54 protein-coding genes and 1 riboswitch (1 of these 55 running past the window's edge) are annotated in these 56,261 nt (G+C 60.9%); of the genes, 18 read left to right on the forward strand and 36 right to left on the reverse strand.

From position 1 onward, the window contains the following. The 4 genes from dnaE to Q0O99_RS12160 all read right to left on the reverse strand — a co-directional run. On the reverse strand, positions 1-2,418 hold a 2,418-nt coding region (dnaE, locus tag Q0O99_RS12145), incomplete at its 3' end, for a DNA polymerase III subunit alpha (protein ID WP_293751861.1). Between the two features lie 46 nt (positions 2,419-2,464). Continuing rightward, a complete protein-coding gene (locus Q0O99_RS12150) occupies positions 2,465-3,160 on the reverse strand; it encodes a DUF599 domain-containing protein (protein ID WP_293751863.1) in 696 nt (231 codons plus the stop codon). 60 nt (positions 3,161-3,220) lie between these two features. After that, on the reverse strand, positions 3,221-3,754 hold the full coding sequence (locus Q0O99_RS12155; RefSeq protein ID WP_293751865.1) for a flavodoxin family protein: 534 nt from the start codon (positions 3,752-3,754) through the stop codon (positions 3,221-3,223). A gap of 38 nt (positions 3,755-3,792) precedes the next feature. After that, entirely contained in the window at positions 3,793-4,506 is a 714-nt protein-coding gene (locus tag Q0O99_RS12160; RefSeq protein ID WP_293751867.1) for a pirin family protein, read from the reverse strand. 130 nt (positions 4,507-4,636) lie between these two features. On the opposite strand from Q0O99_RS12160, the gene Q0O99_RS12165 reads away from it, so the two are divergent. The 7 genes from Q0O99_RS12165 (at position 4,637) to Q0O99_RS12195 (ending at position 12,147) form a co-directional block, all read left to right on the forward strand. Next, positions 4,637-5,575: a LysR family transcriptional regulator gene (locus Q0O99_RS12165; protein WP_293751869.1), complete on the forward strand. Its 939-nt coding sequence runs from the start codon at positions 4,637-4,639 to the stop codon at positions 5,573-5,575. Positions 5,576-5,652: 77 nt separating this feature from the next. Continuing rightward, positions 5,653-6,699: an NAD(P)/FAD-dependent oxidoreductase gene (locus Q0O99_RS12170; RefSeq protein ID WP_293751871.1), complete on the forward strand. Its 1,047-nt coding sequence runs from the start codon at positions 5,653-5,655 to the stop codon at positions 6,697-6,699. A gap of 20 nt (positions 6,700-6,719) precedes the next feature. Then, on the forward strand, positions 6,720-7,610 hold the full coding sequence (gluQRS, locus tag Q0O99_RS12175) for a tRNA glutamyl-Q(34) synthetase GluQRS (RefSeq protein ID WP_293751873.1): 891 nt from the start codon (positions 6,720-6,722) through the stop codon (positions 7,608-7,610). 208 nt (positions 7,611-7,818) lie between these two features. Continuing rightward, positions 7,819-8,679 carry a DUF3348 family protein gene (locus tag Q0O99_RS12180; RefSeq protein ID WP_293751875.1) on the forward strand — a complete coding sequence of 287 codons (861 nt, stop codon included), beginning with the start codon at positions 7,819-7,821 and terminating at the stop codon, positions 8,677-8,679. After that, complete coding sequence (locus Q0O99_RS12185; RefSeq protein WP_293751877.1) at positions 8,676-10,847, forward strand: DUF802 domain-containing protein; 2,172 nt, start codon at positions 8,676-8,678, stop codon at positions 10,845-10,847. The genes Q0O99_RS12180 and Q0O99_RS12185 overlap by 4 nt, the downstream gene beginning before the upstream one ends. Beyond that, positions 10,847-11,521 carry an OmpA family protein gene (locus tag Q0O99_RS12190; protein ID WP_293751879.1) on the forward strand — a complete coding sequence of 225 codons (675 nt, stop codon included), beginning with the start codon at positions 10,847-10,849 and terminating at the stop codon, positions 11,519-11,521. The genes Q0O99_RS12185 and Q0O99_RS12190 overlap by 1 nt, the downstream gene beginning before the upstream one ends. After that, positions 11,518-12,147 carry a DUF2894 domain-containing protein gene (locus Q0O99_RS12195; RefSeq protein ID WP_293751881.1) on the forward strand — a complete coding sequence of 210 codons (630 nt, stop codon included), beginning with the start codon at positions 11,518-11,520 and terminating at the stop codon, positions 12,145-12,147. The genes Q0O99_RS12190 and Q0O99_RS12195 overlap by 4 nt, the downstream gene beginning before the upstream one ends. Positions 12,148-12,444: 297 nt before the next feature. Here the strand turns inward: Q0O99_RS12195 and Q0O99_RS12200 are convergent, their stop codons facing one another. From Q0O99_RS12200 to Q0O99_RS12220, 5 genes are all read right to left on the reverse strand, one after another. After that, positions 12,445-13,209 (reverse strand): ABC transporter ATP-binding protein, encoded by a 765-nt coding sequence (locus Q0O99_RS12200; RefSeq protein WP_293751883.1) that lies wholly within the window; start codon positions 13,207-13,209, stop codon positions 12,445-12,447. Next, the gene (locus Q0O99_RS12205; RefSeq protein WP_293751885.1) at positions 13,206-14,210 is read right to left on the reverse strand and encodes an iron ABC transporter permease; all 1,005 of its coding nucleotides are present in this window, start codon (positions 14,208-14,210) and stop codon (positions 13,206-13,208) included. The genes Q0O99_RS12200 and Q0O99_RS12205 overlap by 4 nt, the downstream gene beginning before the upstream one ends. Next, positions 14,207-15,106, reverse strand: coding sequence for an ABC transporter substrate-binding protein (locus Q0O99_RS12210; RefSeq protein ID WP_293751887.1), 900 nt, complete (start codon positions 15,104-15,106; stop codon positions 14,207-14,209). Before Q0O99_RS12210 ends, Q0O99_RS12205 begins: the two co-directional genes overlap by 4 nt. A 64-nt stretch (positions 15,107-15,170) precedes the next feature. After that, positions 15,171-15,974 (reverse strand): ABC transporter substrate-binding protein, encoded by an 804-nt coding sequence (locus tag Q0O99_RS12215; RefSeq protein WP_293751889.1) that lies wholly within the window; start codon positions 15,972-15,974, stop codon positions 15,171-15,173. A gap of 13 nt (positions 15,975-15,987) precedes the next feature. Further along, a complete protein-coding gene (locus Q0O99_RS12220) occupies positions 15,988-17,784 on the reverse strand; it encodes a TonB-dependent receptor (RefSeq protein WP_293751891.1) in 1,797 nt (598 codons plus the stop codon). Between the two features lie 154 nt (positions 17,785-17,938). Beyond that, positions 17,939-18,186: riboswitch (cobalamin riboswitch) on the reverse strand. 84 nt (positions 18,187-18,270) lie between these two features. Between Q0O99_RS12220 and Q0O99_RS12225 the strand changes: the two genes are divergently transcribed. The 4 genes from Q0O99_RS12225 to Q0O99_RS12240 all read left to right on the forward strand — a co-directional run bounded on the left by Q0O99_RS12225 (position 18,271) and on the right by Q0O99_RS12240 (position 20,896). Next, complete coding sequence (locus Q0O99_RS12225; protein ID WP_293751893.1) at positions 18,271-18,510, forward strand: DUF904 domain-containing protein; 240 nt, start codon at positions 18,271-18,273, stop codon at positions 18,508-18,510. Beyond that, on the forward strand, positions 18,507-18,839 hold the full coding sequence (locus Q0O99_RS12230) for a cell division protein ZapA (RefSeq protein WP_293751895.1): 333 nt from the start codon (positions 18,507-18,509) through the stop codon (positions 18,837-18,839). The genes Q0O99_RS12225 and Q0O99_RS12230 overlap by 4 nt, the downstream gene beginning before the upstream one ends. A gap of 282 nt (positions 18,840-19,121) precedes the next feature. Next, positions 19,122-19,895, forward strand: a complete 774-nt coding sequence (locus Q0O99_RS12235; protein ID WP_293751897.1) for a fumarylacetoacetate hydrolase family protein — start codon at positions 19,122-19,124, stop codon at positions 19,893-19,895. 2 nt (positions 19,896-19,897) lie between these two features. Beyond that, the gene (locus tag Q0O99_RS12240; protein WP_293751975.1) at positions 19,898-20,896 is read left to right on the forward strand and encodes a 2-dehydropantoate 2-reductase; all 999 of its coding nucleotides are present in this window, start codon (positions 19,898-19,900) and stop codon (positions 20,894-20,896) included. Here the strand turns inward: Q0O99_RS12240 and Q0O99_RS12245 are convergent. From Q0O99_RS12245 to Q0O99_RS12255, 3 genes are read right to left on the reverse strand one after another with little or no spacing between them, the layout of a single operon-like run. Further along, on the reverse strand, positions 20,883-22,373 hold the full coding sequence (locus Q0O99_RS12245; protein ID WP_293751899.1) for a tripartite tricarboxylate transporter permease: 1,491 nt from the start codon (positions 22,371-22,373) through the stop codon (positions 20,883-20,885). The genes Q0O99_RS12240 and Q0O99_RS12245 overlap by 14 nt on opposite strands. Before the next feature lie 2 nt (positions 22,374-22,375). Then, positions 22,376-22,840 carry a tripartite tricarboxylate transporter TctB family protein gene (locus Q0O99_RS12250; protein ID WP_293751901.1) on the reverse strand — a complete coding sequence of 155 codons (465 nt, stop codon included), beginning with the start codon at positions 22,838-22,840 and terminating at the stop codon, positions 22,376-22,378. Positions 22,841-22,893: 53 nt separating this feature from the next. Beyond that, positions 22,894-23,865: a tripartite tricarboxylate transporter substrate binding protein gene (locus Q0O99_RS12255; RefSeq protein WP_293751977.1), complete on the reverse strand. Its 972-nt coding sequence runs from the start codon at positions 23,863-23,865 to the stop codon at positions 22,894-22,896. 144 nt (positions 23,866-24,009) lie between these two features. Between Q0O99_RS12255 and Q0O99_RS12260 the strand changes: the two genes are divergently transcribed. After that, positions 24,010-25,527 (forward strand): acyl--CoA ligase, encoded by a 1,518-nt coding sequence (locus Q0O99_RS12260; protein ID WP_293751903.1) that lies wholly within the window; start codon positions 24,010-24,012, stop codon positions 25,525-25,527. A 5-nt stretch (positions 25,528-25,532) separates the two neighbouring features. Beyond that, entirely contained in the window at positions 25,533-26,345 is an 813-nt protein-coding gene (locus tag Q0O99_RS12265) for a sulfite exporter TauE/SafE family protein (RefSeq protein WP_293751905.1), read from the forward strand. A gap of 30 nt (positions 26,346-26,375) precedes the next feature. On the opposite strand, the gene Q0O99_RS12270 is transcribed toward Q0O99_RS12265, so the two are convergent. Further along, on the reverse strand, positions 26,376-27,050 hold the full coding sequence (locus Q0O99_RS12270) for a sulfite exporter TauE/SafE family protein (protein WP_293751907.1): 675 nt from the start codon (positions 27,048-27,050) through the stop codon (positions 26,376-26,378). 98 nt (positions 27,051-27,148) lie between these two features. After that, on the reverse strand, positions 27,149-28,531 hold the full coding sequence (gene hemN, locus Q0O99_RS12275; protein ID WP_293751909.1) for an oxygen-independent coproporphyrinogen III oxidase: 1,383 nt from the start codon (positions 28,529-28,531) through the stop codon (positions 27,149-27,151). Between the two features lie 207 nt (positions 28,532-28,738). Here hemN and fnr point away from each other — a divergent pair, with 207 nt between their 5' ends. Then, entirely contained in the window at positions 28,739-29,461 is a 723-nt protein-coding gene (gene fnr / locus Q0O99_RS12280) for a fumarate/nitrate reduction transcriptional regulator Fnr (RefSeq protein ID WP_293751911.1), read from the forward strand. A gap of 52 nt (positions 29,462-29,513) precedes the next feature. Here fnr and Q0O99_RS12285 read toward each other — a convergent pair whose 3' ends face one another. The 8 genes from Q0O99_RS12285 to Q0O99_RS12320 form a co-directional block, all read right to left on the reverse strand. Next, positions 29,514-29,801, reverse strand: coding sequence for a nitrogen fixation protein FixH (locus Q0O99_RS12285; protein ID WP_367185245.1), 288 nt, complete (start codon positions 29,799-29,801; stop codon positions 29,514-29,516). A 25-nt stretch (positions 29,802-29,826) separates the two neighbouring features. Beyond that, entirely contained in the window at positions 29,827-31,284 is a 1,458-nt protein-coding gene (gene ccoG / locus Q0O99_RS12290) for a cytochrome c oxidase accessory protein CcoG (RefSeq protein WP_293751913.1), read from the reverse strand. 57 nt (positions 31,285-31,341) lie between these two features. Then, positions 31,342-32,274, reverse strand: coding sequence for a cytochrome-c oxidase, cbb3-type subunit III (ccoP, locus tag Q0O99_RS12295; protein ID WP_293751915.1), 933 nt, complete (start codon positions 32,272-32,274; stop codon positions 31,342-31,344). A 39-nt stretch (positions 32,275-32,313) separates the two neighbouring features. Next, positions 32,314-32,454 carry a cbb3-type cytochrome c oxidase subunit 3 gene (locus Q0O99_RS12300; protein WP_293751917.1) on the reverse strand — a complete coding sequence of 47 codons (141 nt, stop codon included), beginning with the start codon at positions 32,452-32,454 and terminating at the stop codon, positions 32,314-32,316. 9 nt (positions 32,455-32,463) lie between these two features. Further along, entirely contained in the window at positions 32,464-33,090 is a 627-nt protein-coding gene (ccoO, locus tag Q0O99_RS12305; RefSeq protein ID WP_293751919.1) for a cytochrome-c oxidase, cbb3-type subunit II, read from the reverse strand. 13 nt (positions 33,091-33,103) lie between these two features. Further along, positions 33,104-34,555 (reverse strand): cytochrome-c oxidase, cbb3-type subunit I, encoded by a 1,452-nt coding sequence (gene ccoN / locus Q0O99_RS12310; protein WP_293751921.1) that lies wholly within the window; start codon positions 34,553-34,555, stop codon positions 33,104-33,106. A 69-nt stretch (positions 34,556-34,624) separates the two neighbouring features. Continuing rightward, positions 34,625-34,762 carry a cbb3-type cytochrome oxidase assembly protein CcoS gene (ccoS, locus tag Q0O99_RS12315; RefSeq protein WP_293751923.1) on the reverse strand — a complete coding sequence of 46 codons (138 nt, stop codon included), beginning with the start codon at positions 34,760-34,762 and terminating at the stop codon, positions 34,625-34,627. Between the two features lie 9 nt (positions 34,763-34,771). Then, a complete protein-coding gene (locus Q0O99_RS12320; RefSeq protein ID WP_367185246.1) occupies positions 34,772-37,168 on the reverse strand; it encodes a heavy metal translocating P-type ATPase in 2,397 nt (798 codons plus the stop codon). Positions 37,169-37,277: 109 nt separating this feature from the next. On the opposite strand from Q0O99_RS12320, the gene Q0O99_RS12325 reads away from it, so the two are divergent. Beyond that, positions 37,278-37,721 carry a universal stress protein gene (locus Q0O99_RS12325; protein ID WP_293751925.1) on the forward strand — a complete coding sequence of 148 codons (444 nt, stop codon included), beginning with the start codon at positions 37,278-37,280 and terminating at the stop codon, positions 37,719-37,721. A 100-nt stretch (positions 37,722-37,821) separates the two neighbouring features. Here the strand turns inward: Q0O99_RS12325 and Q0O99_RS12330 are convergent, their stop codons facing one another. The 10 genes from Q0O99_RS12330 to Q0O99_RS12375 form a co-directional block, all read right to left on the reverse strand. Further along, positions 37,822-39,387 carry a malonyl-CoA synthase gene (locus Q0O99_RS12330; protein WP_293751927.1) on the reverse strand — a complete coding sequence of 522 codons (1,566 nt, stop codon included), beginning with the start codon at positions 39,385-39,387 and terminating at the stop codon, positions 37,822-37,824. A gap of 76 nt (positions 39,388-39,463) precedes the next feature. Beyond that, positions 39,464-40,411: a tripartite tricarboxylate transporter substrate binding protein gene (locus Q0O99_RS12335; protein WP_293751983.1), complete on the reverse strand. Its 948-nt coding sequence runs from the start codon at positions 40,409-40,411 to the stop codon at positions 39,464-39,466. 155 nt (positions 40,412-40,566) lie between these two features. After that, complete coding sequence (locus Q0O99_RS12340; protein ID WP_293751929.1) at positions 40,567-41,235, reverse strand: HAD-IA family hydrolase; 669 nt, start codon at positions 41,233-41,235, stop codon at positions 40,567-40,569. After that, positions 41,228-42,487 (reverse strand): Tm-1-like ATP-binding domain-containing protein, encoded by a 1,260-nt coding sequence (locus Q0O99_RS12345; RefSeq protein WP_293751931.1) that lies wholly within the window; start codon positions 42,485-42,487, stop codon positions 41,228-41,230. Before Q0O99_RS12345 ends, Q0O99_RS12340 begins: the two co-directional genes overlap by 8 nt. Further along, positions 42,484-43,848 carry an aminotransferase class III-fold pyridoxal phosphate-dependent enzyme gene (locus tag Q0O99_RS12350; protein ID WP_293751933.1) on the reverse strand — a complete coding sequence of 455 codons (1,365 nt, stop codon included), beginning with the start codon at positions 43,846-43,848 and terminating at the stop codon, positions 42,484-42,486. Before Q0O99_RS12350 ends, Q0O99_RS12345 begins: the two co-directional genes overlap by 4 nt. 15 nt (positions 43,849-43,863) lie before the next feature. Beyond that, complete coding sequence (locus Q0O99_RS12355; protein WP_293751935.1) at positions 43,864-45,348, reverse strand: aldehyde dehydrogenase; 1,485 nt, start codon at positions 45,346-45,348, stop codon at positions 43,864-43,866. A gap of 42 nt (positions 45,349-45,390) precedes the next feature. Next, the gene (locus tag Q0O99_RS12360; RefSeq protein WP_293751937.1) at positions 45,391-45,705 is read right to left on the reverse strand and encodes a 2Fe-2S iron-sulfur cluster-binding protein; all 315 of its coding nucleotides are present in this window, start codon (positions 45,703-45,705) and stop codon (positions 45,391-45,393) included. A gap of 18 nt (positions 45,706-45,723) precedes the next feature. After that, a complete protein-coding gene (locus Q0O99_RS12365) occupies positions 45,724-47,016 on the reverse strand; it encodes a glutamine synthetase family protein (protein ID WP_293751939.1) in 1,293 nt (430 codons plus the stop codon). Between the two features lie 11 nt (positions 47,017-47,027). Continuing rightward, positions 47,028-48,293 (reverse strand): cytochrome P450, encoded by a 1,266-nt coding sequence (locus tag Q0O99_RS12370; protein ID WP_293751941.1) that lies wholly within the window; start codon positions 48,291-48,293, stop codon positions 47,028-47,030. Further along, on the reverse strand, positions 48,290-49,018 hold the full coding sequence (locus Q0O99_RS12375) for a type 1 glutamine amidotransferase (protein ID WP_293751943.1): 729 nt from the start codon (positions 49,016-49,018) through the stop codon (positions 48,290-48,292). Before Q0O99_RS12375 ends, Q0O99_RS12370 begins: the two co-directional genes overlap by 4 nt. A gap of 155 nt (positions 49,019-49,173) precedes the next feature. Between Q0O99_RS12375 and Q0O99_RS12380 the strand changes: the two genes are divergently transcribed. Further along, positions 49,174-50,166 carry a helix-turn-helix domain-containing protein gene (locus tag Q0O99_RS12380; RefSeq protein WP_293751945.1) on the forward strand — a complete coding sequence of 331 codons (993 nt, stop codon included), beginning with the start codon at positions 49,174-49,176 and terminating at the stop codon, positions 50,164-50,166. Between the two features lie 37 nt (positions 50,167-50,203). On the opposite strand, the gene lgt is transcribed toward Q0O99_RS12380, so the two are convergent. Next, entirely contained in the window at positions 50,204-50,992 is a 789-nt protein-coding gene (gene lgt / locus Q0O99_RS12385) for a prolipoprotein diacylglyceryl transferase (protein ID WP_293751947.1), read from the reverse strand. A 103-nt stretch (positions 50,993-51,095) separates the two neighbouring features. Between lgt and ilvD the strand changes: the two genes are divergently transcribed. Beyond that, the gene (ilvD, locus tag Q0O99_RS12390) at positions 51,096-52,796 is read left to right on the forward strand and encodes a dihydroxy-acid dehydratase (RefSeq protein WP_293751949.1); all 1,701 of its coding nucleotides are present in this window, start codon (positions 51,096-51,098) and stop codon (positions 52,794-52,796) included. A 104-nt stretch (positions 52,797-52,900) separates the two neighbouring features. Here ilvD and Q0O99_RS12395 read toward each other — a convergent pair whose 3' ends face one another. Then, on the reverse strand, positions 52,901-53,308 hold the full coding sequence (locus tag Q0O99_RS12395) for a heme-binding protein (RefSeq protein WP_293751951.1): 408 nt from the start codon (positions 53,306-53,308) through the stop codon (positions 52,901-52,903). Between the two features lie 194 nt (positions 53,309-53,502). On the opposite strand from Q0O99_RS12395, the gene Q0O99_RS12400 reads away from it, so the two are divergent. Continuing rightward, entirely contained in the window at positions 53,503-54,195 is a 693-nt protein-coding gene (locus Q0O99_RS12400) for a Bax inhibitor-1/YccA family protein (protein ID WP_293751953.1), read from the forward strand. A gap of 92 nt (positions 54,196-54,287) precedes the next feature. On the opposite strand, the gene rlmD is transcribed toward Q0O99_RS12400, so the two are convergent. Both rlmD and Q0O99_RS12410 read right to left on the reverse strand, forming a co-directional pair. Further along, the gene (rlmD, locus tag Q0O99_RS12405) at positions 54,288-55,724 is read right to left on the reverse strand and encodes a 23S rRNA (uracil(1939)-C(5))-methyltransferase RlmD (protein ID WP_293751955.1); all 1,437 of its coding nucleotides are present in this window, start codon (positions 55,722-55,724) and stop codon (positions 54,288-54,290) included. A gap of 65 nt (positions 55,725-55,789) precedes the next feature. Beyond that, positions 55,790-56,261: the 3' portion of a 3'-5' exonuclease gene (locus tag Q0O99_RS12410; RefSeq protein ID WP_293751957.1), read on the reverse strand. Its footprint extends 314 nt past the window's final position; the window shows 472 of its 786 coding nt (coding positions 315-786); its start codon lies beyond the right edge, outside the window — the gene reads right to left on this strand; its stop codon occupies positions 55,790-55,792.

The raw sequence follows: 56,261 nt of genomic DNA on the forward strand, positions 1-56,261 counted from the left end.
GAGCTTGTCCGTGTCGTCCATTTCCACCGTCATGTTGGCGCAGAAGAACTCGGCGGTGTAGTGCACCTTAAGCCAGCCCGTGTGGTACGCCAGCAGTGAATAAGCGGCGGCGTGCGACTTGTTGAAGCCGTAGCCTGCGAAGCGCTCCATCAAATCAAAAATTTCGTCGGCTTTCGCCTCGGGCATGCTGTGGGTTTTGAAAGCGCCTTCACGGAATTTCACCCGGTGCTCGGCCATCTCCTCGGCCTTTTTCTTGCCCATGGCGCGGCGCAGCAAGTCGGCGCCACCGAGCGAGTAACCGCCCAGAATTTGCGCCGTCTGCATCACCTGCTCTTGGTAGACCATGATGCCGTAGGTCTCGCTCAGCATCTCGGCCACGGCGGGGTGCGGGTAGGCCACCTCTTCGCGCCCGTGCTTGCGCGCCACAAAGCTGGGGATCAGGTCCATGGGACCGGGGCGGTACAACGCGTTCAGCGCAATCAAGTCTTCCAGGCGGCTGGGGCGCGCATCGCGCAGCATGCCCTGCATGCCGCGGCTTTCAAACTGGAACACGGCCTCGGTCTTGCCATCCGAAAACAGTTTGTAGGTCTGTGCATCGTCCAGCGCGATGTTCTCAAAGGCGAAGTTCTCCTGGCCCTTGTGCCGCTTGATGATGAACTCGCGGGCGATCTCCAAAATCGTCAGGGTGGCCAGGCCCAAGAAGTCGAACTTCACCAGACCGGCCGCTTCCACGTCGTCCTTGTCGTATTGGCTCACCGCCGATTCGCTGCCCGGCTGCTGGTACAGCGGGCAAAAATCGGTCAGCTTGCCCGGCGCAATCAACACACCACCCGCATGCATGCCCACGTTACGGGTCATGCCTTCGAGCTTTTGTGCCAGCTCGATCAAGGTCCTGACATCTTCTTCGCGCTCGATGCGTTCGGCCAAGATGGGCTCCATGGCAATCGCGTAGTTGTTCTTGTCGCCTTCTTTGGGCGTGGCGGGCGGGTATTGCAGCGTAACCGACATGCCCGGCTTGTTGGGAATGAGCTTGCTGATGCCGTCGCAAAAGGTGTAGCTCATGTCCAGCACGCGGCCCACATCGCGGATCGCCGCTCGTGCGGCCATGGTGCCAAAGGTCACGATTTGGCTGACGGCGTCGCGGCCGTATTTGTCCTTCACATAGTCAATCACCCGGTCCCGGTTGCCTTGGCAAAAGTCGATGTCGAAGTCGGGCATGGACACCCGCTCGGGGTTCAAGAAGCGCTCGAACAGCAGGTTGTACTGCAGGGGGTCGAGGTCGGTGATCTTGAGCGCATAGGCCACCAGCGAGCCCGCACCCGAACCCCGGCCCGGGCCCACGGGGCAGCCGTTGGCCTTGGCCCACTGGATGAAGTCACCCACAATCAGGAAGTAACCCGGGAACCCCATCTTCAAGATGGTGTTCAGCTCAAACTCCAGCCGCTCCACATAACGCGGGCGCTCTTCGTCTCGCTTGGCTTGTGCCAGATACAGGTGGCGCAAGCGCGCCTCCAGACCTTCGAAAGACATGTGGCGGAAATAGTCTTCGACCGACATGACCACGCCGTTCACGGGGGGAATCGGGAAGTCGGGCAATTGAGGTTTGCCCAACACCAAGGTCAGGTTGCAGCGCTTGGCGATCTCGAGCGTGTTGGCCAGGGCGCTCGGCACATCGGCAAACAAGGCGCACATTTGCGCGGTGGACTTGAAATACTGCTCGCGTGTGAAGCGGCGCACCCGGCGCTGGTTGGCCAGGATTTCGCCCTCCGAGATGCACACCCGCGCTTCGTGGGCTTCGTAATCGTCTGGCCCATGAAACTGCACCGGGTGCGTGGCCACCACCGGCAAACCCAAACGTGCAGCCAAGGTCACCGCACCGGCCACTTGCGGCTCGTCTTCCGGGCGGCCTGCGCGTTGCAGCTCCAGATAAAAACGGTGCGGAAAAATCGAGCCCAACTGCAGCGCCACATCGGCCGCCTTGTCGGTGTCGCCCTGCACAAGGGCTTGACCCACTGGCCCCGCTTGTGCGCCGGACAGCAAAATCAGCCCTTCAGACAGCTCTTGCAGCCAGGCCAGTTTGACCACGGCCACGCCTTTGAGCACGTTTTGGGTCCAGGCGCGGGCCAACAAGTCGCACAGGTGCAAGTAACCGCGGTGGTTCTGCACCAACAGCACCACCCGGCTGGTGGCGCCTGCGTCGCCGCCCAAGCCTTCCAGGTTGATCTCGGCACCGATGATGGGTTTGACGCCCTTGCCGCGACCTTCCTTGTAGAACTTCACGGTGCCGAACAGGTTGTTCAGGTCGGTGATGGCCAGTGCGGGCTGGGCGTCTTTGGCCGCGATCTTGACCACATCGTCGATGCGGCAAGTCGAGTCAACCACAGAGAATTCAGAGTGAAGGCGAAGATGGACAAACATAGCCTGCCATTGTAGAAGGTCACCCTGCGGCAAAAGGTGTGCGTTTTCAGTCGCGCAAGACCTGCAGCACCTCAGAGCGAAATTCGCGCCCGTACAAAATCAAGACCACCAAGGCCGTGGCCAGCACCAGTGCCATGGGCGAAAAAAACCAGGCCATGGCGGCGAATGAAAAGTAATAAGCCCGCAAACCATCGTTGAAGGTCTCGGCGGCGGCGCTGACCAAATTGCCCGCACGCTCGGCAAAGTGCTGGCGGTCATACCGTTTGGCGTCAAAGTCTTCGGGCGAAGGCATTGCCCCGATGACCAGTGCCACAAAGGTGTACTGACGCATGGACCAAGAGAACCGGAAAAAAGCGTACACAAAGATGCCGACCATCACCAAAATCTTGAGTTCAAAGACCAGCAAAGGCGTGGGCTGGGCAAACGGGATTTCGCCCACCAACTCGGCGGCTTTGTCGGTGGTGCCCAGCAGCGCAAACAGACCCCCAATGATGATGATGCTGGTGGACGAAAAAAAGGCCGGGGTTTGGGACAGGTTCTGGGTGATCACGCCGTCCAGCACACGCGGGTCACGCCGTGTGGCTTGCATCATCCACATTTGGCGGTAACGGTTGGTGGTGGCGATCAGGCTTTGGTCGCGCAGACCGCGCACCTTGGCGAGCCAGGCATAGCCCACCCACAAAGCAAAAAAAGTGATCAGTGCCAGCCAATCGGGCCACGGCAGCATGGTGATGATTTTCATGCTGCCATGCTAACCGAGGTGGGCCGCTCTTGCGAGAGCGTGCCCCTCCCACGCAGGGTGTCAGCCGCGCAGCTTGGCAGCGACAGCGGCGATGCGCTGGCCGTAGGCTTTGGCCGTGTCCAAGTCACCTTGGGGGATGTCTTCTGCGGGGCTGGTCGGACCCACCTGGGCCATCACGCCGGAGTTGGAGCCGATGCGGTTGATGGTGCCGTCGTTCAGGGCGGGCTGACCTACCCAAATCATGCCTTGCTGCTGGGACAAGGTGATGAAGTATTGCAAAGTGGACAGCTTGTCGCCGCTCGGGCTGGCCGAAATGGTGAAGCCACCCGCGACCTTGTCTTTCCAGGCGCTGGTGAACCAACGCTTGGAAGTGGCGTCGGCAAACTTCTTGAACTGCCAAGAGGCCATGCCCATGTAAGTGGGCGAGCCGAAGACGATCGCGTCGGCCGCATCCAATGCGGTCCAGTCGGCGTCGGTGATGTTGCCGTCGGCGTCGATGGCGATCACTTGGGCGTTGGCGCCTTGGGCCACAAATTGGGCCACGCGCTGGGTGTGGCCGTAGCCAGAATGGTAAATAACAATGGTTTTGGACATGAGAAAAACTCCTTCAATAAAAAGACAGAGGGGGGGATTCAGGCGGCCAGATCGAACACCAAGACTTCGGCGTCCTGCCCTTCGCTCAAGGCCAAAGAAGACTCGGCCTGCAGCATAGCCGCATCGCCCGCAGCCAGCGCCTGGCCATTGACCTGCAGCGCGCCACGCACCAAAAACACATAAGCCTTGCGGGCGGGGTTTAAGGTCAGCGTGGCACTTTCCGAACCGTTGAACAGGCCTGCGTACATGCGGGCATCGGCGTGGATTGCAACCGTGTGCGCGGCCGCCTGGGCGTCTGGTGCAGGCGCAGCCACCAACGCCAGCTGCCCACGCTTGGCGCTCTCGGGCACCGACTTTTGCTCGTAACCGGGGTCGATGCCGGTCACATTGGGCTCGATCCAGATTTGTAAAAAGTGGGTCTGCTCGCCTTGGGCGTGGTTGAACTCACTGTGTTGCACGCCGCTGCCTGCGCTCATGCGCTGCACGTCGCCGGGCGGAATGCCCTTCACATTGCCCATGCTGTCCTGGTGGGCCAAGTTGCCCGACAGCACGTAGCTGATGATTTCCATGTCGCGGTGGCCGTGCGTGCCAAAACCGGTGCCCGGCGCAATGCGGTCTTCGTTGATGACGCGCAGATTGCCAAACCCCATGTGCGCCGGGTCAAAATAATTGGCAAAAGAAAAACTGTGGAACGACTTCAGCCAGCCGTGGTCGGCGTAGCCTCGGTCGGTCGATTTGCGGATGTTCTGCATGGGCGTGTCCTTGTCAAGTCGGAGGGGCTCGCGTCTTGGCGAGTTATGAACTTTAGCCCGACGGGCCCGCTTGAAAGTGGCCCTGATTTGCTGGCATCATTCAAAGCAATTGAACGATTGAGCAAACACCATGCAAACACCCCGCGACTGGCTGACCCCCGAAACCCTGCTCATGTTGCAGACCATAGAGCAAAAAGGCAGTTTTGCCGCCGCCGCCCGCGCCCTGAACCTGGTGCCCAGCGCCCTGACCTACCGGGTGCGTCAACTCGAAGACGCGCTCGATGTGCTGCTGTTTGACCGCAGTGCCCGCCAGGCCGTGCCCACCGCCGCAGGCCGCGAGTTGCTGCGCGAATCGAGCCGCTTGCTTGACGACATGGACGCCGTGGCCAACCGCGTGCGCCGCGTCGCCACGGGCTGGGAAGCAGTGTTCACCGTGGCAGTCGACGGCATCGTCTCGCGCAGCGTGGTGATGGACTTGTGCGGCAGTTTTCTGGCGCTGGACGCACCCACCCGGCTGCGGCTGCGCTATGAAACCTTGTCGGGCACGCTGGCTACGCTCACCTCGGGCCAGGCCGATCTGGCGCTGGGCGTGGTGCTGGAGCCGGGCTTGAAAACCGACTTGCGGCACGCGGTGCTGGGTGAGATCGCTTTTGTGTATGCCGTGGCCCCGCACCACCCACTGGCCCCAGCTGCCGAGCCACTGACGGACGCCAACTTGCAACAGCACCGCGCCGTGGCCGTGGCCGATTCGGTCAGCCGGGGCACAGGGCTGACCATCGGGCTGCAAGGGGGACAAGACGTGTTCACCGTGCCCGACATGCTGAGCAAACTTGAAGCGCAATTGCGCGGTCTGGGGGGCGGTTTTTTACCCGAATCGTTGGCCAGGCCTTACATCGACATGGGCCTGCTGGTGGCCAAGCAGGTTCACACCCCGCGCAGCAACACCTGCCACCTCGCTTGGCGAGACTCCCCGCAAACGCCCGCCGGCCAAGCCCTGCGCTGGTGGCTCAATCAGCTGGACAGGCCCGCCACGCGCGAGGCGCTGTTGCAACCCGTGCACCGTGTGTGAAAAGCGCCACAAAAACCGCCATCGGGAATAACCCACCCGGGCAGTTTCAAGCCCCATTTCTCAGCTAAAGTGAACCCATGAACACACCACACATCGCCATCATCGGTGTCGGCATGGCCGGCGTTACCTGCGCCCGCACTTTGCGCCAGGCCGGCCACAACGTCACTTTGTTCGAAAAAAGCCGAGGCTTAGGGGGACGCATGTCCACCCGCGCCAGCGCCTTTGGCGGCTTTGACCACGGGGCGCAGTACTTCACCGTGCGCGATCCGCGCTTTGAGCTGGCCATTGCCACCGCCCCCGGCGTGTGCAGACCCTGGAGCGCCAACGCCGTGCGCGTGCTCGACCCCAATGGTCGCGTGATCGAAGCCGGCCTGCCCGGCGGCGAACGCCACTGGGTGGCCAGCCCCGGCATGAACGGCCTGGTCAAAGCCTGGGCTGCGCCTTTGGTCGAAGACGGCAATGTGCAACTGCAAACCCGCGTGACCCACATCTCGCCCGACCCCCTCCGGAAAAACGGCTGGCAACTGCACACCGAAAGCGAAGATGGGGGTCAGCACATCTACGCCGGTTTTGACAAAGTCATCCTGGCCATTCCGCCCGCCCAGGCGCAGGCTTTGCTTCAGGCTTCGGGCCAAGGCCCACTGGCCGATCCCCTCAAAGAGGTGCGTGTAGACCCTTGCTGGACGCTGATGCTGGCCTACCCCCAGGCCGTTCAACCGGGCCTGATCACCCTCGGCCCGCAATGGAACGCGGCCCGCAGCACGCACCACCGCATCGCCTGGATGGCCCGCGAATCGTCCAAACCCGGGCGCGAGCGCATCGAGCGCTGGACCGTGCAGGCCAGCGCCCCCTGGTCGGCCGAGCATGTGAACGACACGCCCGATCGCATCAAAGGCAAACTCATTAAGGCCTTTGCCGAAATCACCGGCATCCGCGTCACCCCGGACCTGGCCGAGGTGCACCGCTGGCTGTACGCCAAGACCGTCCAACCCCTGGGCGAAAGCCACTTGTGGTTCAAAGACCAGGGCATTGGCCTGTGCGGCGACTGGTGCTTGGGCCACCGGGTCGAAGACGCGTTCGTCTCAGGCTTGGAGCTGGCTTTGGCGGTGCTCAAGAAGCGCTGATCACCCGACGCTGACCCTGCATGTCTGAGGTTTACACAGGCCGGTTTGCGCCCTCGCCAACCGGCCTTTTGCATGACGGCTCGCTGGTGGCCGCGCTGGCCAGTTGGCTGGACGCTCGAACCCACGGCGGCCAGTGGCGGGTGCGCATCGAAGACGTGGACACACCTCGATGCGTGCCCGGGGCAGAGCAGGCCATCTTGCAACAACTGGCGGCCTGTGGCTTGGCACCCGATGGCCCGGTGATGCGGCAAAGCCAAAGGGGCGATGCCTATGCCGCCGCCTTGCAACGCTTGGTTGAAAAAGGCTGGGCCTACCCCTGCGGCTGCACGCGCAAAGAGATTGAATCGGCCCAAGCCGTGGCCAGGCACAGCGCCGCCGTGTACCCCGGCACTTGCCGAGAGGGCCTGAATGGCAAACCCGCCCGCGCTTGGCGGCTGAATGTGCTGGCCGTGCAATCGGCGCTCAGCCTGCCCGACACCACGCACTGGCACGACCGCCGCCTGGGAGCGCAACAGCAAAACGTGTGCGCCGAAGTGGGTGACTTTGTGCTGCGCCGCGCGGACGGCCTGTGGGCCTACCAGCTGGCGGTGGTGGTGGACGACGCTACGCAAGGCATCACGCATGTGGTGCGCGGGCAAGACCTGGCCGACAACACCGCCCGGCAAATCGTGCTGCAGCGCGCTTTGGGGCTGCCCACCCCCCAGTACCTGCACACGCCCCTGGTGCTGGGCGCGGATGGTGAAAAACTCAGCAAACAAAACGGCGCGCTGGCGCTGGACCTGTCTGACCCCTGGGCGGCACTGGGCCAGGCGGCCCAGGTGCTGGGCTTGCCCGCCCAGCCAGCGCAGCACCAGGTTCTGACGCAGGCGCAAGCCGCCTGGACCCGCCAATTCCTGTCGCGCATAAGCTGAAGCTTTAGAGAGCCGGGTCAAGATGGAATGCCTCTGAAATATTGCAGCAACTGACTCCTTTGGAGTTCAAAAGCGAAGAATTCGCCAGAATCTCAACAGGTAAAATCCTTTCTCTGCCAAATTCGGCAGTTCATGACGTGAGCGCTTTGCGCCCGTTGCCACAAGAGCCTTCGGTTCTGCTTGTCCGATTCAACACCCTCACACACCCATGACGCGAGCCCTGCCGCGTGCCAGCCTTTACAGCGCCAGCTTGGTGCGTTTTCTGACCGAAAACGGCCTGCTTGCGCCTGCCCGTCAGGCAGAGGATGTGGGGCAAAAACTGGGCGATTGGCTGGATTTTCGGCAGGCCATTGCCCTGCACGGCGTGCTGCCAACAGACACAGCCAGTGCGGCACCACCCGCCCCCCTGCCGGCCCATGTGCAGCGCATGGCCCCCCTCGCCCCCGGTGCACTGGCCAGGCATGTGGACAAAGTGCGCGCCCAACTGGTCGAGTCCATCACCCAAGGTGCCCCCGCGGGCTCGGGCCTGGCGCGCATCGACATGCCCGCCCCGGAGTTGGACGCGCCAGTGGAGATCAAGACCGCGTTTGCGCCCTACCGCCGCTTTGTGGCCGCCCACCAGCGGCAAATGGACAGCACCCTGCGCAGCTTGCGCGCCCAGTTGCGCCTGCAGCTGAGCCAGCGCGGCGGCGCAGGGCAGCAACTGGCCGCACTCGACGCCACTTTTGAAAACATCCTCGCCGAACGCGAAGCGGCGCTGCTGGCCAAAACGTCGAAGCTGCTGGAAAAGCGCTTTATGCAAGCGCTCAAAACCCACATGCTGCTTCAGGCTCAAGCCCAACCAGCGGCACTGGCCACTGAAACTGCCGATGCCGCCATTGACGCCACGAACAACTTTGACGTCACTGACGGGAATCCAAATGACACCTCCAATGCCGACCCAAGCAGCTGGCTGATGCCCCTTCGCCAAACCCTTCACCAAGCCTTGCTGGCCGAACTCGACACCCGACTACAACCGAGCCTCGGACTGCTCGAAGCCCTCACCTCTTTCGCCACACCCAAACCATGAAACGTTTTTCTTTTTTGATCGCCTTTGGCCTGGGCGCATTGGCCCTGATTTGGGTCGCGGCAGCCGTGGCCAACAGCCACTTTTTGGTGCTGGTCATGACCCTTTTGATTGGTGCCGTTTATGGTTTTGGCGCTTGGGAACTGCGCCAATACCGCGCCACCACGAACGCGCTGAACCAAGGTCTGAACCAAGTCCCCACCGATCTGGCGCAGCTGAATGACTGGCTCGACACCCTGCCTGCGGCCTTGCAAAACCCGGTGCGCCAACGGGTGCAAGACGAGCGCGTGGCCCTGCCCGGCCCGGTGTTCACGCCTTATTTGGTGGGCTTGTTGGTGATGCTGGGCATGCTCGGCACTTTTTTGGGCATGGTGGTCACGCTCAACGGTGCGGTGTTCGCGCTCGAAGGCTCCAACTCCATTGCAGGCGTGCGGGCCGCGTTTTCCGAACCCATCAAAGGCTTGGGCCTGGCCTTTGGCACCTCGGTCGCGGGCGTGGCCACCTCGGCCATGCTGGGCCTGATGAGCAGCCTGGCCCGGCGTGAACGCGCCCTGTCGTCGCAGCAACTCGACACCCTGGCCCACACCCAGCTGCAGCGTTTTTCGCTCGCACACCAGCGCCAGCAAAGTTACCTGGCGCTGGAGCAGCAAGCACAGGCCCTGCCGCAAGTGCTGCAGCAGCTGCAGGCCCTGATGACCCAGATGGCCAGCAGCACCGAGCAGACCCACACGCAACTGCTGGCCAGCCAGCACAGCTTTCAGCACATGGTGCAGCAAGAGGTGCACAGCGCCTACACGGGCCTGGCGCAGTCGGTGGACCAGTCGCTGCGCACCAGCCTGAGCCACAGCCTGCAACTGGCCAGCGATGGCATTCGCCCCGTGGTGCAAGCCACCATGGCGCAGCTGGCCGAACAGGCCCAAAGCCTGAACGACCGCTTGCTGCACAACACCCAACAGCAACTGGGCGAGGTGCACACGCAGCTGACGGCCACCGCCGCCGCGCTGGCCCACACCAGCGCCCAGACGCTCAGCCTGCACGAACAAAGCAGCAGCCGCATGAGCGAGCGCGTGGGCCAGACACTGGAGGCCTTCGGCCACAACTTCGAGCGCAGCGCCCAGGCCTTGGTCGCGCAAGTGGGCAGCGCCCAAACCCAGCAGCACGCCCAGCAAAGCAGCGCCGACCAGCAGCGCCTGGACAGTTGGCAAGCCGCGCTGCACCGCATGGCCGATGCGCTGCACCAGCAGTGGCAAGCCTCGGGCACACACACCCTGACCCAGCAACAAGCCATTTGCGACGCCCTGGCACGCACCGCGCAAGACATCAGCACCCACAGCCAAACCCAGGCCACCCAAACCCTGGCCGAGATCACCCGCTTGCTGGCCAGCAGCGAAGCGCTGGTGCAAACGCGCATCGCCGCCGAGGCGCAGTGGACCGCCCATCACAGCCAGCGCGCCGAAGAACTCTCGGCCCTGTTGCGCCAGGAACTGTCGGCCCTGCGCCAAGCCGAAGACGCGCGCGGCCAGGCCGCCGTGGCCCGCTTGGCCGAACTGCAAAGCACCGTCACAGCCCACCTGAGCACCCTGGGCACCGCCTTGGAAGCGCCCATCACCCGGCTGATCGAAACCGCCTCGCAAGCGCCCAAAGCCGCGGCCGAAGTCATTGGCCAGTTGCGCCAGGAAATCTCAGTCAGCGTGGCACGCGACAACGCCCTGCTCGAAGAGCGCACCCGCATTCTGTGCACGCTCAGCGGCTTGCTGGACGCGATCAACCACGCGTCAACAGAGCAGCGCGGCGTGATCGACGCCCTGCTGGTGAGCAGCCAGGCCTCGCTGGCGCAGACCAGCGAGCAGTTCCAGCAACACGTCGCACTGGAAACCGGCAAGCTGGGCGACATCGCCGCGCAAGTCACGGCCAGCGCGGTGGACGTGGCCAGCTTGGGCGAGAGCCTGGGCTTTGCCGTGCGCGCCTTCAGCCAAACCAACGAGCAACTCATGGCCCAACTGCAGCGCATCGAACAGGCGCTGGGCCAATCGATGACGCGCAGCGACGAGCAACTGGCCTATTACGTGGCGCAGGCCCGCGAGATCATTGACCTGAGCATCGGCAGCCAAAAGGACGTACTCGATGCCCTGCAACGCCGCACCGACCTGTCCCCCGAAGGAGCGGTCTGATGCTGGAACACGACGCCGACGTCGAAGCCACATCGGCCACCTGGATCTCGTTTGCCGACCTTATGACCGGCCTGCTGGGCGCGTTTGTGCTGCTGTTGGTGGGTGTGATGGCGGCGCAACTGGACATGGCCTCGCAGCTGGAGGTGGAGGTGCAAAAGCGCCAGATCGAAGAACAAAAACGCCTCTCGCTCGAAAACGCCTTGGCCATTCCTTTGGCCAGTGGCCGCATCACCCTGAACAACGGCCGCATCGGCATCAGCGGCAAATTGTTGTTCAAACTCAACTCCGACCAGCTCGAGCCCGAAGGCCGCCGGCTGCTCAAAAGCCTGGTACTGCCGCTGCGCAGCTACCTGCAAACGCGTGACGAAATGCTCATGGTCAGCGGCTTCACCGACGACAAGGCGGTCACCAGCCGCAACCGCGAATTTGCGGACAACTGGGAACTCTCGGCCCAGCGGGCCCTCACCGTGACGCGCACCCTGATCGAAGAAGGCATGCCCGCGTCCCTGCTGTTCGCCGCCGCCTTTGGCCAGGAACAAGCCTTGGTGCCCAACACCAGCGAACAAGCCCGCGCACAAAACCGCCGCGTGGAAATGGCCCCGGTGCCCAAGGCCAGCAACGCGGCCACGGCTGCGCCACAGACATCCGGTATGGCCCCGCAAACTGCGCCATGACCCAAGCCACGCCCTGCCCGCCCGAGGCGCTGCCCACACCCGCAGATGCGCTGAACCTGTCGCAGGCCGAAGGGGCCGCTTTGGCCACAGAGGCTGCCCAAAGGGACCCCGTGGGCTGGCACCACATCCAAGTGCTGGCCGAACGCACCCGCACCCAAACAGGCCCGGCGCAAGCACTGCTGCAGGCCAAGCTGCAGTCGGCCCTTGCGCAGTTGCAGGCGCGGCTGGCAGCGCAAAAAAAGCAGCACGCCCCGTCCGCCCACCTGACGCCATCGCCCCTGTCGGTATTGCTGCGGGACATGGCAGCGCCCTCGGCCGAAAGGCCCTTGAGCCCGAGCGGCCATGGACGCATGGACAACCCGCGCGTGGCGCAGTTCCGCCAGCAGTTGGGCAAGATCAGCGTGCAAAAACAAGTCTCCCAAGCCATCGCACAAGCCCCGCAAAACGCCGGGCCTATCAACTCGCACATGCTGGTGCTGCGCTCGCTGGGTCTGATGCGCGACCTCTCGCCCGACTACCTCCACCGCTTCATGGGCTATGTGGACACGCTCTTGTTTTTGGACTCACCAGCGACAGTCAAAGCATCACCCAAAAAGGCCGTGCCCGCGAGCAAGTCAGAACGCTGAGGGCGGCCTGAACCGATCAGGCCAAAACAGCAGACGCCGGAAAGCCGCTGCGCCCCGGAAACTCGGGGGCCAGGGTCCACGCATTGGGCATCTTGACCCACAGGCGCAGCGCTATGTCGGACCTGAAGGCACTACGAAGACCGATCCCATCGCAGGGGCGCGACATACCTCTCGTAGGTCGGGCCTTTACGGTCCGACATTTCATCTTTTTGCGAAGCGACATTTTCAAGCGGCGTTGGCGCATCGAAGATGTCGGACCTGAAGGCACCGACCTACCCATACCGCTACTCACATGCGTTAAACCCGCGGCAAAACCACCCACTGCCCGTCGAGCGCGTGGATGCGGATGCGCTGACCAAAAACATCCTCAATAACCGCGTGCGTGGCCGCGTCGCGCCCTGCGCCGTGGTGTACCACCCGGCCTTCGCACATGACGACGATGTCGTCGGCATGCAGCGCCATGCCAATCTCATGCAGCACGCTGACCACCGTGGTGCCCTGCGCCAAGAGGCAGTGCACCTGCTCGAGCCAGTCCACTTGGTGCGGCGGGTCCAGGTTGGCCAGGGGCTCGTCCATCAGCAGGGTGGGTGCGTTGCCCGCCATGACGCGGGCCAGCAGCACGCGTTGGCGCTCGCCTCCCGACAACTCGCCCAAGCTGCGCTCACGCCATTCCCAGGCCTGTGTGGCCTTGAGCGCAGCCTCCACCATCTGCGCGTCTTGCGCCGATGGCGCAGCCAACCAGCTTTGGTGTGGCATGCGGCCCAGCATGGCCACGTCCCAGACACGCAAGTCCAGCGTGCTGGCTTCGCCCTGCCCCAACCACGACAGCTGCAGCGCCTTTTGCTGGCGTGTGAGCGAAGCCAGCGGCTGGCCCTGCCACAGCACTTGCCCGCTGTGCGGCAGCAAGCCCGCCAGCGCTTTGAGCAAGCTGGTTTTGCCAGCGCCGTTGGGGCCCACCACACAGGTCCAGCGGCCCGCCGCGATCTGAAGGTCAATGCCCTGCAGGACCCTGCGGCCACCCAAGTCGGCGCTCAATTGCCGAGTTTGCAGTGCGGCGCTCATGAGCGCACTCCGGTGTCGGCATCGCGGTACACGCGCCACAGCAAATAGCCGCCGCCCAGCACCGCCGTGAGCACGCCCACGGGCAGCTCTTGCGGCGCCAACAGCACGCGGGCCACCACATCGGCGAGCACCAGCAAGGCCCCGCCCATCAGGGCCGACAACAGCAAGCGCCAAGCGTGGGTGCAGCGCACCAGAGAGCGCACCAAATGCGGCGCGGCCAAGCCGACAAACGCCACCAGACCGATGTGCGCCACCGCCGCCCCCGTGGCCAGCGAAATCACGCCCACCAGCGCCATGCGTGCCTGCGGCAACGGCACACCCAGGCTTTGCGCGGTGGCTTCACCCAAACTGAGCGCATCCAGCACGCGGGCAAAGACCCAGGCCAAGGCCAAGCACAGGGCCAGCACCACCACCATGGTGGCGCAGGCACTCCAGCTGACAAATGCGGTCGAGCCCAGCATGAAGCCCTGCATGGCCTGCAACACCTGCGGCTGCAGCAGCGAGATCAACGACGTGACCGCCCCCAGCACCACACCCACCACCACCCCCGCCAACAACAGGCGCAGCGTTTGCTGCACGCCACGCGCCAACAGCAGGGTGAGCACCACCGCCAGCACCGCGCCCACAAAAGCCGCCCCGGTCAGGCTCAAGCCCAGCCAAGCGTTCATGGCCCAGGCGCTGCCCCCCCACAAGCTCAAATACACCCCCACGCCCAGCGATGCGCCCGAGGCACTGCCCAGCAAATACGGATCGGCCAGCGGGTTGCGAAACAGGCCTTGCGCCACCGCCCCGGCCAGGCCCAGCAAAGCCCCACCCAGCCAGGCGCCCAAGCTGCGCGGCAAACGGATGTCCCACACGATTTGGCGCGACACCGCATCGGCCCCTGCCGACCACCAAGCCTGCCAGCCCTGGCTGCCAGCGGCCGTGCCCAGCACCACCACGGCCAGGCCCAAGGCCAACAGCAGCAGCGCCCAGCGCGGTGCGTGGCTGTTGGCGTTCACCGCTGCGCTCCAGTCTCAGCTTGGGCCGCTGCGCGGTTCAGACAGTCGGCCATCAGCTGCGCGCCCTCGGCCATGCGCGGGCCAGCGCGCACCAGCATGTCTGAATCGCCCTGCTTGAACACGCACAGGCGCTGGCCTTGCATGGCCCGCAAGCGGCTCCAACCCGGGCGCTGCAGCATGCTGGCGCGGCTGCTGTCGCCCGCCATGATCACGTCAGGCCGGGCCTGCACCACCCACTCCGGGTTGACCTGCGGAAACGGCCCCATGGACGCGGGCAGGATGTTGGCCACGCCCATGCGCGTGAGCGTCTCGCCCATGAAGGACGATTCACTCGCGCCATAGGGCGCGGGGCTCACCTCGAAGTAAACCCGCTGCTGCCGCGCAGCCGGGCTGAGCGACTGCACCGCCGCCTGCACGCCCGCCTGAATGCCATGCCACACCCGATCACTGTCGGCCACATGCACATGCAGCGCCTGCGCCACGGTGCTCCACACGCGCTGCGCGTCGGCGTGGTTGCGCGGCTCCAGCCGCAGCACATTCAGGCCCAGCGCCTGCAAGCGGTCGGCACCTCGGGTCGAACCGGCCGCCAACACCAAGTCAGGCTTGAGCGCGACGATGCTTTCGATGTTCGGGTCCAGCCCGCCGCCCACGCGCGGCACCGACTTGACCGACTCGGGCCAGTTGGAATAGCGGTCCAGACCCACCAATTTGTCGCACTGCTTTAAGGCGCACACAGTTTCGGTGAGGGACGGCAGCAAGCTCACAATGCGCTGCGGCGCTTGGACGATCTGCACTTTTTGCTGGCGATCGTCGAGCACGGTGACGGCGTGTGCGGGCTGCAATAATCCGATTGAGAAGAAACAGGCCAACACCCCAACAAACCAGTCGGTCGTCATTCCTGCGCAGGCAGAAATCCAGGTGCTTGTCTTCCAAACGAAGCGCCGACCTGAAGTCAAACGCTCAACCATGCAGCGCTTCCCACTGGCTGAAGATGCGGTGCATCTGCGCCACGCCATCGGTGAGCGCCGCAGGCCCAGGCTGCAAAATGTCGGCCGATTTGATTTCAAAAATCTGCCCGGTGCGCACGGCAGGCACGTCTTGCCAACCGGGCCGCGCCGCAACTTTTTCGGGGCGAAACTTCTTGCCGCACAAAGAGCCGATGACGATGTCGGGCGCGCGCTCCACGATGGTTTGGCCGCTGGCGATGATCCGGTCGCGCCCCATGGATTGCAGCGCCAACTCAGGAAAAATATCGTCCCCGCCCGCAATGCCCATCAACTCAGACACCCAGCGAATGGTGCTCATGTGGGGTTCGTCCCATTCCTCAAAATACACCCGGGGCCGACGCTTGAAACCCGCCGCCTTTTGAGCGATGGCGTCCAGTTCAGCGCGCATGCGCGACAACTGGGCCAAGCCCTGCTCGGCCTGCCCCACCATCGCGGCCACTTGGTAGAGCACCGAAAAAATCTCATCGACACTGCGCTGGTTGAACACCGTGACCTGCACACCGGCCTTGATCAGCAAAGACGCGATATCGGCTTGCAGGTCTGAAAACCCAAAAACACAATCAGGCTTGAGCGCCAGGATTTTGTCGATCTTGGCGGTCAAAAATGCACTGACCTTGGGCTTTTCTTCGCGGGCCCGGCGCGGGCGCACCGTATAGCCCGAGATGCCTACAATGCGCGCCTCCTGCCCCAGCAGGTACAGCCATTCGGTCGTTTCCTCGGTCAGGCAAACGATGCGTTGGGGCAAGAGGTGTTGCATGGGCCGGGTACGTTCAATGCTTCATTTTCCAGCTCAGGCCCAGCGTGGTGGTGCGCGGCAGCTGGTTGTAGCCATAAGCGCTTTGGTAGCGGCTGTCGGTGGCGTTTTCCACGCGGCCATACAGCGTCCAGTCGCGGCTCAGACTGTAGCGGGCGGTCAGGTCCAGCAAGGTGTTGCTGGGCAAGCCAGGCTTGCCTTCCATGTCAGGGCGTGCGCTGGTGTAACGCACACTGCCGCCCAAAGACAACAAGCCCAGCGATTGAGAGACCGACAGCGAAGCCAGTGTTTTGGCCCGGCGCACCAATTGCTGACCTGTGGCCTCGTTCACCGGGTCTTGCAACGACAAGCTGGCGCGCAAATCGGTCATGTGAAAACGACCGTTGTAGCTGGTTTCAAGACCCCTGTTTTTGACGCGACTGACGTTGTTGAACTGAAAACTGCCCATGTCATACAGGAGCAGGTCTTTGGTGAGCGTAGAGAACCAGGTCGAGCGCAAGCGGTGTGGCCCTTGCGCCCACTGCACGCCCAACTCTTGCGTGTTGGCGGTTTCGGGGCGCAGGTTCGGGTTGCCGCTGTAGGGGTCGAACAAATAACCCAGCGGGGGCATGTTGAAGGCTGTGGCGTGGCTGGCAATCAGCTTCCATTGTGGGTTGAGGTTGTAGCCATAGCCCAGGTACACCGAGTCCTTGGCCGACAGACCTTCAACATCGTCGTGCCGCAAATTGAACTGCAGGTTGTGCGATTGAAGCTTGTAAAGCACCCCGCCATACAGCGCATGGGCTTTGCGCTCACGCGACAGGCCAGACACACCATCGGTGGCCATGTCGATGCCTTGGGTCTGGTGATCCAGTCCAGCTGACAAGACCATGGTGGGCAGGTCCCACTGGTGCGTCCACGACACCATGCGTGTGCGGGTGACGGCCTGGGTGGTGAAGGAGTAGCCACCTAAGGTGTCCGTGTCGTTGCGCTCCTTGGCGTCTGTGACATTCAAGCGGCTGGACCACAGTGGCTCCAGGCGACCTGCCCAGTACAGCGTGTGGCTGTCGAGTTGGGTGCGCCCTTGGTGCACGTCGGTCGGCTCGGAAAAACTGCCCGGCACGTCGTAGTCAAAGCGGCCCTTGAAGTGAGTCGAGCGCAGGCCCAACTTGTGCTCGGGACTGAGTTTGTAGGACAGGTTCAGCGCATGGTTGTCATTGCGGTAACCGTCCCCATCGGGGTTGGCATTGAGTGTTTGTGACAGATTGGCCGCGTTGATGCCGTCGGTGCTAAAGCGCCCGACAGACACCGCATAAGCCAATGGACCGGCCGCGCCGTGCGTGCCAGCATGCCAGCGCTGGGTGCCCTGCGAGCCGCGCTCGGCGCTGGCGTAAACCGTGGGCTGCCCTTGGCCTTGCCGCGTGAACACCTGAATCACCCCACCGACCGCGCCGCTGCCATAGATGGCCGAGACGTTGCCGCGCACGATTTCAATCCGGTCCACTTGGTCGAGCATGATGTGCTCCAGGCTCACGGCACCCGTGGTGTCTTGCTTGGTGACGGGCACACCGTCGACCAGCACCAGCACCTGCAAGGATGCCGCGCCGCGCAGAAATGCCGTGGCCTGCCCGCCCCTGCCCCCTGCTTGGGTGAACTGAAAACCCGCCTCACGAGACAACAAGGTGGGCAAGTCCATCACCTGCGACTGCTCAATGGCGTCGCGCCCAAGCACCGTGGTGTGGGGCAGCACGTCGGTCAGGATTTGCTCGGTGCGGCTGGCGGTGACCACGATTTCAGTCCCCGCGGTTTGTGCCAGGGCAGCGCCGCTTGCCATAAACAACAGGGACAGCGCAGGCACGGAAAGTACAGGGGCGCAAAGTGACGGCGCAAAACGGCGCACACGAAGGGAACAGTTTTTCATAAGAAACCAACAAGTCAAACGCCCTCACCGCCTTCCCCGACAGTGCATGGGCTTCACAACCGGTCTTGCGACAGGTCACCTTGTTGGCCGGTATCCGGGCTGACAGAGCGACCTTCATCACCTTCCCAGCCGCCTGTTTCAGGGCGGCCAGTGGTTTCAGATGAAAGCTGGTTTTTGGCGTGAGCAAAAAACCGTCTGCTTACCGTTGCGGGGGCAGCGCAGGTTAGGTGGGCCGTGATGGCTTGTCCCTCCTGCTTCCCGTTGAACTGCGCGCCGTGAACCGGCATCGCGAGCACCAACAACTTTCATTCTAGGCTCAAAACTGCCGTCAAAGCTACAAAATCATTGGGCCCGGTGCTGCACGGCCTACAATAGAGGCCTCCATTTTTCTTGTTTGCCATGGCCTATTCCGACACCATCGATCAAATTGCCGAGCGTGTGGATCACTTGCTGCTGCGCCACGAAGAGCTGCAACGCACCAACGCTTTGCTGACCCAGCAAGTGCAGGCGCTGAGCTTGGAGCGCGACCAACTCAAGTCGCGCCTGGCCGCCGCCAGAGCCCGTGTGGATGCCCTCATTGAACGGCTGCCCACTTCGGCCTCCACCGCTGCCCCCGCATCGCCTGAGGCCTCCACATGAGCAACAAACAAATCGATGTCCAGATCATGGGCCAAAGCTACATTTTGGGTTGCCCAGAAGGCGGCGAAGAGCGCTTGCTGAGCGCGGTGCGCAAGGTGGACGAAGCCATGTGCAAGATCCGCGATGCAGGCAAGATCAAGGCGCGAGACCGCATTGCCGTGCTGGCCGCGCTGAACCTGGCTTTTGAACAAACCGAGGCGCCCCCAGCTACCGAGCAAGGCAGCAATGCCCCTCCTGCTGCCGACGTGCCGCCCGACGCGCAAGCGCGGCTGGCGCAATTGCTGCAGCGCCTGGACCGGGTCATTGAGCAAGACGGCCAGCTGCTGTAAAACACCGGACAGCTGGGTTGAGGCTTGTTCATCAGGTGACAGCACGCGCTGCGGTTTAGCCCCTACAATGGTTTCGTCTGCAGTGCATGCCGGGCTTTATATTTCCTTGAACCAATGCTCTTAGAGCCCGGGCTTGGAACATCGGCTGGTGAGCGTGATCATCTCGCGTCAGATGAACCCAACGCCAGTCTGCCCTCGCCCACCTGAACCCCGGTTCAGGATGCCGGTCCGGTGGCACTTGCAGACACCCTTAACGCCATTTGAATTCATCTAGGAAACAGCATGAGGTGGCTGCGCTTTTCACACCAAGGCCAGGTTGGCATGGGTCAATTGGTGGGTGAAACCATTCATGTTCATCGAGGTTCTCTTTTTGACCATCCGCAACCCACGGGCGAGACCTTGCGTGTGTCGGACGTTGAGATATTGGCGCCCTGCCAACCCACCAAAATTTTGGCGCTTTGGAACAATTTCAAAACGGCTGCAGAAAAAAATGGCTGGAGTGCCCCTTCAGAGCCGCTCTACTTTCTCAAATCGCCCAACTCCTATTCCCACCACCTGCAATCTGTGGTTCGGCCCCATCAGGATGTAGGACGGGTGGTTTACGAAGCCGAGATGGGCATCGTCATAGGTCGACGTGGACGCGACATCCCACTCGCGGAAGCTGCACACTATATTTTTGGCTACACCTGTGTGAACGACGTCACAGCCGTTGAGTTACTGCGCTCAGACACCAGTTTTGAGCAATGGACACGTGCCAAAAATTTCGATGGCTTTACCCCTTTCGGACCTTGGATAGAAACCGATTTGGATTGCACCCAAGCGATCGTGACCGCCAAAGTCAACGGACGAGAGCGCCAAAATTACCCTGTGAGCGACATGTTTTTCTCACCCCAAGAATTGGTCGCCAAACTCTCCAGAGGCATGACTTTGGAGCCTGGCGACATCATTTCTTGTGGCACATCCATCGGGGCCATGCCTTGGCAAAATGATGCCGTTGTCGAAGTGAGCATTGAAGGCATTGGCACCCTCTCCAACACCATGAAAGCGTCAGCATGAGTTTGAACATTGCCATTGTGGGCGCAGGCGCCATTGGGGGTTACCTCGGGGTGAAGTTGGCCTTGTCGGGTTGCAACGTCACCTTCATTGCGCGCGGAGAAAACCTCAAAGCCATTCAAGCCAATGGCATGACGCTCACGCTAGAAGACGGCACCTCTTTGCACGCCCCCCATGTCAAGGCCTGCACCATCGATGAAGCGACGCCTCACGACTATGTTTTCTTGACCATGAAGTCGCACCAGGTCAGCCCCGTGGCCGAGCAAATTGGGCGACTGTGCCATGACCATACGGCGGTTGTGACCCTGCAAAACGGCGTGCCTTGGTGGTACTTTTACAACTTGGCGGGCGAGTACCAAAACCGCCAATTGACTTCCATTGACCCCGGAGGCGCTCAATGGCAGCACATCGGCCCAGAGCGGGTGATTGGCGCGGTGGTGTACCCCGCCGCTGAATTGGTCGCGCCTGGTGTGGTCAAACTCATTGAAGGCAATCGCTTTACTTTGGGCGAGCCCAGTGGCGAAAAATCTGAACGCGTGACCGCATTGGCGCAGGCCATGATTGCCGCAGGTTTCAAGACGCCTGTGTCGACGGATATTCGCAGTGAGTTGTGGGTGAAACTTTGGGGCAACCTCACTTTCAACCCGGTGTCTGCCTTGACGCACGCCACGCTCGAAGACATTTGCAATTTTGACCTCACCCGCAATTTGGCAGCCCGCATGATGGCAGAAGCCCAAACTGTGGGTGAAAAACTGGGCGTTCAATTCAAGATCAGCATCGACAAACGGATTGCGGGCGCCCAAGCTGTTGGTGCTCACAAAACTTCCATGCTGCAAGACATTGAGCATGGCAAAGCATTGGAATTAGAGGCGCTTTTAGGCAGCGTGATTGAGCTGGGCAAAATTTGCAATATGCCCACCCCCACACTCGACTCGGTTTACGCCTTGACGCGCTTGCTCGAGCAAAGTGTTTTAAGCAAAGGCAAGGGCCTTAGCCTCGACTGAGTTTTTTGAACCACCCCAGCAGGGGCCAAGCCAACATGATGAGTGCCAGGACAGTGATCGAGCCGGCCAAAGGCGTGCTGACAAATATGTCCAAACTGCCTTTGGAAATCAGCATGGACTGTCTAAAGCTGGTTTCAGCCATGTCTCCGAGCACCAAAGCCAAGACCAAGGGCGCCAGAGGGTACTTGAGCTTTTTGAAGGCGTAGCCCATCAAGCCAAAGACCAACATCAAGACGACATCGAGCATGCTGTTGTGAACCGTGTAGGCCCCCACGGCACAGATCACCACAATGACTGGCGCAATGATCGAAAAAGGAATTCTTAAGATCGCCGCCCACCAAGGTACGGTGGTCAACACCACAATCAAGCCCACAATGTTGCCCAAATACATGGAGGCAATCAGACCCCAAACAAAATCTTTTTGCTCGGTGAACAACAAGGGGCCGGGTTGCAGTCCCCAGATCAAGAGTCCGCCCAACAAAACGGCCGCCGTGGGTGAGCCAGGAATTCCCAGTGTGAGCATGGGCAACAAAGCACTAGTGCCTGCGGCATGGGCGGCAGTTTCGGGTGCAATCACACCCTCAATGGCGCCCTTGCCAAAGTTTTCAGGATGCTTCGACATCCGTTTGGCTGTACCGTAACTCATGAACGAAGCAGGTGTTGCGCCCCCTGGGGTCACGCCCATCCAGCAGCCGATCAAACAAGCGCGCAAGGAAGTCGCCCAGTACTTGGGCAGTTCCTTCCAAGTGTCAAGGACATCTCTGAGGGTGATGCGACCCTTCTGTCCTTTGAACGCAAGGCCTTCCTCCATGGTGAGCAAAATTTCACCAATACCAAAAAGGCCAATGACCGCGATCAAAAAGTCAAAGCCTTTGAGCAAACTTTCTTGGCCATAGGTCATGCGCAAGGTGCCGGTCACGCTGTCCAAGCCCACGGCAGCCAAAGCAAAACCCAACATCATGGCCAACATGGTTTTGACAGGGGGTTCTTTGCTCATGCCAATGAAGCTTGCAAAAGTCAACAACTGAACGGCAAAGAATTCAGGCGGTCCAAAGTTAAGCGCAAACTTAGCGACCACGGGCGCCAAAAATGTCACCATGAGAACAGCCACCAAGGCCCCCACAAATGACGACGTGAAAGCCGCGGTTAAAGCCTGAGCGGCCTTGCCCTTTTGGGCCATGGGATAGCCATCAAAGGTGGTGGCCACAGACCATGGCTCTCCCGGAATGTTGAACAGGATGGAAGTAATGGCCCCGCCAAACAATGCCCCCCAATAAATGCAAGACAGCATGATGATGGCGGACGTGGGTGACATTCCAAATGTCAGAGGCAGCAAAATAGCCACGCCATTGGCGCCACCTAAACCTGGCAAAACACCAATTAACACGCCCAACAAAATACCAATCAGCATGAAGCCAATGTTCGGCAGTGTCAGCGCAACGGCAAAGCCATGAAACAGATTGTTAAGTTCATCCATGATCAATAGCCCAACCAAGTTTCAATAAAGCCTTTGGGCAAAGGCAAATTGAACCAAACTTCAAACAAGGCAAACAATGCCGCGCTGATACCGAAGCCGACGGCTATGGATTTGACGACACTGTATTTGCCCTGCCAGACCATAAAGGCTGCTACGAAAGTCAGTGAGGCCAAATAAATTCCCAACACAAAGATGGCGGCTGTGAAAACCGCAGACGGGATGAGCATCAGCAACATCAAATTGAATTCATGCTTTTCAGCAAATACTTCTTGGCCATCGTCCTGCTTCCAAGTCAGCAGGGTTTGCAAAATAACCCAAGCCGCGCCGCCCAACAAAAGGCAACCAATGTAAAAAGGAAAGTACCCAGGCTCTGGGCCATCATTGCCCCATGCATTCCCTACGCGAATACTGTCTGTGATGACCAACAAGCTCACACCCATAAAGCATGCCGCCACCAACAACTCCATCCACCGCATTTGCAGGTGTGAACCGGATTTCATGATGAGGTCCTTGAGGGTTTTTATTTGGCCAGGAAGCCAGCTTCACGCATGAGACGGAAATGCTCCACCTCTGCTTTCAGCAACCAATCTTGAAACTGCTGTCCCATCATGAAGGTTTCTTTGAAAGCGCCGGTCTCCATGAATTCTTTCCACTCAGGCAGTTGGCGTACTTTTTGGAACACATCGGTGAAATAAGTCACTTGTGCTGGCGTGGCCTTGGGCGGCATGAAAATGCCGCGCAACATCAAATACTCCACATCGAGGCCTTGTGATTTGCAGGTGGGAATGTCTTTCCACGACTGTGTGGGGGTGATTTTTTTGGGATATGGCATGACCTGAGAATCAAACACACACAGTGCTCTCAAAGTGCCGCCCTTCCAATGGGCCACCGCTTCAATGGGGTTGTTCACCGTGGTGTCCACGTGCTTTCCCACCAATTGAACCGCCACATCACCACCGCCTTTGAAAGGGATGTAGATCATTTTTTTGTCGGTGGCTTTTTCAATGGCCACAGTGATGATCTGATCCTCTTGCTTCGAGCCGGTTCCACCCATTTTGAATTTGCCAGTTTCAGCTTGTTTAATGGCCTTGGTGAGGTCGCCCACCGATTTATAAGGTGACTCGGCATTGACCCAAAGCACGAACTCGTCCAAAGCCAACATGGCCACAGGTGTCAGGTCCTTCCAATTGAAGGGCACGCCCGTTGCCAACGGTGTGGTGAATAAATTGGACAGCGTGATGATGATTTTGTGGCCATCCGGACGAGCGCCTTTGGCATCCAAAAATCCTTCTGCACCGGCCCCCCCCGACTTGTTGACCACCACCAAAGGTTGGGCCATCAGTTTGTGCTTGCTGATGACACCTTGAAGAAACCGTGCCATTTGATCAGCACCACCGCCTGTGCCAGCGGGCACGATGAATTCAACACTTTTGGTGGGCTCCCATTTGGCCTGTGCAAAGGTGTTCGAGCACAAGAGGCCGCCAGCAACCAAGGCGGCAGTTTTAAGGAAGATCGACAGGTGGGTTTTCAAAATATACTCCTTGGTAAGTAATTTAACTCTGAAGTATCCTAATAGAATGCTTGGCAACTTGTCGAGTAGAAATTACCCTTAATCAAAATTTTTCATCCTGCACCCATGAAAACCCTAATCGATCTTTTGGCTTTTGGTCATGACCAGTCAGTTTGCTTAACGGCCGCCAACAGTGCGCCTCTCAGCTATTCAGCATTAAGGCAACTGAACCACTATGTTCAAAAAGAATTGAACCAAGTTGGCATTGGCAGGAACGATCGGGTGGCGCTCGTTTTGCCCAACAGCGCAGAAATGGCGGCCAGTTTTGTGACTGTGGCTTGCTGCTGTACGTCAGCGCCCTTGAACCCCAGCTACCGTGCCGATGAATTCGAGTTTTACCTGAATGACTTGAACGCCAAAGCCTTGGTCGTTGAAAAAGGTTCGAGCAGTCCTGCCGTGGCCGTGGCCGCCAAAATGGGCATCGCACTCATTGAACTCGAACCCACACCCAGCATGGGCGCAGGCTCTTTCACGCTGAACATGAACGGCCTCTCGCCCAAGGCGGCGCAGCATCCTGGTCCAGCACAGCCTGACGACGTGGCCTTGGTCCTTCACACATCGGGCACCACATCGCGCCCCAAAATTGTTCCGCTGACGCACCGCAACGTGAGTGCTTCAGCGCAAAACATTGCCCACAGCACGCGCTTTACCAGTTCTGATCGCGGCTTGAATGTCATGCCGCTCTTTCACATTCACGGTCTGATTGCCGGCATCTTGGCGCCTCTGTCTCAAGGTGGAGAAGTCTTTTGCACCAGTGGCTTCAATGCCTTGAAGTTCTTCGGCCAAATGGACGAAGTCAAGCCCACTTGGTACACCGCTGTGCCCACCATGCACCAGGCTATTTTGTCCAGGTCAACCAACAACAAAGAAGTCATCGCCAGGGTGCCACTTCGATTCATTCGCTCGTCATCTTCTTCGTTACCGCCGCAGGTTTTGGCAGAACTCGAAGCCACCTTCAAGGCACCTGTGATCGAAGCTTATGGCATGACCGAAGCGGCTCACCAAATGGCTTGCAATCCGCTGCCGCCTGGCCAAAGAAAACCTGGCACTGTCGGTTTGGCCGCAGGCCCCGAGATTGCCATCATGAGTGCAGAGGGTGAGTTATTGCCAGCAGGGAGCACAGGCGAAATTGTGATCCGCGGCAGCAACGTCACGCCTGGCTACGAGAACAACGACAAAGCCAACGCGGAGGCCTTCACGAATGGATGGTTCAGAACGGGTGACCAAGGCATCTTGGATGCAGAGGGTTATGTCAGCATCACAGGCAGGCTCAAAGAAATCATCAACCGCGGCGGAGAAAAAATCAGCCCACGCGAAGTCGATGAAGTCTTGATGGACCATCCTGCAGTCGCACAGGTGGTTTGCTTTGGCATCCCCCATGACAAATTGGGCGAGGAAGTGGGCGCTGCCGTGGTCTTGCGCGAGGGCATGACGGCCACTGAAAAAGAACTGCGCGAATACACAGCGACACGGTTGGCTGATTTCAAAGTGCCGCGCAAGGTTTTGCTGATGGATGAAATTCCCAAAGGGGCTACCGGTAAATTGCAACGCATTGGCATGGCGCAAAAGCTCGGATTGGCCTAAGCCCCATGGAAGCTCAAATCTTTTTGGAACTGGCCCTGACTGGCACCGTTGCGGGGTTCATGGCCGGGTTGTTGGGTTTGGGCGGTGGCTTGATGATGGTTCCCGTGTTGAGTTTTTTACTCGGCAACATGGGCGTAGGAGAGGACCTGTCCATCAAAATGGCGATTGTGACGTCCATGTCGACCATTTTGTTCACATCGGTCTCTAGCGTAAGAACCCACCAAAAATTGGGCGCTGTGCGTTGGGACTTGGTCAAAGGTTTAGCACCCGGCATTGTGCTTGGCAGTGCCATGGCCAGCCTCTGGATTTTTGTGGCTGTTAAAGGCAGCACATTGGCCATTTTGTTTGGCCTGTTTGTATCTTTTTCTGCCTTTCAAATGTTCTTGGATAAAAAACCCAAGCCATCGCGTCAAATGCCGGGTTTCGCAGGTCAATTGGGCATGGGGGGTCTGATCGGCTTGCTGTCTGGCTTGGTCGGGGCTGGGGGTGCTTTCGTGAGTGTGCCTTTGATGACCTGGTGCAACGTGGCCATACACAACGCCATCGGCACCAGCGCTGCCTTGGGATTCCCTATTGCACTGGCGAATGTCACCGGCTTTGTCATCAGCGGTATGAAACTGGAGAACCTGCCCGCCTGGTCACTTGGCTACATCTGGTTGCCTGGCATGGTGGTCATTGCCTGTTTCAGCGTTGTGACGGCGCCTTTCGGTGCCAGAGCGGCGCATCGACTGCCTGTGAAGAAACTGAAAAGGGTGTTTTCTTTCTTCCTGGTGTTTCTTGCGGCCTACATGTTCAACAAAGGCATGGGTGCTGCGTGACGGGCTGGGTTCAACCCAGCATTCGTTTCGTTAATTGATGCACCACGGCGCCTGGTCATGCACCAGCCCCATCCACAAGGCCCAGGCCGACACGGACGCCAAGGCCAAACCCGCCACACGCATGCCCCAGGCCCCGTCGCCCAGGGTCTGCATGCGCAAAAACAGCCAAGGCCCGGCCCACAGGCTGATGCTGCTGCCCAAGGCAAACAAGGCCATGGTGACTGCGCCATCCAAAGGCTGGCTGGTCAAGGCCGCCACCATCAAGGCCGAATACAGCAAACCACAGGGCATTAAGGCCCATAGCCCGCCCACCATCCAGGGTGCGGCGCGTCCCCAGCGGTTGTTGAAAGCCCGCACACGCGTCCACAAACGGCGCGCTGCGGCATCGAGCCACATGGGTTGCCGCGCCTGCAGCATGAGCAGCAAGCCCAGCACCAAGGCCGTCAGGTGCAACAAGGTCCAGACTGGACGAATGGCTGCCGACTGCGTGGTCAACCAACCCAGGCCCTGCACACTGGCCGCGGCCACGGCACCCAGCAGCGAGTAGCCCGCCAAGCGCCCCAACTGAAAAGCCAGCAAAGCCTGGCCACGGCGCTCACCCGCCGCCTGACCCAGCCCCGCACAGGCCGCGCCGCACATGGCCACGCAGTGGGGGCCTCCCAGCACCCCCATCATCAAGGCCGTGATGGCCAAAGAACTTTGCATGATGTGTCCGCTTGAATGTCAAGGGCTGCATTGTCGGCGATGGGGGCCGACCTCGATGCAGACCGCCCCCGATGCGGCCCAACCCATGTGCGCAGGCATCAAATGATTTTGGAAAACCGAGAGCGGTTGCGGTCAGCCTGCACATAGCGGTCAAACACCATGGCCACGCCGCGCACAAAGAACCAGCCCATGGCCGTGACCTGAATGCCGCTCTCGCTCAACTGCACCAGGCCTTGCGCCTGCATCTCTTCAAGCTGGATCAGCTCTTGGGCAAACAGGGTCTTGAAGTCGACCAGCCAGGCCAGGTTGATGGATTCGTATTGCAACTGCCCTTGGCACATGAGCGCCATGATGACCGAGCGGCGGATCAGGTCGTCGCGCGTCAGCGCCAAGCCGCGCACCACCGGCAAATGGCCTTGGTCAAGCAGATCGACGTACGCCTCCATCGTCTTGGCGTTCTGGCTGTAGGTCGAGCCAATGCGGCCAATTGAGGACACGCCCAGGGCAATCAGGTCGCAATCGGCATGCGTGCTGTAGCCCTGGAAGTTGCGGTGCAAACGCCCCTGCCGCTTGGCCACGGCCAAAGCGTCATCGGGCAAGGCAAAGTGGTCCATGCCGATATACACATAGCCCGCATCGGTCAGGGCGTCGAGCGAGCGCGAAAGCATGGCCACCTTGGCCGCCCCAACTGGCAGATCTTCCGCATGAATGCGCCGCTGCGGCTTGAAGCGTTCGGGCAAATGCGCATAGGCATACAGGGCAATGCGGTCCGGGCGCAGGCGGTTGACTTGCGCCAAGGTGCGGTCAAAAGATTCCGGCGTTTGCAGGGGCAAGCCATAAATCAAGTCGACGTTGACCGACTCAAAACCCAGACGTCGGGACGCCTCGACCAACGCAAACACCTGGTCCGCAGGCTGGATGCGGTGCACGGCTTTCTGCACCGCAGGGTCAAAGTCCTGCACACCAAAACTCAGGCGGTTGAACCCCAATTCGGCCAGCACCGCCAGCCGCTGCTCGTCGACGGTGCGGGGATCCACTTCTACAGAATATTCACCACCCGGTACGAATTTGAAGTGCTCACGCAGCATGGCCATGAGTTGCCCTAACTCCTCGTCGCTCATGAAGGTGGGCGTGCCGCCGCCCAGATGCAACTGGCTGACGGCTTGACCGCGCCCCAAATGCTGGGTGTGCAACTCAACCTCTTTGCCCAGGTAGAGCAAATATTCCGCAGCCCTCTCTTTGTGTTGGGTGATGATTTTGTTGCAAGCGCAGTAATAGCACAGTGATTCGCAAAACGGGATGTGCACGTACAGCGACAGCGGTGGCTGCTTGCCCACTGTGCCCGATTGGCGCTGCTGCAGCGCTTGCACGTAATCGGCCTCACCAAAGGCTTCGACAAAACGGTCAGCTGTGGGGTAGGAGGTGTAGCGCGGGCCGGGCACGTCAAAGCGTGTCAGCAATTGCGGCGTGATGACGGACATGTGTCTGCCCCTTCATTCGGGTGTGTTCAAAACGACACCTCACTTTGCCCGTTCGCATCTGCCTCTTTGTTGACCCAGATCAAACCTTATACGGGTTTTCATGTAATTGGAATGATTGCAGGGTATACCCTCAAATTTAGCGGATGATTCGGTATAAGCTCAAGTCTTGATCCAAGGCAAATCCATTGCGCCACCAAGAGATAAACCATGAATCCCCAAGCCATCAAAGTCGCCTGCTCCAATTGCAACTTGCGCGAGTTGTGCATGCCCGTGGGCCTGAGCGACCAGGACCTGAATCGGCTCGACGATCTGGTGGCCGTGCGCCGCAAGGTCAAGCGGGGCGACACCTTGTTCACCAATGGCGAAAAGTTCACTTCGCTGTACGCCATCCGCACCGGTTTCTTCAAGACCTGCCTGGCCACCGAAGACGGGCGCGACCAGGTCACGGGCTTTCAGATGGCGGGCGAGATCATTGGCCTGGATGGCATCGTGAACGACCAGCACAGCTGCGACGCGGTGGCGCTGGAAGACGCCGAGGTGTGTGTCTTGCCCTTTGACCGGATTGAGGAAATCTCGCGCGAAATCACCGCTTTGCAACACCATGTGCACAAGATCATGAGCCGCGAAATTGTGCGCGAGCACGGTGTGATGCTGCTGCTGGGCAGCATGCGCGCCGAAGAGCGCTTGGCCGCCTTTTTGCTAAACCTGGTGCAGCGCCTGAATGCGCGTGGATTTTCCCAATCAGAGCTGGTCTTGCGCATGACGCGTGAAGAGATCGGCAGCTACTTGGGCCTCAAGCTGGAGACCGTCAGCCGCACTTTCTCCAAGTTCGTCGAGGATGGCACTCTGGAAGTCAAGCAACGCCATGTGCGCATCATGGACAAAGAAAGCTTGCAGCGGCTGGTCAACAACACCTCCCATTGCCACTGACTCCTGGGCTCCAGCACTGCACCGGCTGCGCGTAACGCGCCTTCTTTCGGCATCAAGGTTTGGTGGGCTCAGCAGCCGGCGCTTGCAGTGCCGCGGGCAACTCGCCCGTGGCTGCATGGTTGCGCCCTTGCATGGCGGGCACATGGGTGATGCCCTGGCGCTCTTGCATGGCGGTGCGCGGCGTATCTTGAATCACCGGGTCTGGGTTGGTGATCGCAATGTAAAGCGTGGTGAATCCGGCCACCACCACCACGGCGGGGCCGCCAAAAACCATCCACACCAAGCCAAAACGCCACCAGGGTTGCCCCTCTTTGCGCGCATTGAGAACGTTGTCCATCATGGTTGTCTTTCAAAAATGGGGGCACTCAGCGAGGGACCAGAAACACGGTTTTTTCGCTCAGTCGGCCGACCGATTGGCCATCAGGCGAATGGGACTCGATGCGGAAATGGATCGGGTGTGAGCCAGCAGGCGCAGCGTCATACGGCACTTGCAAACGCACGGACACCCAACGCGACTCGGTGGCACCCACCTCCACCAGCGGCTCGGTGGCCAGGCTCAGGCCCGGCAAGCCATCGACTTGCAATTGTAAGCTCAAGGTCTGCTCAGCGGCATTCATGATTTGCAATCTGTACACGTTTTCAATCTTGCCGCCCGTCACGATGCGGGCCATGGTGGCGCGGTCGCGCACGATGTCCACCTTGAACGGTTCGCGCAGCCACAAAGACACGCCAACGCCAATGATGATGGCCCACAGCACAGCGGTGTAGACCCACACCCGAGGGCGGAAAATGCGCCGCAGCGTTTGCGCCCAGCTCCAGCCTTTTTCCATGGCGTTTTGCGTGGAGAACTTGATCAAGCCCCGCTCGTAGCCCACCTTGTCCATCACGTTGTCGCACACGTCCACACAGGCCCCGCAGCCAATGCACTCGTACTGCAAGCCTTGGCGGATGTCGATGCCGGTGGGGCAGACCTGCACACACAAGGTGCAGTCCACACAAGCGCCCAGCCCCAGGGATTTGGGGTCTGATTTTTTGGAGCGGGCACCCCGTGGCTCACCACGCGCTTCGTCGTAGGTGACGATCAAGGTGTCCTTGTCGAACATGGCGCTCTGAAAACGCGCATACGGGCACATGTATTTGCACACTTGCTCGCGCATGAAGCCCGCATTGCCGTAAGTGGCCAAGCTGTAAAACAGAATCCAGAAAATTTCCCAGGGGCCAAAACCCAGCGACAAGATGGATGCCGTCAACTCGCGAATCGGCGTGAAGTAGCCGACAAAGCTGAAACCGGTCCAGAGCGACAACACGATCCAAGCCAGTTGCTTGCCGGTTTTGCGCCAAGCCTTGTTGATGCTCAAAGGCGCGGCATCCAGTCGCATGCGTGCGGAACGGTCGCCTTCAAACTGGCGCTCGATCCACAAGAAAATTTCGGTGTACACCGTTTGCGGGCAAGCAAAGCCGCACCACAAGCGCCCAGCGACTGCCGTGAACAAAAACAGTGACAGCGCCGAGATGACCAGCAAAGCCGTCAGGTAAATGAAGTCCTGTGGGTACAACACCAGGCCGAAGATGTAGAAACGGCGAGCGCCCAGGTCGAACAGCACCGCCTGGCGCTGCCCCCACTCCAGCCAAGACAGGCCGTAGAAAACCAGCTGCGTGATCACCACCATCAGCCAACGCCATTGGGCGAACACGCCCTGAACACTGCGGGGGTAGATTTTTTGGTGTGCCTGGTACAGCGGCACCAATTCCACATCGCCCTCAGCGGGCACAGGGGTAATCGGAATCAAGCTGCGAGAGGGGCGATCTTCAGGGGCAGACAAAATACAGACCTTGGTTCAAATGCTGCACCAGGTCCAGCCTGATGCAGGGGGTTCAGATCACTTGGCCGGGCTCGCTTGTGCGCTGGCCACAGCGTTGTTGGACAAGCCCCAGACGTAGGATGCCAAGACATGGATCTGGCCTTCCGTCAACTTGGCAGCCTGTGCAGGCATCTGGTTGACCTTGCCGTTGTTGATCGTGTTCACGATGGCGTTTTCACCCCAGCCGTGCAACCAGATGTCGTCCGTCAGGTTGGGGGCACCCATGGCGTGGTTGCCCTTGCCGTCTATGCCGTGGCAGGCCGCGCAAGCACCAAACTTGGACTTGCCCAGCTGTGCGCGCAGCGAGTCGTGCGGACTGCCCGACATGCTCAGCACATAGTGCGCCACGTTGCGCACGTCATCGGGCGTACCCACTGCGGCGGCCATGGGCGGCATGTTGCCGATGCGCCCTTGCACCAAGCTCGCTTTGATCGCATCGGGCGTGCCGCCATACAGCCAATCGGCATCGGCCAAGTTGGGGAAGCCTTTGCTGCCGCGTGCGTCAGAGCCGTGGCACTGGGCGCAGTTGTTCATGAAAAGGCGGTCGCCAATGGCCAGGGCCTGCGGGTCCTTGGACACCTGCTCAGGCGGCATGCCCGAAAACTTGGCATACAGCGGGGCCACTTCGGCATTGCCTTTGGCCACTTCGGCCTCGTACTGACCGGCCGATGACCAGCCAAATTTGCCGGCAAAATTGCCTGCGCCCGGGTACATGGCGAGGTAAACAAAAGCAAAAATGATGGTGATGATGAACAAGCCCACCCACCAGCGTGGCAGCGGGTTGTTCATCTCGCGCAGATCACCGTCCCAGACGTGGCCGGTGGTGTTGTCGTTGGCCGTCATGGCCTTGGCCTTGCCGCTGAACCACAGCAAAGCCAAGCAGGCGATGATGCTGACCAGCGTGATGCCGGCCACGTACAAGTGCCAGAAATTGCTGATGAAGTCACTCATGGAGATTCCTTGGTATTGTTTTAAGTGCAGGAGGACGGCTCAGTCGTCCTGACGAAACGGCAGTTGCGCTGCCTCGTCAAAATCGGTCTGGTTGCGGCGCGACCAAGCCCACACCACGATGCCGATGAAACAGCAAAAGGCGAGCAAGGTGACGATGGATCGCAGGGTGTTGATGTCCATGACCATTCCTTATTTGCGGTGGGTGCCCAGCACCTGCAGGTAGGCGATGACGGCGTCCAGCTCGGTTTTGCCCTTGACTTCTTCCGGTGCCTTGGCGATTTCTTCGTCGCTGTAAGGGGCACCCAAGGTGCGCAAGCCGTTCATGTGGGCCTGGATGGAGGCCGCGTTTGCGGATGATTTCTCCAGCCAAGGGTACGCGGGCATGTTGGACTCGGGCACCAGATCACGCGGGTTAGTCAAATGAATGCGGTGCCAGTCGTCGCTGTAACGACCGCCCACGCGAGCCAAATCGGGCCCCGTGCGCTTGCTGCCCCACTGGAAGGGGCGGTCGTAGACGAATTCACCGGCAAGCGAGTAAGAGCCGTAGCGAAGTGTCTCGGCACGGAAGGGACGGATCATCTGCGAGTGGCAGTTGTAGCAGCCTTCGCGCACGTAAATATCACGCCCCACCACTTGCATCGCGGTGTAGGGCTTGAGGCCCGGCACCGGCTCGGTGGTGGACTTCTGGAAGAACAAGGGCACGATTTCAACCATGCCGCCGACCAGCAACACCACCAGGATCAGCACGATCATCAGGAAGTTGTTGGTCTCGACCTTCTCGTGCGAAAGACCGCCTGTTTTTGGGGTTTCAGCCATGTTGTATTTCTCCTCAGGCGAGTGCGGGGGCGAGTGTGGGGGCGAGTGTGGGGATGCGGACTTCAACCGAACGACCTTGGGTCACGGTCTTGATGGTGTTCCAGAGCATGATGACCATGCCCGTCAGGTACAGCAAACCACCGATCAAACGCAACACGTAGAACGGGTAAGTGGCTTTGACCGATTCCACAAAGGTGTAGGTCAGGGTGCCGTCGGTGTTGATGGCGCGCCACATCAGGCCCTGCATGACCCCGGCAATCCACATGGCGGCGATGTAGATCACGATGCCGATGGTGGCGGTCCAGAAATGGATCTCAATGGCTTTGACGCTGTACATCTGCTTTTGGCCAAACAGGCGGGGAATCAGGTAGTACATCGAGCCCATGGTCACCAGGCCCACCCAACCCAAAGCACCCGAGTGCACATGGCCCACGGTCCAGTCGGTGTAGTGGCTCAGGGCGTTGACAGTCTTGATGGACATCATCGGACCTTCGAAGGTCGACATGCCGTAGAAAGACAAGGACACGATCAAAAAGCGCAGGATCGGGTCGTCGCGCAGTTTGTGCCAGGCACCCGACAAAGTCATGATGCCGTTGATCATGCCGCCCCAACTGGGGGCCAACAAAATCAGCGAGAACACCATGCCCACAGACTGTGTCCAGTCAGGCAAGGCGGTGTAGTGCAGGTGGTGGGGGCCAGCCCACATGTACGTGAAAATCAGCGCCCAAAAGTGCACGATCGACAGGCGGTACGAGTAAACGGGTCGCTCGGCCTGTTTGGGGATGAAGTAATACATCATGCCCAGAAAACCTGCCGTCAAAAAGAAGCCCACCGCATTGTGGCCGTACCACCACTGCACCATCGCGTCCTGCACACCCGCATAGGCCGAGTAGGACTTCATCAAGCCCACAGGCAAGGCCGCAGCGTTGACGATGTGCAGCAAGGCCACCGCGATGATGAACGCAGCAAAGAACCAGTTGGCCACATAAATGTGACGCACCTTGCGGGTGCCCACGGTGCCAAAGAACACCACCGCAAAGGCCACCCAGACCAGCGCGATCAAGATGTCGATGGGCCACTCGAGTTCGGCGTATTCCTTGCCTTGGGTGAAACCCAAGGGCAAGGAAATGGCGGCCAGCACGATGACCAATTGCCAACCCCAAAACGTGAAAGCGGCCAGTTTGTCGTTGAACAAGCGCACATTGCAGGTGCGCTGCACCACGTAATAAGCGGCAGCGAACAAGCCGCAACCCCCGAACGCAAAAATCACCGCGTTGGTGTGCAATGGGCGCAAGCGGCCATAGCTGAGCCAAGAAATGCCGAAGTTGAGCTCCGGCCACGCCAGTTGGGCCGCGATGATCACGCCCACCAGCATGCCCACCACACCCCAGACCACCGTCATGATGGCAAATTGTCTGACCACTTTGTCGTTGTAAGACGTCGCCTGCATATTGGCAAATTTCATGTTTACCTCTTGTTTTTAAATCTTCAAACCGAGTGTGCACGGGCGCACATTGCAAGGACTTGATCAAAATCAATCGTCACGCAAAATTCGCTCGCCTTCGGACTCGATGTCTTCGAACTGACCTCGGTCAATCGCCCACCACAGCCCAGCCAGGATGAAAAACACCAAGGCCACAGACAGTGGGATCAGCAAATACAAGATGTCCATGCTGTTTTCTCAAACGGATTGAAGGACCAGCGCCTGCTGCTGCAGCGAATCAGGCAAGGCCTGAGACAGGCGCAAGGCATTGAGAACCACCAGCAAAGAGCTGAGCGCCATGCCCAGGCCAGCGGCCCAGGCGGGCAGCCAGCCCATCAGGGCCAGTGGCACACAAGTGGCGTTGTAGGCCGCCGACCACCACAGGTTTTGCCGCACGATGCGCATGGTTTGACGGCTGCGCTGCAAGGTGCTGACCAACACAGCGAGTTGCCCGCCCATCAGCACGAAATCGGATTGGGCCTGCGCCAGCGGCACCGCCTGGCCCAACGCAAAAGACACATCGGCCCCGGCCAGCACCGGGCCGTCGTTCAGGCCGTCGCCCACCATGGCCACTTTGTGACCCTGAGCCTGCAAAGCCTGCAGCGCTTGCAATTTGTGCTGGGGGCTGCAGCCGCCTTGCGCATCGGCAATGCCCACGGCCTGGGCCACCTGGGCCACTGCAGCAGGGCCGTCGCCGGACAAGACCTTCAGGCTCAAACCCATTTGCGCCAAGGCCTGCACCACACCCGAGGCCTCGGGGCGCACTTGCTCGGCCAACTCAAAGCTGGCCAGCCAGCCTGACGCATCGGCCAGGCTGACCTGCAGGTGGTGCCCGGCGCGTGAAGGCGCTGCGCAAAAAGCGGCCGAGCCCAAACGCAAGGCTTGGGGCTCTTGGCCTGACTGCGTCAAAACGCCTTGCACCCCCTGCCCTGCCAGCTCGTTCACGTCGTGCGCAGTCAATGCTTCAAGCGCGTCCAAACGTCCAGCGGCTTCGGCGCGACGCCGGGCCTCGGACCACAAGGCGCGCGAGACCGGGTGCAGTGAATGCCGTGCCAGGCTGCCTGCCCAGTCCAGGGCCTGGGAATGGCTCACACCGTCGCGGGTATGAATATGGGCCACTTCGAAGGCATCGCGTGTCAGGGTGCCGGTCTTGTCAAAAATCACGGTGTCAATGAGGGCCAGGTTTTGCAGGGCACTCAGGCGCCGCACCAGCACGCCGCTGCGCGCCAAGGCCCCGGCCGTGGCCAACATGGCGGCAGGCGTGGCCAGCGACAAAGCGCAAGGACAGGTCACGATCAGCATGGCGACCGCCACCATCACCGCGTGCGCGGGGTCGGTCGGCCACCCATAAATGGCCGAGGCCAACGAGGTCAACATCACCACCACCAAAAAGGGCTTGGCCCAGCGGTCCACCAGCAGCGCCATGGCGGGTTTGGAGACCGAGGCGCTTTCCATCAGCGTCACAATTTGCGCATAGCGGGTGGCCGCGCCAATTTGCTCGATCTGCACCTGCAGCGTGCCGCTCAGGTTGTGGCTGCCCGCAATCACGCGGTCACCTGCACGCCGCGCCAACGGGCGCGACTCACCGGTCAGCAAGGCCTCGTCCACCTGGGTTTGGCCCACCAACACCAGGCCATCGCCCGCAAAAGCCTCACCGGGCAAAACCTCGATCACATCACCAACTTGCAAGCGGCGAATGGACATCAGCGCCCAAGTGCCATCGGTCTGGCGCTTGCGCACGCTGTCGGGCAAGCGGTTGAGCACCGCCTCCAGCGCCCCGGCCGTGCGGTCGCGCATGCGCAGCTCCAGCCAGCGGCCCGTGAGCAAAAAGAACACAAACATGGTGAACGAGTCAAAAAAGATCTCGGCACCAAAAGGACCTTGAGGCTCGAAGGTGCCCAGCGTGCTGACCACAAACGTCACCACCATGCCCAGGGCCACGGGCAAATCCATGCTGATCTGGCGCTCGCGCAGGTCGCGCCAGGCGTTGCTTAAAAATGGCGTGCAGGAGAAAAACATCACCGGCAAGGACAACACCCACGATGCCCAGCGCAGCAAATGCAAGGCTTCGTCTGAAATCTCGCCTGGTTGCGTGAGGTACGTTGGCGTGGCGTACATCATGACTTGCATCATGCACAGGGCTGCCACAGACCAGCGCCAGACCATGCGGCGGGCCTCTTCACGCCTGCGCGCATGGGCATGGGCGTCGTTCGCGGGCAAGGCCTTGTAGCCATGGCGCTCGACCGAGCGCATCCATTCAGAGGGGCGGGTCAGCTCGGGCGACCAGACGATCTGGCCCCGGTGGCTGGCACCGCTGATCTGCACCGACCGCACGCCCGGCACGGCGCGCAAAGCATCTTCGAGAGTGATGGCGCAGGCCGCGCAATGCATGCCCTCGAACACGACGCTGGAGCGCCAGCAGCCCGACTCAGTTTTTTCGGGCAAGCTGAACGCCGCCCACTCCTCAGGCGCATCCAGCAGCGCCAGCCGCTGCTGCGGGGTGTCGCGATGGGCCTGTGTCAGCTCAGGCGCAGCCGATTCCAACGCTTGGGGAGAAGCGGGTCGCTGGCCTAGCAAAACATTGACTTGGGTCATGTTTTGAAGATACGACAGCCTGCCCGATCAAAGCTTGATGTACATCAAGCGCCCCCATTTGCGGCTCTTTTAAGCTGGGTTTTTGTCATCTTTTCAACAGGAGCACCTCATGTACAAACGCATCCTTGTGGCCACCGACGGTTCCACCTTGTCCAAAAAAGCCGTGGCCAGCGCCATCGAACTGGCGGCCACCTGTGGCGCAGAGCTGATCGCCATCAAGGTGGTGCCGCGCTACCCACAGGCTTACTTTGAAGGCAGCATCCCCCTGTCCAGCGATGAAATCTCCCGCTTGGAAAGCCAGTGGACCGAAGCCGCACAAGTCCAGTTGGCCGCAGTCGAAAAAAGCGCCAAGGCCAAAGCCGTCAGCGCCAAAACCATCACGGTCAAATCCGACGTCGTTTCTGACGCCATCATTGCAGCGGCCAAAAAGCACAAAGCCGACCTGATCGTGATGGCGTCACATGGGCGCAAAGGCATCAAACGCCTGCTGCTGGGCAGCGAAACCCAACAGGTGCTGACGCATTCACATATTCCGGTACTGGTCTTGCGCTGACCCCCTGCCATTTGGGCCGTGAACGTCCCTGAGAGGACTCAGGTCCGCGCCAGCATCAACTTTTGGCATGATTTCTGGACCTTTAAATCCTAAAGTCCCCTCAGGCCAAGAACAGGTTTTTGTGTTGCTCGCGCAGCAGGTTCTTTTGCACCTTGCCCATGGTGTTCCGTGGCAACTCGGCCACCGCAAAGCAGCGCTTGGGGATCTTGAAATTTGCCAGCTTGGCCTTGAGCTCGGCCAGGATGGCCTCAGGCTGCACAGTGGCCCCAGGCTTGGCAATGACCACGGCCACCCCCACCTCACCAAAGTCCGGGTGAGGCACGCCCACAACAGCACTTTCAGCAACCCCATTCAACTCGTTGATGTAGCCCTCGATCTCGGCCGGGTACACGTTGTAGCCGCCGCTGATGATCAAGTCCTTGCTGCGGCCGACGATGACCACATAACCGCGCTCATCCACTTTGCCCACATCGCCGGTTTTGAAGAAACCGTCGGTGGTGAACTCTTCGGCCGTTTTCTCGGGCATGCGCCAGTAGCCCTTGAACACATTGGGTCCTTGGACCTGAATGCCGCCGATCTCATCCACCGGTAAGGCTTGCCCATCGTCACCCAACACCCGCAAAGACACGCCCGGCAAAGGAAAGCCCACCGTGCCGCCACGCCGCTCGGCCTGTTGGGCATAACGCTTGTCGGCGGCATAGGGGTTGGAGGTCAGCATGGCGGTCTCGCTCATGCCGTAACGCTCCAAAATGGTGTGGCCTGTGCGCTGCTGCCATTCGGTGAAGGTCTCGATCAACAAGGGGGCGGACCCGGCAATGAACAGGCGCATGTTTTTCACCGCCGCCTTGTCGAGCGTAGGCTCGGCCAGCATGCGCACATACAGCGTGGGCACGCCCATGAACACGGTGGCCTCTTGCATGCGGGCGATGACGCGTTTCGGCTCGAACTTGGCCATCCAAATCATCTTGCTGCCGTTGATCAAGGCGCCATGGATGGCCACAAACAAACCATGCACATGGAAGATGGGCAAGGCGTGGATAAGCACATCGCCACGGCCTTCAGGCCCACCGGTTGATTTCCAGCCCCAGTAATCCTTGAGCGTGACGGCATTGCTCAGCAAGTTGCCGTGCGTGAGCATGGCCCCTTTGCTGCGGCCGGTGGTGCCGCTGGTGTACAAAATGGCGGCCAGATCATCGCTCTGGCGCGCCGCAGGTGTGTGCTGGTCGCTGTGGTGCGCGGACCGCTCGAGCAAGCTGCCCGTGCGGTCATCGCCCAGCGTGAACACATGCTGCGTGCCCGCCTTGAAGGCAATCTTGCTGACCCAGCCAAAATTGGCCGGACTGCACACCACCACGGCAGGCTCGGCATTGCCAATGAAGTAATCGATCTCGGCGCTTTGGTAAGCGGTGTTGAGTGGCAAAAACACATAGCCAGCGCGCAGCGTCGCCAGGTACAGCATCATGGCTTCGACAGATTTTTCGACCTGCACCGCCACCCGGCTGCCTTCGGGCAAGTCGAGGGACTGCAGCAAATTGGCCATCATGGCTGTGGCGCGGTCGAGGTCTTGCCAGCTGTAGCGCAGGCCTTCGTCCGTTTCGACCGCCACCGCCGTCAAATCGGCAGGGAAAGCAGCCCGCAGGGCAGAAAACAAGTTGTTGGAGCTCATGGTTTCAAAATGCAAACGAGAAAAAAAGGCCCGCCACACCGCAGATGCAAGGGCCCCAAGCTGCCGATGGGCCGACTCAGTCGAGTTTGGCCCCTGAGGCTTTGACCACCTGGGCCCATTTGATCAGCTCTTTTTTGATGAACGCATCAAACTGCCCGCCCGTGAGGTTGGGAAACTCAGCCCCTTGGTTGGACCACACAGCCTTGGCCTCGTCGGTTTGGCAAGAGCGGCGCAGCTCTTCGATGGCCTTGGCCTGTGCATCGGCGGGCGTGCTTTTAGGGGCCCACACGCCGTACCAGGTGGAGACGGTGTAATCGGGCAAACCCAGCTCGGCCGAGCAAGGCACATCTGGAAAAGCCGGACTGCGCTTGGCCCCCGAGACCATCAAGGCCTTGATGCGACCGCCCTTGATGTGCGCTGCTGATGATCCCAGGCCATCGAACATCATGTCCACGTTGCCGGCGATCAGGTCTTGCAGGGCCGGGCCAGCACCCCGGTAAGGAATGTGCGTGATGAAGGTTTGGGTCTGCAGCTTGAACAACTCGCCCGCCAAGTGGTGCGAGGTGCCGCCCCCGGCAGAGCCATAGTTCAGTCGGCCGGGGTTCTTTTTCACTAAATCGAGGAAGGCCTTGAAGTCGGCCGCCTGCACTTTTTTGGGATTGACCACCAACACCTGGGGCACGCTGGCCACCTGGATCAAGGGCACCAAGTCGCGTTCCAGGTCATAGTCGAGGCGGGGGTACATGCTGGGCGCAATCGTGTGGTGCACCGCCCCCATGAACAGGTTGTAGCCATCCGGCGCAGCCTTGGCCGCAATGCCCGCGCCCAGCGTGCCACCGGCACCGCCCCGGTTGTCAATGATGAGTTGTTTGCCCGTCAGCTTGGCAAACTGGGCCGACATGGGCCGAGCAAACGCATCGGTGCCGCCACCCGCCGGAAAAGGCACGATCAGGTTCACCGGTTTGGTAGGCCACGTGCTTTGGGCTTGGGCCCACAGGGGCAGTGAGCCCGTCACGGCGGCCATGGCCTTCAAAAAAGCGCGGCGTTGGCCCCATGCGTTCAAGTCGTTCATGTCGTGTCTCCTGGTTTTGTTCAGAGTCATCATCATAAAGTTTTTGCAAACTCAGCCCTGCACAGGGGAGTCACAGCCCCCTCAGCCCCGAACCCTTTGACACGGCATCACAGCGCCGCCAGCATTTGCAGGGCGATGGCAAAACCGGCACCGGGTAGGCAGACATCCAGATGCACTGCGGCCAAGCCGCAGCGCTGCGCTCCCGCCACGTTGCGCAGCTGGTCGTCCACAAACACCGCATGCTCGGCCGGCACCCCCAAGGCCTGCAAACAAGCCTGGTAAGCGCGTGGATCGGGTTTGAGGATCTGGGTGTAAGTGGCGTCCACGATCACATCAAACTGCTGGAGCAAGGGCAAACGCGCGCGGAAATCCGCGCCGTAAAACAGATCCAGCTCATTGGACAAAATGCCCAGCTTGTAACCTTGCGCCTTGGCCTGGTGGATGGCCGCCACCGCCTCAGGCCGGATCACGGCCTGCACGTCCGCCCCCCGAGCGCGCCGGACAAAGGTTTGCATCTCACCCCAGTCTTCACCCAACAAGCGCCCCACCTCGCGGGTGCGTTGTATCCAGTAATCGCGTTCACTGATCTGCTCGGCCTGCATGGCTTGCCAAAGCGCATCGGTGTCAGGCGCAAACGGGCCTTGCCAAGTGAGCGTGCCCGCAGCCAAGCCCAAAGCGGTCTCGCTCAAGGCGTGGGTTTCAAACAGGGTGCGGCTGATGACGCCACCAAAGTCCAAAATCAAGGCCTTGTCTTCGGGTCTGACCGCATCAAACATGGGCGGCTTTCATGCCAGTAGCGGGCGCCACCCGCCCACGGGCCAGCCAATCGTCAAACACCTGCAGCACCTGCTGCACAAACGCCGCGTCGTTGATGTGCGCGTCGATGCGCGAGACTTCGGCCGAGCCCCAGTCGCATTGGCCGCATTCGTCCATCATGGCCGCCAGGCCTTCGGGATCGTGCAGCGGCGCGCCGGCCCGGTCCCACTCTTGGATGCCCTGCAGGGGCAGCACCAGGTGCACTGGGCCACGGGCCTGGCGCAAGCGGCTGGCCAGCTCGCGGGCAAATTCGCGGCGCATCTCGGCGTCGATGCCCACCGAAGCAATCAAGCGGTTGTGGTCGTGCGAGGGGCGCCCGGCAAAACGCTCGGGCATTTGCCCCCAAGCCGGGTAGTCCACCAGGTCGGTGGCTCCGGGGGCCACGATCATCGGCACGCCTTTCAGAGCCGCGCCCATCAAGCGGTCAGGTCCGGCGCTCACCACCGAGCCGCCCATTTGGTTGACCATTTCCTGCAGGCTGAAGTCCATCACGCAGGCGAACTGGCCTTGCGCGGCCAGCGATTCAAATGCCCTGCCCCCCATGCCCGTGGTATGGAACACGGCCAGGTCAAACCCGCGCTGGTCGAGTTCGGGCTGCAGTTGCACCATGTATTTCAAGCAGCTCGAGCCCAGCGAGGTCATGCCGACCACGGGCCGCGCAAAACGCGGCGCTCGCGCCAGGAGGCACGCTCCTACAGCCGCACCTGCGGCTTGCGCCAAGGCCGACTGGCACAGGCTGTTGAGGCCATACAAGCCCCCGGCCCACAGCACCATCATCAAATCGGGCGGCATGCGCTCGGGCGGCAACAGGGGCGAAAACGCCACGGTGGACAGCACCACCTTGGGCACGCCCAGCGGCAAGCTGCTGGCCACGTCCAGCGCCAGGTCGGTGCCCATGGTGCCGCCCAGCACCAGCAGGCCGTCCATGCGGCCCGCGCGATGCAATTGGGCCGCCAGGGCTGATGCGCCTTGCGCCATCAAGGCCATGGCGCTGTTTTCGTCGCCGCTGTCTATCACTTGCTGCAGCGTCACGCCCGCCGCCTGCGCGACCTCGGTGTTGGCGATGTCCGGGACCACCTGCCCCTTGGCCAGCACGCCCACATCCATGATGAGTGCCTGACCGCCAGCGGCCAGCACCTGCTCGCGCATGAAGCCGATCTCGTCGCTCTTGGTGTCCACCGTGCCGACGATCAGGATGACGGGGCTCTTCATGCGCGGCCTTCTTGAACAGCAGCAAATGCGGCTTCAAGCACGTCGCACATGAAGTCGACCTCATCGCGGGTGATGACGAGAGGCGGCGACAAAATCAGGTTGGGCCCCGAAATGCGCACCATCAGGCCCGCCTTGTAGGCGGCTTTGGCCACCCGCGCCGGGATGTCGCTGCTGCGGGTCATCGGGGTGCGTTGGGCCTTGTCGCTCACCATCTCGATGCCCAGCATCAGGCCCACGCCACGCACATCGCCCACAAAACTGCAGGTATCGACCAGCTTGCGCAAGCGGGCCTGCAGTGGCGCGCCCACCCGGGTGGCGTTGCCCGGAATGTCCAGCGCCTCGATCTGGTCGAGCGTGGCCAGCGCCGCCGCAGCTGCAACGGGGTGGGCGCTGTAGGTGTAGCCGTGCGAGACCGAGGCCGTGCCCGTGGTGTCGGCGTCAAACACGTCCGCAATGCGGTGGTTGATGGCCGTGGCCCCCAAGGGGATGTAGCCCGAGGAAATTCCTTTGGCCAGGCACCACATGTCTGCATTCACCCCCCAGAGGCGTGTGCCGAACAGCTCGCCGCTGCGGCCAAAGCCGGTCACCACTTCGTCGGCGATCAAAAGCACGCCGTACTTGTCGCAAATCTGGCGCACCAGCGGCCAGTAATTGGGGGGCGGCACGATCACACCACCCGCGCCCTGCACCGGCTCGGCAATGAAAGCCGCCACCGTGTCCGGCCCCTGGAACACGATCTCGCGCTCGAGCATTTCGGCACAAATTTCGCCCAAACGGATCGGGTCATCGGTGTAGGGGTTGTGATAAAGCCAGGGCGTGTCGACGTGGAAGCATCCGGGCAGGAGTGGCTCGTAAGCACGGCGGAAATTGGTGTTGCCGTTCACGCTCATGCCGCCAAAGTGCACCCCGTGGTAGCCCTGGCGCAGGCTGATGAACTTGAAGCGGTCGGCCTGACCCTTGAGCTTCCAGTACTGACGCGCCACTTTGAGCGCGCCTTCCACAGCGTCGGAGCCCCCGTTGGAAAACATGACCGTGGCCACACCCTCGGGCTGCATCATCTGCACCAGGCGTTTGGACAACTCGATCGCCCGCACATGGGTGGTGCCGCGAAACACGTTGTAAAAGGGCAGCTCGTCCATCTGCGCCACGATGGCGTCGCGCACGGGCTTGTTGCTGTGACCCAGGTTGCAGGCCCACAGGCCCCCCACGCCGTCGAGCATCTTGTGGCCGTCCACGTCCCAGATCCAGCAACCCTCTCCCTTGGCGATGATGTCGGGGGCCGTTTTCTTCATGGCGCCAGGATGGGCCATCGGGTGCCAGAGGTATTGGGCGTTGTCGGCCTTGAGTTGATTGTTATTCACTTTTTTCCTTGAAAATCAGAGCTGAATCCAAGCGGTCTTCAGGTCCAGGTATTTGTCCAGCGCGTGCATCGATTTGTCGTGCCCGTTGCCCGACTGCCGCACGCCGCCCAGTGGCACGGTGATGTCCGGGCCGCCATAGGTGTTGACATGCACCAGCCCGGCCTTGATGGCGCGCACCATGCGGTGGGCACGCGAGAGGCTGCCGGTCCACACCCCTGCTGCCAAGCCGTATTCGGTGCCGTTGGCCAGGCGCACAGCATGGGCCTCATCATCAAAAGGCATGACGGCCAGCACCGGGCCAAAGACCTCCTGTCGGGCGATTTCCATCTCGGGCTGAACGCCATCGAGCACGGCGGGGCTCATGTAGTGGCCACCGGGCACAGGCGCAATCACTTGACCGCCGGTGCGCAGTCGCGCACCCTGCGCCAGCGCACGCGTCAGCATGCTCTGGTTGCGGGCCAGTTGGCGGGCGCTGCTCACCGCACCAATGTCGGTCGTCACATCCAACGGGTCCCCCACACGCAAACTAGAGGCGATGTTTTGCAAGCGCTCCACGAATTCGTCGTGCACCGAGCGCTGCACCAAGAGGCGCGAACCCGCCACACACACCTGCCCACTGTTGCGGAAGATGCCCATGGCCGACACCTTGGCGGCCTGCGCCAGATCGGGCGCATCGTCAAAAACAATGTTGGGGGACTTGCCGCCCAGCTCCAGATACACCCGCTTGAGGTTGGACTCGGCCGAAGCCTTGAGCAGCAAGCGTCCCACCGGGCCAGAGCCAGTGAAAGTGAGGATGTCCACGTCCATGTGCCGCGCCAGCGCCTCCCCCGCCTCTGCGCCGGTGCCGGTGACGACATTGAGCACGCCCGGGGGCAATCCCGCATCCAGGCACAGCTGCGCCAGGCGCAGCAAAGACAATGATGCGTCTTCTGAAGGTTTGAGCACCACCGAGTTGCCCGCCGCCAGAGCCGGTGCGATCTTCCAGGCGCCGATCATGAGCGGAAAGTTCCACGGCACGATGGCCCCAACCACGCCCACGGGCTCCTTGTGGATGAGGCCCAGCGTGCCTTCAGGCGTGGGCGCGATCTCGCCGTTGATCTTGTCCACGCACTCGGCGTAGTAGCGGAAGGTGCCCGCCGCACTGCCCGGCTCGGCCTTCCAGGCCATGGCAATCTCGGTGCCGTTGTCGCGCACACCCAGCACCGCCAGCTCGGCGTGGTGCGACTCAATGCGGTCGGCAATGCGGTGCAAAATTTTCTTACGCTCGGCAGGCGCCATGCGCGACCACACGCCTTGCTCAAAAGTGCGCCGAGCAGCCTGTACGGCGCGGTCGACATCTTCTGTCCCTGCGGCGGCCAGGGTGCACAAGGTCTGCCCGTCGATGGGCGAGACCACCGGCATCGTCTGCCCCGATGCCGCAGTAGCCCACTGGCCGTCGATCAACAAGCCCTGATCAGGGATGGTTTGGTGACGCAGCGCGTCAATGTGTTCTTGTTTCAATTTTTTCTCCAACCGTTCAAGGCATCAATGGTCCATCAAGATTCAATCCGGTACATGCAACACGATGCCGTCGAGCGCACTCGACGCGATCAGCTGGCAGCTCAGGCGACTGCCGCTTTGGCGGGGCGCTATGACGATGTCGAGCATGCTGTTTTCAACATCATCCATCGGCGGGCAAGCTGCGAGCCAGGCTTCATCCACATAGACGTGGCAGGTGGCGCACGACAGGCAGCCGCCGCACTCGCCCGCCACACCGGGAATGCCGTTCATCTGCGCCGCATCCATCAGGTTGGTGCCGTCGTTCACGTCGTCGCTCACGCGGTCGCCGTTGCGCATGATCCAGTGCACTTGGGGCATGGGGTGGGTTCTTTCAGATCAGATGAATCGGATGTAGTAATCACGCAGCGCATCGCCTTGCAGGCCTGCGGTGCGTTCGATCTCGTGGCGTTTGATGCCCACATGGTTGGCCACCAGAACTTCGCCCAGCGCCTGGGTGAGGGCCGTGTCGGCTTCGAGCGCAGCGAGGGCCCCCGCCAGCGTCTCGGGCACGCTTTGGGTGGCGTCCTTGTTTTCAAGGCAATCACCCGTTTCGAAGGGCTGGAGTGCATAAGCATGGACCACGCCCAGACGCGCCGCTTGCAAGACTGCGGCGGTGTGGGTATAGGGGTTGGCGGCGGCGTCGCCCATGCGGTGCTCAATGCGCGCGCTGGGTCCGGTTTCGGCCGACAAGCGCACCGTGACGCCCCGGTGGTCCACGGCCCAGTTTTGCCAAAAGCCAGACAGGCTCGCCGGTTGCAGGCGCTGGTAAGAATTGGTGCTGGGGGCCAACAAGCCCGCCAGCGCCTGGTGGTGGTGCATCAGTCCGGCGGTGCAGCCCAGGGTGAGGGCGTTGAACTGGCTGGCATCGTGCCCGCCCGAGATAGCGTTATGGCCTTGACCATCGCGCAGGCTGAAGTTGATGTGCACGCCGCTGCCACCCACTGTGAGGATGGGCTTGGGCATGAAGGTCAGCACGATGCCGTGCTGGAAAGCGACTTCACGTGCCAGCAATCTGAACAAGAAGATGTCGTCCACGGCCTTGACGGCGCGGTCGTAGGTGAGCGTGAACTCGAACTGGGGCGCATCGTATTCGGTGTTCATGCTGTCGATGCGAAAGCCCGCTGCTGTGGCTTTCGCCCACAGGGCGTCGGTGAAGCCCCTCGGGTCGGAGAATGGACCTGTGGAATACACATGGGCCGCAGGCGTGTCATAAGGCTTGAGCGAGCCGTCGGACTCGATCTGGAAGGCAAAGGCTTCGAGCTCGATGCCCACCATCGGGTCGTAGCCCATGGCCTGCCAGTCGGCCACGGCGCGCTTCAAGGCACTGCGCCCGCACATGGGCAGCGGCGTGCCGTCGTTGGCCTTCAGGTCACCGATCGCCACCTGGGTGAAGGGCTGCCAGCCGGGGCGGATATCCTCAGGGGTGTAGACGGCCTCCATGTCGGGCAGGCCTTCCATGACCATCGCACCCGGGGCCGGGATCAGCTCTTTTTCGTAAGTGACGCCAAAAGTGCCCCGGCAAAATCGGGCACCGCCGCCCTGACCCGGCTTGAGCGTGACGTATTTGCCGCGCGCAATGGCCAGGTGGTCACAAAACAGCACCCGCAGGCGTTCTTGAACATTTGACATGGTGGTTCCTTTCAGATGAGGTGCATGCGCACGGGCAAGCGTTTGATACCGGAGACAAAGTTAGATCGCAAAAAGATGTGCTCACCCGTTTGCTCGATGCGGTCGACCCGCTTGATTAGCTCTTGCATCAAGACGCGCAACTCCAGCCGGGCCAGCCACATGCCTAAGCAGGCATGCGCCCCGCCCTGCCCGAATGCCAGGTGGCGGTTCACTCCCCGGCTCAGGTCGACGGTGAACGGCCGGTCAAAGGCCCGCTCGTCGCGGTTGCCGGAGATGAACCAGAGCAGCACCTTGTCACCTGCCTTGACCTGTTTGCCGTGGTACTCGAAGTCCTCGGTCGCGGTGCGGCGAAAGTGCGTGGCGGGCGAGGCCCAGCGGATGAACTCGTCGGCCACGCCCTCCCAGGCGGCCTCGCCCTGCACCGACTTGAGCTGCGCCATCAGGCCGGGCTGGTTGGCCAGCGCGTGCAAAGCGGCAGCGATCGAATAGCGTGTGGTGTCGTTGCCCGCCGCCACCAGCAGACAAAAGAAGTTGCGAAATTCGGTGTCGCTGATCACATGGCCCTGCGCATCGGCCTGGGTGATCAGGTGCAGCACGCCGCTGGTTTCGCCAGCGCTGCGCTTGCTTTCCATCAACTGGGCTGCGTAGTCGTACAAGTCGACCCCGGCGGGCGAGCGAAACGGCATGAAGCGGTAGGCCTCGGTGTCCATCTTGTCGACCACATGGCTGGTGAAATCGCTGTCGGTGTTGCCCATGAGCGCATCGCCCTTGTCCACCAGCCAATCCAGGTCCTCCTCGGGCAGGCCCGCGATGCGCCCGAGCATGCGCATGGGCAACTGGCGGGCAATCTGGTGCGTGGCGTCAAACTCGCCCAGCGCCAGGGCCTGGTCAAGGATGCCCACACACAGCTCGCGAATCTGGTCTTCGTAGAGCGCCATCATGGGCTTGGAAAAGGCCTTGGCCACCAGCATGCGGGTGCGGGTGTGCTCGGGCGGGTCGGTCTCCTGAAAGGTCCGCCGCGCCATGTACTCTTCATGCGACTGGTCTTCCATGCGGATGCCCTGGGCCGAGGACAAGCGCTGGTGGTTGCGGTTGAGCTCCAAAATATCGGCATGCCGCGTGACCGACCAAAAGCCCTTGCCATCGGCCCAGTTGCACCAAGCCATGGGGTCTTCGTCGCGCAGGCGCTGGAAGGTGTTGTGCGGCGTGCCGTTCACATAGCTGTCGTGGTCCGACAAATCGGCATGTCCATCGTCGGTGGGGTTCCAAACCGTCATTGCGCTCTTTCAAAACATTCATCAAAAAACTGCACCATCCACTGCCCAAACAGCGGCACATCGGCAGCGTTGGCCAGGCTGGCGTGGGCGCGGGCCAGGGTGTCGACATCGAGCTTGTCGGCCAGGTAACCCAGCAAAGCCTGCATGAACACCAGTGGCATCTCAGGGTGAAACTGGGTGGTCCAGATGTGCTGGCCAATCTGCATCGAGCCGATGGGGCAAAAGTCACTGCCGCCCAGACACACCGCGCCTTCAGGCATGCGGATGACCTGTTCGTTGTGCGCGGCCATCAAGGTGGTGGTGGTTAACGGTGGGGTCATCCAGGGGCGCTGTAAGTGCCAGTTCGTGGGCGCAATGCCCAGACCCCAGCCTGCGGCGTTGCGCGCCACCAGCCCACCCAGCGACCGGGCCACCGCCTGGTGGCCAAAGCACAGGCCAACCAGCGGCTGGCGTGCGGCGTGCAAGGCGCGGATGAAATCCAGCAGCTGACCCACCCAGGGCAGGTGGTCGTCGTTGACCGAAGCCGGGCTGCCGGTGATGACATAGCCGTCAAAATCTGTGGGGCTGGCGGGCAGCACCCCGTCCTTGACCGGTACCACCTCAAAAAACCAATACGGCCGCAGGGGTTGCAGCAGCTGCACCACCTTTTGGCCGTCGTCCGGAAAATGCGCGGCAAACGCCGAGGTGTCGTCGTTGGTCAGTAAAACGGCAATGCGTCGTGTCATCGGGACTCTTTCAAGCTGTTGTCCATGCTATGCACAAGGCGTACGCAGCGCTATCAAGTTTGGGCACCGAGGACCCCGGGTTTTCACGAAAAAGCCTGCGCTTCAGAAGCAGGCACACTCTAGAACATGCATTTACGCCGCGTTTTCTGCCTTAGATGAGCACAGCCGCCCCCCATCACCACCCCGATTCACCCTGGCTCCAGGTGCTGGACACCCAGGACATAGACCAGCACGCCCTGGCTCAGAACGGCTGGGCGCTGCAGTATGAGCAGCTCTCGCCAGGGCAGTTCAAGGGACGAATTCACCGAGTGCAACTGCCCGAAGTCACCCTGCTGCGCGAAGACACCAGCATTGCGCTGCGCCAACGCGGGCGGCTGCATGAGAATGTGTACGGCTTTGCCATGGCGCTGCAAGACTCGCCGGATTTGTTTTTCAACGGCCAACGGGTGCCCGCCCACGCCATCATGTGTGGCAAAGGCGACGAGGTGGACTTGACCACCCCGCCCCACTTCACCCTGGTCGCGCTGGTGGTCGAACGCAGTCTGCTCAACCCGCTGTGGGAGCGCATGTACCAAAAGCCCCTGGCCCATTGGCTCGAAAAGCAGCTGGTACTGACCACCACCGACATCAAGGCACAGGTCCTTCGGGATGTGCAGCTCACGGTGCTGGACCAGGCCAGCGCCCTGGCTAACCGTCAGCATGATGAGCAGGCCTTGCGCCAGTTGCGCGACGAAATCTTGATGGAATGGCTTGAAGCCCTGCCCTCGCAGGTCGACACCTCCGACTTGCCCAACCTGGAGCGGCGCAAAAAACTGGTGGACCGCGCCTGCGAGTTGATGTTGGGCCACGCCGACGAGCCGCTGTCCATATTAGAGGTGTGCAGCCGCGTGGGCACGAGCCGTCGCAAGCTCAACTACTGTTTTCAGGACGTGCTGGGCACCACGCCCATCAAGTACCTGCGCTCACTGCGCCTGAACAGCGTTCGCCGCGCCCTGCGTCAGGCCGCCCCGGGCGTGACCATACAGGACATCGCCTCGCACTGGGGCTTTTGGCACCTCAGCCAGTTCGCGCAGGATTACAAAAAGCTGTTCGGCGAACTGCCGTCCGAGACCTTGCAGCCCAAATCAAACGGTCTGAACGCAAGCTGAATCGGCGCGCTCGTTTCGAATCAACGATGCCAGGTTTTCAGGCAGACTTGCGGCGCATCAACCAGATGCCGCCCAGCATCATCGGCACGCACAGCCACTGACCCATGCTCATGCCCAGACTCAAAAGCCCCAGATGCGCATCGGGCTCACGGAAGAATTCGGCCACGAAGCGGAAAAAGCCGTAACCGAGCAAAAACGCACCCGAAACCTGGCCCACGGGACGGTCTTTGCGGGCAAACCACCACAGCAGCACAAACAGCAGCAAGCCTTCCAAAGCAATTTGGTACAGCTGCGACGGATGGCGCGGCAAATCGCCCGCACCCCGGAACACCATGCCCCAGGGCAAGGCAGGATCAGCGACGCGGCCCCAGAGTTCGCCGTTGAGGAAATTGCCCACCCGGCCAGCGGCCAGGCCCGTGGGCACGCAAGGGGCCACAAAGTCCATAACCTGCAAGAACGGACGCTGGCGGGTGCGGGCAAACCAGACCATGGCCAGCATCACCCCCAGCAAGCCCCCATGAAAACTCATGCCGCCTTGCCAGATGGCGAAAATTTCGAGCGGGTTGGACAGGTAATAGGCCGGTTTGTAAAACAGGCAATAACCCACGCGTCCGCCCAACACGACACCCAAAACGCCCAGAAACAGGATGTCTTCGACATCGCGTTTTTGCCATTGCGGCAGGTGTTTGAAGGGCGCATGGCCCAGACGCCGCACGCCCAGCCAGAAAAAAAGGCCAAAGGCGGCCAAATAGGTCAGGCCGTACCAATGGACGGCCAAGGGTCCCAGTTGAAGGGCGACGGGGTCAATTTGAGGATGGATCAGCATGCCCGGATTGTGCACCGGACCTGGCCCCAACTGGACACCCAGGCGCAGCCAGCGCCCGTTAGAATGTGGCGACCTTCTTTTGGGCTTCTACAGAGTCACCACCATGAGCGACAAAATCATCCCGATCACCCCCATCAACAGCCGCAGCGCCAACATCACCGAGGGCAAGTCTCGCGCCCCGAACCGGTCGATGTACTACGCCATGGGCTACCAAGAGGGTGACTTCGCCAAACCCATGGTGGGCGTGGCCAACGGCCACAGCACCATCACCCCTTGCAACAGCGGCTTGCAAAAGCTGGCCGACGCCGCCATTGCGGGCATCGAAGAAGCTGGCGGCAACGCCCAGGTCTTTGGCACACCCACCATCTCGGACGGCATGGCCATGGGCACCGAGGGCATGAAGTACTCGCTGGTGTCCCGTGAGGTGATTGCCGACTGCGTGGAGACCTGCGTGCAAGGCCAGTGGATGGACGGCGTGCTGGTGGTCGGCGGTTGCGACAAGAACATGCCCGGTGGCCTGATGGGCATGCTGCGCGCCAACGTGCCGGCCATTTACGTTTATGGCGGCACCATTTTGCCGGGCCGCTACCAAAACAAAGACCTGAACATCGTGAGCGTGTTTGAAGCCGTGGGCGAAAACGCCGCGGGCAAACTCAGCGACTTTGACCTGAAAGAAATCGAAAAGCGCGCCATCCCCGGCACGGGCTCGTGCGGTGGCATGTACACCGCCAACACCATGTCCTCGGCTTTCGAGGCACTGGGCATTTCCTTGCCCTACTCCTCCACCATGGCCAACGTGCACGACGAAAAAGTCGAGTCGGCCAAAGAGTCGGCCCGCGTTTTGGTGGAAGCCATCCGCAAAGGCATCAAGCCGCGCGACATCGTGACCCGCAAAGCCATTGAAAACGCAGTCGCCGTGATCATGGCCACCGGTGGTTCGACCAATGCGGTGTTGCACTTTCTGGCGATTGCGCATTGCGCAGGCGTGGAGTGGACCATCGACGACTTCGAACGCATCCGCCAACGCACGCCCGTGTTGTGCGACCTCAAGCCCAGCGGCAAAGCTTTGGCCGTGGACCTGCATGTGGCTGGCGGCATTCCGCAAGTCATGAAGATTTTGCTCAACGCGGGTTTGTTGCACGGTGACTGCATCACCATCACCGGCCAAACCATTGCCGAGGTGCTCAAGGATGTGCCCGACGCCCCGCCCGAGCAAAGCGTGATCCACACCATCGACAACGCCATGTACAAGCAAGGCCACCTGGCCATCCTCAAAGGCAACCTGTCGCCCGAAGGTGCTGTGGCCAAGATCACCGGCCTGAAGAACCCGGTCATCACCGGCCCCGCCCGGGTTTTTGACGACGAGCAATCGGCCCTGGAAGCCATCTTGGCGGGCAAGATTGTGGCCGGCGACGTGATGGTTTTGCGCTACCTCGGCCCCAAAGGCGGCCCCGGCATGCCCGAAATGCTGGCGCCTACGGGTGCTTTGATTGGCGCGGGTCTGGGCGAAAGCGTGGGCCTGATCACCGACGGCCGTTTCTCCGGCGGCACTTGGGGCATGGTGGTGGGCCACGTCGCCCCCGAAGCGGCAGCCGGCGGCAACATCGCCTTTGTGCATGAAGGCGACAGCATCACCATCGACGCCCACAAATTGGTGCTTGAGCTGAACGTGCCCGAAGCTGAACTGGCCCACCGCCGCGAAGGCTGGACAGCACCTGCGCCGCGCTACACCCGAGGCGTGCAGGCCAAGTTCGCTTTCAATGCGTCAAGCGCCAGCAAAGGGGCTGTGCTCGACCTCTATTGATCGAAGGCCACGCTGTACATACAGCGTCCCACAAAAAAGCCCGCTCCATTCGGCGGGCTTTTTTGCGTCCCAGCGGCTGCCAAGCAGCCACGGGTCGGGTGAGATCACAGACCGATGGCGGCGATTCCGGCTTTGGCGATCTGCGCGTCTTCTGTCGATTTGACGCCGCTGACACCCACGGCGCCCAAGCAAAAGCCGTCCTTCATGATCGGCACGCCGCCTTCGAGCATGCCCTGAATGGTTGGGGCCGACAAAAAGGACGTGCGGCCACCGTTGATGACGTCTTCGTAGACTTTGGATTCACGGCGACCCAGGGCGGCCGTGTGGGCTTTGGCGGGTGCGATGTGGGATGAGATCGGAGCCGCGCCGTCCAAACGGGCGAAATGCAACAAATGGCCGCCGCCATCGACGATGGCGATGCCGACAGCCCAGTTGTTTTTCAGTGCTTCGGCTTCGGCCGCAGCGGCGATGGCTTTCACATCGGACAGTTCCAAAGTGGCTTGTGTTTTCATGGTGGTCAAAAGGCAGGGGTTTAAAGTGCCAAGCATACACGGCCGTAAACCCGCTATTGCACACCCCAAGGCAAAACTGAATCACCCGGATAACCCCATGACCTGTCGGAAATCCCGAAACCCATCGACCTTGCCAAGCCTGGCCTTTAAAATGTTGCTCAGCCTTGATCCAAGGCGAGTTAAGGAGATACACCATGAGCGACTTACGCACACTCAATTCCGCCGAGTGGGGCCATGTGGACCTGGCCGCACGCAACCGCGTTCTGCGCAACACCTATTGGTTGCTCGCCCTGAGCATGCTGCCCACCGTGCTGGGCGCATGGGTCGGCGTGAGCACAGGCATCACCCAATCCCTGACTGGCTTTATGGGCCTGATCGTTTTCCTGGGTGGCGCATTCGGTTTCATGTACGCCATCGAGAAAACCAAAAACTCGGCTGCTGGCGTGCCTGTTTTGTTGGCCTTCACCTTCTTCATGGGCCTGATGCTCTCGCGCATGATCGCCATGGTGCTGGGTTTCAAGAACGGCTCTGACCTGGTCATGACCGCTTTTGCGGGCACCGCCGGCGTGTTCTTTGTCATGGCCAGCCTGGCCAGCGTCATCAAGCGTGACCTCTCAGGCATGGGCAAATGGCTGTTCGTCGGTGCCATGGTCCTGATGGTGGGCGGCATCGTCAACGTGTTTGTGGGCTCCACAGTCGGCATGATGGTAATTTCCACCTTGGCCATCGGCATCTTCAGCGCCTTCTTGCTGTACGACATCAAGCGCATCCTGGACGGCGGCGAGACCAACTACATCAGCGCCACTTTGGCCCTGTATATGAGCGTTTTCAACATCTTCCAAAGCCTGTTGGCCTTGCTGGGCATCATGGGCGGTGAAAAAGACTGATCCTCGTTTCTCATGCTCCTAAAAGGCTCCCTCGGGAGCCTTTTTTCTGTCCTATTCTTTCTCGACGGGTGCGGAAACACGCTCTGTGCAAGTCAAACCAGCTCAAACACCGCCATGCTTTCCACATGCGCGGTGTGCGCGAACATATTGATGACCCCTGCGGCCACGCAGCGGTACCCCGCAAGGTGCACCAAAATACCCGCATCCCGGGCCAGTGTGGCGGGGTTGCAACTGACATACACAATGCGCTGCGGGGGTGTCCAGCCCTGGCGCAAATCCTGGTTTCCATTCAGCTCGGCCAGCGCCTTGGTCAGAGCAAAGGCACCCTCCCGGGGCGGATCCACCAGCCATTTGTCGGCGATGCCATCGGCCACCAACATCTCGGGCGTCATCTCAAACAGGTTGCGCGCCACAAACGATGTGGGGGCCAAGGCCTGGCCTTCGGGTCGTGCCGCCTGATTGCGGGCGCAGTTGTCACGGGAACGGGCCACCAGGGTCTCGGCCCCCTCAATGCCCAGCACCTCGGCCGCTTGCGTCGCGATGGGCAAGGTGAAATTTCCCAGCCCACAAAACCAGTCGATCACCCGATCAGTCTTTTGCGCTTGCAAAAGTCGCAGCGCTCGGGCCACCAACACGCGGTTGATGAAGGGGTTGACCTGGGTGAAGTCGGTAGGTTTGAAGGGCATGGTGATGCCAAAGTCTGGCAGGCCATAACTCAGCTGAGTCCCACCTTCGTCCAGCAACTGCACCGTATCCGGACCTTTGGGCTGCAACCACCACTGCACCTGGTGCTTGGCCGCAAAGGCGCGCAGCAAGGTCTTGTCGCCCTCGCTCAAGGGCTCCAGATGCCGCAGCACCAAGGCCGTGACCTCGTCGCCGCAGGCCAGCTCCAACTGAGGCAGCGTCTCGCGGGCTTGCATCTGGCCAATCAGTGCACGCAAAGGAAGCAACATGTTGCTGACGTGGGGCGGCAGAACAGGGCACACTTTCATGTCGGCGATGTAGCGGCTTTTGCGCTCATGGAACCCGATCAACACTTCGCCTTTTTTGATCACGTACCGCACCGACAGGCGGGCACGGTAGCGGTAGCCCCAAGTCGGCCCCTCGATGGGGCGCAGCAGGGTCTCGGGCTTGACCTTAGCCAAATGCCACAAGTTGTCCTCCAGCACCCTTTGCTTGACGGCCACCTGGGCCGAAGCCTCCAGGTGCTGCATCTTGCAGCCGCCGCAGGCCCCGGCGTGCAGGCCAAAATTTGGGCAACCTGGCCGCACGCGTTGCGACGACTCGTGGTGGATTTGGCTGACGGTGCCCTGCTCCCAGTTGTTCTTTTTGCGGTGCACGTTCACCGACACCAACTCGAAAGGCAAAGCGCCTTCGATGAACACGACTTTGCCGTCGGGTCGGCGGGCGATGCCTTGGGCGTCCATGTCCAGGGAACCCACACGCAACCAGCCCTCGGGCAGGTCGGCGCTGGAGTGGCTGGGTTCGTCGGCGTGGGCTTGGGATAGGGAAATGTCTGGATCGCTCATGCCCCGATTGTCTCAGGATGTGAGGCCTGCCTTGAGGGCCCAGCGCACAGCTTGACAAGGCAAGGTCAGGCCCAGGCTTGCAGGTATTCTTGCCAGTGCGGCTCTTGCGGGGCCAAATTGCCCAGTTGGACTTTGACAAAGGCCATTTCCTGCGCGTACTCGGCCTCGGTGAAGCCGCCGCGCATTTGCTGAAAGCGGCAATACAGCAAATAGGTGTTCATCACATCGGTTTCGCAGTAGCGCCGGATGTCTTCGGTGTGCCCGGCCTGGAATTGCGCATAGACCTGCGAGCCGTCCATGCCCAGCTTGCCGGGAAAGCCACACAACTTGGCCAGCGCGTCCATGGGGGCGTTGTTTTTGGGCGTGTATTTCGCAAGCAAGTCCATCAGGTCCAAGTGGCGCATGTGGTAACGCGAGATGTAGTTGTTCCACTTGAACTCGCGGTCATCGTCGCCCAGGTCCCAGTATTTGTCGGCCACCACGCCGTGCATCAAGCCCCGGTAATGCAACACCGGCAAATCGAAGCCGCTGCCGTTC

The sequence above is a fragment of the Limnohabitans sp. Rim8 genome, assembly GCF_945901735.1.
In the GTDB taxonomy this organism is placed as follows: domain Bacteria; phylum Pseudomonadota; class Gammaproteobacteria; order Burkholderiales; family Burkholderiaceae_C; genus Limnohabitans_A.

Coding starts and splice junctions, on each gene's coding strand:
- Q0O99_RS12150 (WP_293751863.1), bottom strand. CDS start 3,160: ATGAAAATCATCACCATGCTGCCGTGGCCCGATTGGCTGGCACTGATC.
- Q0O99_RS12155 (WP_293751865.1), bottom strand. CDS start 3,754: ATGTCCAAAACCATTGTTATTTACCATTCTGGCTACGGCCACACCCAG.
- Q0O99_RS12160 (WP_293751867.1), bottom strand. CDS start 4,506: ATGCAGAACATCCGCAAATCGACCGACCGAGGCTACGCCGACCACGGC.
- Q0O99_RS12165 (WP_293751869.1), top strand. CDS start 4,637: ATGCAAACACCCCGCGACTGGCTGACCCCCGAAACCCTGCTCATGTTG.
- Q0O99_RS12170 (WP_293751871.1), top strand. CDS start 5,653: ATGAACACACCACACATCGCCATCATCGGTGTCGGCATGGCCGGCGTT.
- gluQRS (WP_293751873.1), top strand. CDS start 6,720: ATGTCTGAGGTTTACACAGGCCGGTTTGCGCCCTCGCCAACCGGCCTT.
- Q0O99_RS12180 (WP_293751875.1), top strand. CDS start 7,819: ATGACGCGAGCCCTGCCGCGTGCCAGCCTTTACAGCGCCAGCTTGGTG.
- Q0O99_RS12185 (WP_293751877.1), top strand. CDS start 8,676: ATGAAACGTTTTTCTTTTTTGATCGCCTTTGGCCTGGGCGCATTGGCC.
- Q0O99_RS12190 (WP_293751879.1), top strand. CDS start 10,847: ATGCTGGAACACGACGCCGACGTCGAAGCCACATCGGCCACCTGGATC.
- Q0O99_RS12195 (WP_293751881.1), top strand. CDS start 11,518: ATGACCCAAGCCACGCCCTGCCCGCCCGAGGCGCTGCCCACACCCGCA.
- Q0O99_RS12200 (WP_293751883.1), bottom strand. CDS start 13,209: ATGAGCGCCGCACTGCAAACTCGGCAATTGAGCGCCGACTTGGGTGGC.
- Q0O99_RS12210 (WP_293751887.1), bottom strand. CDS start 15,106: ATGACGACCGACTGGTTTGTTGGGGTGTTGGCCTGTTTCTTCTCAATC.
- Q0O99_RS12215 (WP_293751889.1), bottom strand. CDS start 15,974: ATGCAACACCTCTTGCCCCAACGCATCGTTTGCCTGACCGAGGAAACG.
- Q0O99_RS12220 (WP_293751891.1), bottom strand. CDS start 17,784: ATGGCAAGCGGCGCTGCCCTGGCACAAACCGCGGGGACTGAAATCGTG.
- Q0O99_RS12225 (WP_293751893.1), top strand. CDS start 18,271: ATGGCCTATTCCGACACCATCGATCAAATTGCCGAGCGTGTGGATCAC.
- Q0O99_RS12230 (WP_293751895.1), top strand. CDS start 18,507: ATGAGCAACAAACAAATCGATGTCCAGATCATGGGCCAAAGCTACATT.
- Q0O99_RS12235 (WP_293751897.1), top strand. CDS start 19,122: ATGAGGTGGCTGCGCTTTTCACACCAAGGCCAGGTTGGCATGGGTCAA.
- Q0O99_RS12245 (WP_293751899.1), bottom strand. CDS start 22,373: ATGGATGAACTTAACAATCTGTTTCATGGCTTTGCCGTTGCGCTGACA.
- Q0O99_RS12250 (WP_293751901.1), bottom strand. CDS start 22,840: ATGGAGTTGTTGGTGGCGGCATGCTTTATGGGTGTGAGCTTGTTGGTC.
- Q0O99_RS12260 (WP_293751903.1), top strand. CDS start 24,010: ATGAAAACCCTAATCGATCTTTTGGCTTTTGGTCATGACCAGTCAGTT.
- Q0O99_RS12265 (WP_293751905.1), top strand. CDS start 25,533: ATGGAAGCTCAAATCTTTTTGGAACTGGCCCTGACTGGCACCGTTGCG.
- Q0O99_RS12270 (WP_293751907.1), bottom strand. CDS start 27,050: ATGCAAAGTTCTTTGGCCATCACGGCCTTGATGATGGGGGTGCTGGGA.
- hemN (WP_293751909.1), bottom strand. CDS start 28,531: ATGTCCGTCATCACGCCGCAATTGCTGACACGCTTTGACGTGCCCGGC.
- fnr (WP_293751911.1), top strand. CDS start 28,739: ATGAATCCCCAAGCCATCAAAGTCGCCTGCTCCAATTGCAACTTGCGC.
- Q0O99_RS12285 (WP_367185245.1), bottom strand. CDS start 29,801: ATGATGGACAACGTTCTCAATGCGCGCAAAGAGGGGCAACCCTGGTGG.
- ccoP (WP_293751915.1), bottom strand. CDS start 32,274: ATGAGTGACTTCATCAGCAATTTCTGGCACTTGTACGTGGCCGGCATC.
- Q0O99_RS12300 (WP_293751917.1), bottom strand. CDS start 32,454: ATGGACATCAACACCCTGCGATCCATCGTCACCTTGCTCGCCTTTTGC.
- ccoO (WP_293751919.1), bottom strand. CDS start 33,090: ATGGCTGAAACCCCAAAAACAGGCGGTCTTTCGCACGAGAAGGTCGAG.
- ccoN (WP_293751921.1), bottom strand. CDS start 34,555: ATGAAATTTGCCAATATGCAGGCGACGTCTTACAACGACAAAGTGGTC.
- ccoS (WP_293751923.1), bottom strand. CDS start 34,762: ATGGACATCTTGTATTTGCTGATCCCACTGTCTGTGGCCTTGGTGTTT.
- Q0O99_RS12320 (WP_367185246.1), bottom strand. CDS start 37,168: ATGACCCAAGTCAATGTTTTGCTAGGCCAGCGACCCGCTTCTCCCCAA.
- Q0O99_RS12325 (WP_293751925.1), top strand. CDS start 37,278: ATGTACAAACGCATCCTTGTGGCCACCGACGGTTCCACCTTGTCCAAA.
- Q0O99_RS12330 (WP_293751927.1), bottom strand. CDS start 39,387: ATGAGCTCCAACAACTTGTTTTCTGCCCTGCGGGCTGCTTTCCCTGCC.
- Q0O99_RS12335 (WP_293751983.1), bottom strand. CDS start 40,411: ATGGCCGCCGTGACGGGCTCACTGCCCCTGTGGGCCCAAGCCCAAAGC.
- Q0O99_RS12340 (WP_293751929.1), bottom strand. CDS start 41,235: ATGTTTGATGCGGTCAGACCCGAAGACAAGGCCTTGATTTTGGACTTT.
- Q0O99_RS12345 (WP_293751931.1), bottom strand. CDS start 42,487: ATGAAGAGCCCCGTCATCCTGATCGTCGGCACGGTGGACACCAAGAGC.
- Q0O99_RS12360 (WP_293751937.1), bottom strand. CDS start 45,705: ATGCCCCAAGTGCACTGGATCATGCGCAACGGCGACCGCGTGAGCGAC.
- Q0O99_RS12365 (WP_293751939.1), bottom strand. CDS start 47,016: ATGTCAAATGTTCAAGAACGCCTGCGGGTGCTGTTTTGTGACCACCTG.
- Q0O99_RS12370 (WP_293751941.1), bottom strand. CDS start 48,293: ATGACGGTTTGGAACCCCACCGACGATGGACATGCCGATTTGTCGGAC.
- Q0O99_RS12375 (WP_293751943.1), bottom strand. CDS start 49,018: ATGACACGACGCATTGCCGTTTTACTGACCAACGACGACACCTCGGCG.
- Q0O99_RS12380 (WP_293751945.1), top strand. CDS start 49,174: ATGAGCACAGCCGCCCCCCATCACCACCCCGATTCACCCTGGCTCCAG.
- lgt (WP_293751947.1), bottom strand. CDS start 50,992: ATGCTGATCCATCCTCAAATTGACCCCGTCGCCCTTCAACTGGGACCC.
- ilvD (WP_293751949.1), top strand. CDS start 51,096: ATGAGCGACAAAATCATCCCGATCACCCCCATCAACAGCCGCAGCGCC.
- Q0O99_RS12395 (WP_293751951.1), bottom strand. CDS start 53,308: ATGAAAACACAAGCCACTTTGGAACTGTCCGATGTGAAAGCCATCGCC.
- Q0O99_RS12400 (WP_293751953.1), top strand. CDS start 53,503: ATGAGCGACTTACGCACACTCAATTCCGCCGAGTGGGGCCATGTGGAC.
- rlmD (WP_293751955.1), bottom strand. CDS start 55,724: ATGAGCGATCCAGACATTTCCCTATCCCAAGCCCACGCCGACGAACCC.